Source organism: Bacillus sp. cl95, assembly GCF_900115925.1.
Taxonomy (GTDB): domain Bacteria; phylum Bacillota; class Bacilli; order Bacillales; family Cytobacillaceae; genus Neobacillus_A.
In genome coordinates this window covers 1-56639 of sequence record NZ_FOYF01000007.1, presented here as the reverse complement: position 1 = coordinate 56639, position 56639 = coordinate 1, and the positions used below count along the sequence as shown (strand labels likewise).

The 56639-nt window shown below is 37.5% G+C and carries 53 protein-coding genes, 1 pseudogene and 2 riboswitches; of the genes and pseudogenes, 21 read left to right on the top strand and 33 right to left on the bottom strand.

Translation table 11 applies throughout. The annotated features are described in order from the left end of the window. Nucleotides 1–159 precede the first annotated feature (159 nt). The 6 genes from BMZ31_RS17460 to BMZ31_RS17435 form a co-directional block, all read right to left on the bottom strand. Nucleotides 160–1782, bottom strand: a complete 1623-nt coding sequence (locus tag BMZ31_RS17460; RefSeq protein WP_090833223.1) for a glycoside hydrolase family 13 protein — start codon at nt 1780–1782, stop codon at nt 160–162. A 78-nt stretch (nt 1783–1860) separates the two neighbouring features. Continuing rightward, nucleotides 1861–3546 (bottom strand): glycoside hydrolase family 13 protein, encoded by a 1686-nt coding sequence (locus BMZ31_RS17455; RefSeq protein ID WP_090833222.1) that lies wholly within the window; start codon nt 3544–3546, stop codon nt 1861–1863. A 62-nt stretch (nt 3547–3608) separates the two neighbouring features. Continuing rightward, complete coding sequence (locus tag BMZ31_RS17450; protein WP_090833221.1) at nt 3609–4430, bottom strand: carbohydrate ABC transporter permease; 822 nt, start codon at nt 4428–4430, stop codon at nt 3609–3611. Then, a complete protein-coding gene (locus tag BMZ31_RS17445) occupies nt 4430–5290 on the bottom strand; it encodes a carbohydrate ABC transporter permease (RefSeq protein WP_090833220.1) in 861 nt (286 codons plus the stop codon). Before BMZ31_RS17445 ends, BMZ31_RS17450 begins: the two co-directional genes overlap by 1 nt. A gap of 64 nt (nt 5291–5354) precedes the next feature. Then, nucleotides 5355–6587: an ABC transporter substrate-binding protein gene (locus BMZ31_RS17440; protein ID WP_090833219.1), complete on the bottom strand. Its 1233-nt coding sequence runs from the start codon at nt 6585–6587 to the stop codon at nt 5355–5357. A 145-nt stretch (nt 6588–6732) separates the two neighbouring features. Further along, nucleotides 6733–7737 (bottom strand): LacI family DNA-binding transcriptional regulator, encoded by a 1005-nt coding sequence (locus tag BMZ31_RS17435; protein ID WP_090833218.1) that lies wholly within the window; start codon nt 7735–7737, stop codon nt 6733–6735. 340 nt (nt 7738–8077) lie between these two features. Here BMZ31_RS17435 and BMZ31_RS20995 point away from each other — a divergent pair, with 340 nt between their 5' ends. Then, the gene (locus tag BMZ31_RS20995) at nt 8078–8944 is read left to right on the top strand and encodes a J domain-containing protein (RefSeq protein WP_090833217.1); all 867 of its coding nucleotides are present in this window, start codon (nt 8078–8080) and stop codon (nt 8942–8944) included. An 89-nt stretch (nt 8945–9033) separates the two neighbouring features. Here BMZ31_RS20995 and BMZ31_RS17425 read toward each other — a convergent pair whose 3' ends face one another. The 3 genes from BMZ31_RS17425 to BMZ31_RS17415 all read right to left on the bottom strand — a co-directional run bounded on the left by BMZ31_RS17425 (nt 9034) and on the right by BMZ31_RS17415 (nt 11855). After that, complete coding sequence (locus BMZ31_RS17425) at nt 9034–9927, bottom strand: hypothetical protein (protein ID WP_090833216.1); 894 nt, start codon at nt 9925–9927, stop codon at nt 9034–9036. Between the two features lie 12 nt (nt 9928–9939). Next, the gene (locus tag BMZ31_RS17420) at nt 9940–10995 is read right to left on the bottom strand and encodes a hypothetical protein (protein WP_090833215.1); all 1056 of its coding nucleotides are present in this window, start codon (nt 10993–10995) and stop codon (nt 9940–9942) included. Nucleotides 10996–11453: 458 nt separating this feature from the next. Next, nucleotides 11454–11855, bottom strand: coding sequence for a hypothetical protein (locus BMZ31_RS17415; protein ID WP_090833214.1), 402 nt, complete (start codon nt 11853–11855; stop codon nt 11454–11456). A 246-nt stretch (nt 11856–12101) separates the two neighbouring features. Here BMZ31_RS17415 and BMZ31_RS17410 point away from each other — a divergent pair, with 246 nt between their 5' ends. Both BMZ31_RS17410 and BMZ31_RS17405 read left to right on the top strand, forming a co-directional pair. Then, complete coding sequence (locus BMZ31_RS17410) at nt 12102–13415, top strand: magnetosome protein MamC family protein (protein ID WP_090833213.1); 1314 nt, start codon at nt 12102–12104, stop codon at nt 13413–13415. Between the two features lie 3 nt (nt 13416–13418). Continuing rightward, nucleotides 13419–15617 (top strand): hypothetical protein, encoded by a 2199-nt coding sequence (locus BMZ31_RS17405; RefSeq protein ID WP_090833212.1) that lies wholly within the window; start codon nt 13419–13421, stop codon nt 15615–15617. Nucleotides 15618–15692: 75 nt separating this feature from the next. Here BMZ31_RS17405 and BMZ31_RS17400 read toward each other — a convergent pair whose 3' ends face one another. After that, nucleotides 15693–16586, bottom strand: a complete 894-nt coding sequence (locus BMZ31_RS17400; RefSeq protein ID WP_175478165.1) for an HNH endonuclease — start codon at nt 16584–16586, stop codon at nt 15693–15695. Between the two features lie 64 nt (nt 16587–16650). Then, nucleotides 16651–16741: riboswitch (cyclic di-GMP riboswitch) on the bottom strand. Between the two features lie 197 nt (nt 16742–16938). On the opposite strand from BMZ31_RS17400, the gene BMZ31_RS17395 reads away from it, so the two are divergent. From BMZ31_RS17395 to BMZ31_RS17385, 3 genes are all read left to right on the top strand, one after another. Beyond that, the gene (locus tag BMZ31_RS17395) at nt 16939–17472 is read left to right on the top strand and encodes a hypothetical protein (RefSeq protein ID WP_090833210.1); all 534 of its coding nucleotides are present in this window, start codon (nt 16939–16941) and stop codon (nt 17470–17472) included. Nucleotides 17473–17489: 17 nt separating this feature from the next. Beyond that, the gene (locus tag BMZ31_RS17390) at nt 17490–17738 is read left to right on the top strand and encodes a hypothetical protein (RefSeq protein WP_090833209.1); all 249 of its coding nucleotides are present in this window, start codon (nt 17490–17492) and stop codon (nt 17736–17738) included. A gap of 178 nt (nt 17739–17916) precedes the next feature. Then, nucleotides 17917–18777: an SGNH/GDSL hydrolase family protein gene (locus BMZ31_RS17385; RefSeq protein ID WP_090833208.1), complete on the top strand. Its 861-nt coding sequence runs from the start codon at nt 17917–17919 to the stop codon at nt 18775–18777. A gap of 144 nt (nt 18778–18921) precedes the next feature. Here the strand turns inward: BMZ31_RS17385 and BMZ31_RS17380 are convergent, their stop codons facing one another. The 4 genes from BMZ31_RS17380 to BMZ31_RS17365 all read right to left on the bottom strand — a co-directional run bounded on the left by BMZ31_RS17380 (nt 18922) and on the right by BMZ31_RS17365 (nt 22771). Further along, nucleotides 18922–20220, bottom strand: coding sequence for a DUF5667 domain-containing protein (locus BMZ31_RS17380; protein WP_090833207.1), 1299 nt, complete (start codon nt 20218–20220; stop codon nt 18922–18924). Nucleotides 20221–20292: 72 nt separating this feature from the next. Next, nucleotides 20293–20377: riboswitch (cyclic di-GMP riboswitch) on the bottom strand. 235 nt (nt 20378–20612) lie between these two features. Beyond that, nucleotides 20613–21095, bottom strand: coding sequence for a hypothetical protein (locus BMZ31_RS17375; RefSeq protein ID WP_090833206.1), 483 nt, complete (start codon nt 21093–21095; stop codon nt 20613–20615). A 721-nt stretch (nt 21096–21816) separates the two neighbouring features. Further along, nucleotides 21817–22296: a hypothetical protein gene (locus BMZ31_RS17370; RefSeq protein ID WP_090833205.1), complete on the bottom strand. Its 480-nt coding sequence runs from the start codon at nt 22294–22296 to the stop codon at nt 21817–21819. A 37-nt stretch (nt 22297–22333) separates the two neighbouring features. Further along, nucleotides 22334–22771 carry a hypothetical protein gene (locus BMZ31_RS17365; RefSeq protein WP_090833204.1) on the bottom strand — a complete coding sequence of 146 codons (438 nt, stop codon included), beginning with the start codon at nt 22769–22771 and terminating at the stop codon, nt 22334–22336. A 165-nt stretch (nt 22772–22936) separates the two neighbouring features. Between BMZ31_RS17365 and BMZ31_RS17360 the strand changes: the two genes are divergently transcribed. From BMZ31_RS17360 to BMZ31_RS17355, 3 genes are all read left to right on the top strand, one after another. Beyond that, the gene (locus BMZ31_RS17360) at nt 22937–23341 is read left to right on the top strand and encodes a hypothetical protein (protein WP_139206626.1); all 405 of its coding nucleotides are present in this window, start codon (nt 22937–22939) and stop codon (nt 23339–23341) included. A gap of 112 nt (nt 23342–23453) precedes the next feature. After that, nucleotides 23454–23615: a hypothetical protein gene (locus tag BMZ31_RS20470; RefSeq protein ID WP_175478164.1), complete on the top strand. Its 162-nt coding sequence runs from the start codon at nt 23454–23456 to the stop codon at nt 23613–23615. A 251-nt stretch (nt 23616–23866) separates the two neighbouring features. Next, on the top strand, nt 23867–26257 hold the full coding sequence (locus tag BMZ31_RS17355; RefSeq protein WP_090833202.1) for an immune inhibitor A domain-containing protein: 2391 nt from the start codon (nt 23867–23869) through the stop codon (nt 26255–26257). Nucleotides 26258–26422: 165 nt separating this feature from the next. On the opposite strand, the gene BMZ31_RS17350 is transcribed toward BMZ31_RS17355, so the two are convergent. From BMZ31_RS17350 to BMZ31_RS17340, 3 genes are all read right to left on the bottom strand, one after another. Next, nucleotides 26423–27430, bottom strand: a complete 1008-nt coding sequence (locus tag BMZ31_RS17350; protein ID WP_254780722.1) for a DUF3231 family protein — start codon at nt 27428–27430, stop codon at nt 26423–26425. Between the two features lie 449 nt (nt 27431–27879). Beyond that, nucleotides 27880–28113: a hypothetical protein gene (locus tag BMZ31_RS17345; protein WP_090833201.1), complete on the bottom strand. Its 234-nt coding sequence runs from the start codon at nt 28111–28113 to the stop codon at nt 27880–27882. Nucleotides 28114–28204: 91 nt separating this feature from the next. Continuing rightward, nucleotides 28205–29464 carry a methyl-accepting chemotaxis protein gene (locus tag BMZ31_RS17340; RefSeq protein ID WP_090833200.1) on the bottom strand — a complete coding sequence of 420 codons (1260 nt, stop codon included), beginning with the start codon at nt 29462–29464 and terminating at the stop codon, nt 28205–28207. Between the two features lie 377 nt (nt 29465–29841). On the opposite strand from BMZ31_RS17340, the gene BMZ31_RS17335 reads away from it, so the two are divergent. Genes BMZ31_RS17335 through BMZ31_RS17325 form a run of 3 tightly spaced genes read left to right on the top strand, consistent with a single transcriptional unit; the run spans nt 29842 to nt 31180 of the window. Beyond that, nucleotides 29842–30498, top strand: coding sequence for a hypothetical protein (locus BMZ31_RS17335; protein ID WP_090833199.1), 657 nt, complete (start codon nt 29842–29844; stop codon nt 30496–30498). Nucleotides 30499–30529: 31 nt separating this feature from the next. After that, nucleotides 30530–30871 (top strand): hypothetical protein, encoded by a 342-nt coding sequence (locus BMZ31_RS17330; RefSeq protein ID WP_090833198.1) that lies wholly within the window; start codon nt 30530–30532, stop codon nt 30869–30871. A gap of 24 nt (nt 30872–30895) precedes the next feature. Further along, entirely contained in the window at nt 30896–31180 is a 285-nt protein-coding gene (locus tag BMZ31_RS17325) for a hypothetical protein (RefSeq protein WP_090833197.1), read from the top strand. A 268-nt stretch (nt 31181–31448) separates the two neighbouring features. On the opposite strand, the gene BMZ31_RS20130 is transcribed toward BMZ31_RS17325, so the two are convergent. Then, nucleotides 31449–34886 (bottom strand): Ig-like domain-containing protein, encoded by a 3438-nt coding sequence (locus tag BMZ31_RS20130; RefSeq protein WP_139205973.1) that lies wholly within the window; start codon nt 34884–34886, stop codon nt 31449–31451. A gap of 525 nt (nt 34887–35411) precedes the next feature. On the opposite strand from BMZ31_RS20130, the gene BMZ31_RS20465 reads away from it, so the two are divergent. Together BMZ31_RS20465 and BMZ31_RS17315 are read left to right on the top strand one after the other, a co-directional pair. Next, on the top strand, nt 35412–35552 hold the full coding sequence (locus BMZ31_RS20465; RefSeq protein ID WP_175478163.1) for a hypothetical protein: 141 nt from the start codon (nt 35412–35414) through the stop codon (nt 35550–35552). Continuing rightward, nucleotides 35549–35917 (top strand): hypothetical protein, encoded by a 369-nt coding sequence (locus tag BMZ31_RS17315; protein WP_090833196.1) that lies wholly within the window; start codon nt 35549–35551, stop codon nt 35915–35917. The genes BMZ31_RS20465 and BMZ31_RS17315 overlap by 4 nt, the downstream gene beginning before the upstream one ends. Before the next feature lie 555 nt (nt 35918–36472). Here the strand turns inward: BMZ31_RS17315 and BMZ31_RS17305 are convergent. Continuing rightward, entirely contained in the window at nt 36473–41134 is a 4662-nt protein-coding gene (locus BMZ31_RS17305; protein WP_090833194.1) for an Ig-like domain-containing protein, read from the bottom strand. A 293-nt stretch (nt 41135–41427) separates the two neighbouring features. On the opposite strand from BMZ31_RS17305, the pseudogene BMZ31_RS21075 reads away from it, so the two are divergent. Next, nucleotides 41428–41583 (top strand): annotated as a pseudogene (locus tag BMZ31_RS21075) (competence protein ComK); the annotation flags it as partial. Nucleotides 41584–41857: 274 nt separating this feature from the next. On the opposite strand, the gene BMZ31_RS17295 reads toward BMZ31_RS21075, so the two are convergent. The 5 genes from BMZ31_RS17295 to BMZ31_RS17275 all read right to left on the bottom strand — a co-directional run bounded on the left by BMZ31_RS17295 (nt 41858) and on the right by BMZ31_RS17275 (nt 44203). Next, nucleotides 41858–42343 carry a DinB family protein gene (locus BMZ31_RS17295; RefSeq protein ID WP_090833192.1) on the bottom strand — a complete coding sequence of 162 codons (486 nt, stop codon included), beginning with the start codon at nt 42341–42343 and terminating at the stop codon, nt 41858–41860. A 59-nt stretch (nt 42344–42402) separates the two neighbouring features. Next, the gene (locus BMZ31_RS17290; protein WP_090833191.1) at nt 42403–42873 is read right to left on the bottom strand and encodes a DinB family protein; all 471 of its coding nucleotides are present in this window, start codon (nt 42871–42873) and stop codon (nt 42403–42405) included. A gap of 75 nt (nt 42874–42948) precedes the next feature. Next, the gene (locus BMZ31_RS17285; protein WP_090833190.1) at nt 42949–43317 is read right to left on the bottom strand and encodes an SRPBCC family protein; all 369 of its coding nucleotides are present in this window, start codon (nt 43315–43317) and stop codon (nt 42949–42951) included. 87 nt (nt 43318–43404) lie between these two features. Further along, the gene (locus BMZ31_RS17280; RefSeq protein WP_175480304.1) at nt 43405–43857 is read right to left on the bottom strand and encodes an SRPBCC family protein; all 453 of its coding nucleotides are present in this window, start codon (nt 43855–43857) and stop codon (nt 43405–43407) included. Then, nucleotides 43841–44203, bottom strand: coding sequence for an ArsR/SmtB family transcription factor (locus BMZ31_RS17275; protein ID WP_090833188.1), 363 nt, complete (start codon nt 44201–44203; stop codon nt 43841–43843). Before BMZ31_RS17275 ends, BMZ31_RS17280 begins: the two co-directional genes overlap by 17 nt. A 231-nt stretch (nt 44204–44434) precedes the next feature. Here BMZ31_RS17275 and BMZ31_RS17270 point away from each other — a divergent pair, with 231 nt between their 5' ends. Beyond that, nucleotides 44435–44635, top strand: a complete 201-nt coding sequence (locus tag BMZ31_RS17270) for a hypothetical protein (protein ID WP_090833187.1) — start codon at nt 44435–44437, stop codon at nt 44633–44635. A 423-nt stretch (nt 44636–45058) separates the two neighbouring features. On the opposite strand, the gene BMZ31_RS17265 is transcribed toward BMZ31_RS17270, so the two are convergent. Together BMZ31_RS17265 and BMZ31_RS17260 are read right to left on the bottom strand one after the other, a co-directional pair. Continuing rightward, nucleotides 45059–46645, bottom strand: coding sequence for a ribosomal protein L7/L12 (locus BMZ31_RS17265; RefSeq protein ID WP_090833186.1), 1587 nt, complete (start codon nt 46643–46645; stop codon nt 45059–45061). Between the two features lie 13 nt (nt 46646–46658). Beyond that, nucleotides 46659–47618: a patatin-like phospholipase family protein gene (locus tag BMZ31_RS17260; RefSeq protein WP_090833185.1), complete on the bottom strand. Its 960-nt coding sequence runs from the start codon at nt 47616–47618 to the stop codon at nt 46659–46661. A gap of 423 nt (nt 47619–48041) precedes the next feature. On the opposite strand from BMZ31_RS17260, the gene BMZ31_RS17255 reads away from it, so the two are divergent. After that, nucleotides 48042–48527 (top strand): hypothetical protein, encoded by a 486-nt coding sequence (locus BMZ31_RS17255; RefSeq protein ID WP_090833184.1) that lies wholly within the window; start codon nt 48042–48044, stop codon nt 48525–48527. Between the two features lie 87 nt (nt 48528–48614). Here BMZ31_RS17255 and BMZ31_RS17250 read toward each other — a convergent pair whose 3' ends face one another. After that, nucleotides 48615–49028 (bottom strand): hypothetical protein, encoded by a 414-nt coding sequence (locus BMZ31_RS17250; protein ID WP_139205972.1) that lies wholly within the window; start codon nt 49026–49028, stop codon nt 48615–48617. Nucleotides 49029–49416: 388 nt separating this feature from the next. Between BMZ31_RS17250 and BMZ31_RS17245 the strand changes: the two genes are divergently transcribed. Next, nucleotides 49417–49914 carry a hypothetical protein gene (locus BMZ31_RS17245; protein ID WP_090833182.1) on the top strand — a complete coding sequence of 166 codons (498 nt, stop codon included), beginning with the start codon at nt 49417–49419 and terminating at the stop codon, nt 49912–49914. Next, entirely contained in the window at nt 49907–50443 is a 537-nt protein-coding gene (locus BMZ31_RS17240) for a hypothetical protein (RefSeq protein ID WP_090833181.1), read from the top strand. Before BMZ31_RS17245 ends, BMZ31_RS17240 begins: the two co-directional genes overlap by 8 nt. A 184-nt stretch (nt 50444–50627) precedes the next feature. Here the strand turns inward: BMZ31_RS17240 and BMZ31_RS17235 are convergent, their stop codons facing one another. The 3 genes from BMZ31_RS17235 to BMZ31_RS20460 form a co-directional block, all read right to left on the bottom strand. Then, entirely contained in the window at nt 50628–52151 is a 1524-nt protein-coding gene (locus BMZ31_RS17235) for a YifB family Mg chelatase-like AAA ATPase (protein ID WP_090833180.1), read from the bottom strand. Then, entirely contained in the window at nt 52136–52705 is a 570-nt protein-coding gene (locus tag BMZ31_RS17230) for a transposase (RefSeq protein ID WP_090833179.1), read from the bottom strand. Before BMZ31_RS17230 ends, BMZ31_RS17235 begins: the two co-directional genes overlap by 16 nt. A gap of 198 nt (nt 52706–52903) precedes the next feature. Further along, nucleotides 52904–53161 (bottom strand): DUF7713 domain-containing protein, encoded by a 258-nt coding sequence (locus BMZ31_RS20460; protein ID WP_090833178.1) that lies wholly within the window; start codon nt 53159–53161, stop codon nt 52904–52906. Between the two features lie 347 nt (nt 53162–53508). Between BMZ31_RS20460 and BMZ31_RS17220 the strand changes: the two genes are divergently transcribed. After that, complete coding sequence (locus tag BMZ31_RS17220) at nt 53509–53997, top strand: hypothetical protein (protein WP_090833177.1); 489 nt, start codon at nt 53509–53511, stop codon at nt 53995–53997. Nucleotides 53998–54094: 97 nt separating this feature from the next. On the opposite strand, the gene BMZ31_RS20455 is transcribed toward BMZ31_RS17220, so the two are convergent. Beyond that, on the bottom strand, nt 54095–54760 hold the full coding sequence (locus tag BMZ31_RS20455) for a hypothetical protein (RefSeq protein WP_175478161.1): 666 nt from the start codon (nt 54758–54760) through the stop codon (nt 54095–54097). Nucleotides 54761–55099: 339 nt separating this feature from the next. Between BMZ31_RS20455 and BMZ31_RS17210 the strand changes: the two genes are divergently transcribed. Then, nucleotides 55100–55666 (top strand): DUF4256 domain-containing protein, encoded by a 567-nt coding sequence (locus BMZ31_RS17210; protein ID WP_090833176.1) that lies wholly within the window; start codon nt 55100–55102, stop codon nt 55664–55666. Nucleotides 55667–55937: 271 nt separating this feature from the next. On the opposite strand, the gene BMZ31_RS20990 is transcribed toward BMZ31_RS17210, so the two are convergent. Together BMZ31_RS20990 and BMZ31_RS17205 are read right to left on the bottom strand one after the other, a co-directional pair. Next, nucleotides 55938–56072 carry a hypothetical protein gene (locus BMZ31_RS20990; protein ID WP_302846860.1) on the bottom strand — a complete coding sequence of 45 codons (135 nt, stop codon included), beginning with the start codon at nt 56070–56072 and terminating at the stop codon, nt 55938–55940. Between the two features lie 256 nt (nt 56073–56328). Continuing rightward, nucleotides 56329–56639 (bottom strand): hypothetical protein (locus BMZ31_RS17205; protein ID WP_254778900.1); only part of this gene is annotated, 311 nt, incomplete at its 5' end.

Genomic DNA, 56639 nt, shown 5'->3' with positions numbered 1-56639 from the left:
CTTGCATGGCTTTTGATAGTCATAACGGCTATGAAGTACTTCATGGACGTTCGAAATAATCTCACTATCATTTTCTGCATGTCTAACTGCTTCAAAACAAAAGCCAAACCCCACAAAGGGTTTGGCTTTCAACATATTCTAAGACGTGACAGGCACCGTTTAAACCAAATAAATCCTAACTTCATAAGGCTTCAAGACTATCGCTTGATTCTCTTCGCTAGCCTCTGTCCCGTAGTTGGAGATTAATAAATTCTCTTCCTCAATTTCAGGGAGACTGACCGTTTGGTTGGTTTCTGAAAAATTCCCTACAAACAGGATCGACTCATCCTGATAGGTTCGCATATAAGAGTAGAGGTTTTCATCTTCCTCCATCATCGGAGTGTAATCACCGTATACAAACACAAGATGCTTTTTCCGCAATTTTATCAGTTTTTGATAAAAGTAGAATATAGAATCCTTGTCACTTAATGCAGCTTCAACATTTATTTCAAGATGGTTGGGATTCACGTTAATCCATGGCTTCCCATTCGTGAACCCTGCATGTTCCGAGCCATCCCATTGCATCGGCGTCCTACTGTTATCCCTGCTTAATGGCTGAAGCTGTTCGAGCACTTCTTGAGGATCTTGACCGTTGGCTGTTAATTCTGCATATTTATTCTTCATGGCAATATCATTATAGTCGTTGATATCATCAAACCTTACACCAGTCATACCAATCTCTTCACCTTGGTAGATATAAGGCATGCCGGGAAGGGAATGTAGCATGGCAGCAAACAGTTTGGCCGACTCAACACGGTACTCCGCATCATTGCCATATCGAGTCACCAATCTTGTATGGTCATGATTATTTAGAAATTGAGAATTCCAGCCTTTACCCCATAATCCTTCATACCATCTTTTTTGAATCTCTTTAAATCGCTTCAAATCCCATGTTGGCATTTCGTCACATACCTCAAAATGAAATAGGGTATCCAACTCCTTACGACTCTCGTCAACATAAAGTAATCCTTCTTCTGGAGAAACAAATGCAACTTCTCCTACAGTTAAAGCATCATATTGGCTAAAAACCATTTTGTTCATTTCTTGCAAGTAGTCGTGTACTCCCGGATTATTGGTAAGATATCTGATATCATCAGGTTCTTCCGCATCAGGATAACCCGCAGATTTAGCAAGCAATGCGATGGCATCGAGACGAAAGCCGCTAATTCCCTTTTGAAGCCAGAAATGCATCATCTGATAAATGGCTTCACGAACCTCTTTATTCTCCCAATTCAAATCCGGCTGTTCAACAGCAAAGGAATGGAAGAAATATTGTTCCGTTTCTTCATCATACTCCCACGTCGAGGGACAGAAGTAAGAACGCCAATTATTTGGCGGGTTGCCATCCTTACCGTCCCTCCAAATATACCAGTCCCTTTTAGGGTTATCTTTACTCGACCTGGATTCTTTAAACCAAGGGTGTTCATTGGATGTGTGGTTAACAACCAAATCCATGATAATCTTCATATTCCTTTTTTTCGCTTCAGCAATCAATTCTTCAAAATCCTGTAGGGTTCCCGCTTTTGGCATAATGGAATAATAATCGGAAATGTCATAACCATTATCCTTATCAGGCGAAACATAAAAGGGATTCAGCCAAATTACGTCTACTCCCAATTCGCTAATATAATCCAGCTTTTCGATCACACCGCGCAAATCGCCATAGCCGTCACCATCTGTGTCGTAGAAACTACGCCAGTAGACTTGATAAACAACACTTTCATTCCACCATTTCATTTCCATATTACACCTCGCTAAACTTGATAACAGAAAAGGGCTCTTTTATAAAAAGAAGCCCCATAATATTTTTGTCATGAATGATTAATTTGTAAGACGATACACTCTCGCTTCGTAAGGTTTAAGGACAACCTTTTCTATGGATTCGTCTGCGTCTACGTCATAGTTCGAAATGAGTAATTCTTTACCGCAAACCTTTAAGTGATCGGGTAGGACAAATTCCGGCGTTTCCTTGCTGAAATTACAAATGACTAGCAGTTTTTCTCCTTCAAGCGTGCGTGTGAAGGCATAGATTTGCTCGTCTTCTTCCATTAGAACATCATACTTTCCATAAACGATGACTTCATTTTGTTTCCTAAGCTGAATGAGCTTTTGGTAGTAATAGAAAATTGAATTTTCATCGTTAAGGGCCGCTTCCGCATTAATGGTTTCATAGTTTGGACTAACGTTAATCCACGGAGTTCCAGAAGTAAATCCAGCATTTTCACTAGCATCCCACTGGATAGGAGTTCGCGCGTTGTCGCGTCCTCTTTCATGGATTCCCTTGAATATTTCCTCATGGGAAAGAAATTCTGGTGTCAGATCACGATAAGCATTTAATGTCTCGATATCACGATAATCTTCAATTTGTTCGAATTTAACATTTGTCATACCAATTTCTTCGCCTTGGTAAATATATGGCGATCCTTGAAGCATATGAAGGCAGGTAGCTAGCATTTTTCCAGAAATGACTCTGAATTCTTCTGAATCATTTCCCCAGCGCGAAATCGCTCTAGGTTGATCATGATTGCTCCAATAAAGACTATTCCAACCATCCAGTTCAAGACCCTTTTGCCATTTTGTAAAAATCTTCTTAAGATCTGTTAACTTCCATTCTTTAGGATCCCATTTTCCATACTTGCCATCACCTAAACCAACATGTTCGAAATGGAAGACCATGTTTAATTCATTTCTTTGTTCACCCGTATAAAGCTTTCCTTCTTCAACAGAAACGCCTGGCATTTCACCAACTGTAATCGTATCAAAGTGGCTTAAAGCTTCTTTATTCATTTCATGAAGAAATTCGTGGATTCGAGGACCATTCATAAAATATTTACTGCCGTCCCCGTACTTCATCCCCTCTCTCACTTCCCCTTGAGGGTAAGAAGTGTCTTTTGAAATGAAGTTAACAACGTCCATACGGAAGCCATCTACACCTTTATCAAGCCAGTAACGCATCATTTCATAGACTTCTTCTCTTAGAGCGGGGTTCTCCCAGTTTAGATCTGGTTGTTTTTTACTAAATAAGTGCAAATAGTACTCGTCTGTTTGTTCATCATACTCCCAAACATTCCCGCCAAATGCCGCTCCCCAATTGGTAGGAGGCTCACCATTCACACCTTTTTTCCAAATGTAATAATCTCTGTAAGGATTATCTTTTGATTTGCGGGATTCTTGGAACCATAAGTGCTCATCACTTGAATGGTTCACGACTAAGTCCATCATGATTTTGATTCCATGTTTATGAGCTTCTTCGAGCATGTTATCAAAGTCTTCCATTGTGCCAAACTCATCCATGATATTGCGATAGTCGGAAATATCATATCCATTATCATCATTAGGTGATTTATATACAGGGGAAAGCCAAATCACATCGATCCCCAATTTATTTAGATAGGGCAGTTTTTCTGTAATTCCGTTCAAGTCACCGATTCCATCGCCATTGGAATCATTAAAGCTTCTCGGATAGATTTGATAAATGACACTTTCTTTCCACCATGTTTTATTCATAGAAAGCCTCTCCGTCCTCTTGGTTTATTTTTCACATAACATCTATTAATCAAGCTATTTTTTTACTTGATAGAGCCTTTCATAACTCCACTAATAATCCACTTCTGAGCAAAGATATAGACAATGATCATTGGTGCCAATGCCATTAAATAGGAAGCAAATGCTAGGTTATAATCAGTACTGAACTGTGATTGGAATACATACTGTACAAGAGGTAAAGTGGCCATCTCTCTGTCACTCAAAAGTACAAGTGGCAGCATGAAATCATTCCAAGCACCAAGACATGTAAGTATGGCAACAGTGGCATTCATGGGAGCCAATAACGGGAAGATCACCTTCCAGAAAACACCCCACGTGCTTGCTCCATCAATAATGGCTGCCTCCTCCAGTTCCAAGGGAATGGAACGTATATAGCCAATGTAGATAAAGACATTGAATGATAGATTGAATACAATGTATAAAATAATCAAACCCCAAAGATTGTCCATGCCCCAAGCACTTGTTTGTTTTACAAGAGGAAGCATGATAATAGGGAAAGGAATAAACATGGCACTTAAGAAATAGTAGTATAAAGATTTATACAGCTTCTTATGCATGTTCCTTGCTACGACATAAGCCACCAGCGAATTCGTAAGGACCGTAAAGATGACGACGACTACCGTGACGATCGCACTATTTTTGAGAGCGTTGAAGAAGTTCGTCATTTCTATTGCTTCTGTAAAATTATCAAAGGACCATGTTTGTGGAAGCGATAATAGGTTACCCGCCAATTCATGTGGTGTTTTAAAAGCAATCGTAATCGTTAAATAGAGAGGAAACAATATAAACAATGAACCTAGAATCAAGAGCGTTGTGATTAACCAGCTAGTCCTTTTACGATTCATTAGTTTTCTCCCTCCCTTTTACCTAAAATCTTAAGTTGTACTACTGAAACGATAACAATTACGATGAAGTAAATGACAGCATTCGCAGATTGATAGGCAAAGTCTCCACCTTCAAATCCCCCTCGATAAATGAGCAAGGATATGGATTCTGTAGATTTACCTGGTCCGCCTCCTGTCAATGCAATAATCTGGTCGAAAACTTGCAGGAAGCCTTTCATGGAAAGAACCATGTTGATTGTAAAGAATGGCGCAATTAACGGGAATGTAATATTCCAGAACTTTTTCCAAACTCCGGCACCATCAATACTTGCCGCTTCATACATATCTTCTGAAATCGTGACGAGTCCTGCCAAATATAAAATGGTATTGAAGGAAACCGCTTGCCATACTGCCACTAGTACGATTCCCAGCCAAGCAAGGTCGGGATCCCCAAGAATGTTTTTTGCCAGCCAATCCCACCCCAGCGCTTCACCGAGTTGAGGTAACATATGGGCAAAAATGAAGTTGAAAATGAAACCGACAATGAGGATGCTTAAAATAAACGGCATAAAATAAATCGCTCTTAACGTCTTATGAAACTTGATTTTTGCATTCAGCCCCATGGCAACCAAAAGACTAATAACATTGACGATGATCGTCGTTACAATCGCAAATTTAAACGTAAAGAGATAGGCATCTCCTGCACGGTCATCTTTGAAAACATTCAGATAGTTTTTTAACCCAACAAAATTCCAATCTCCATACCCTTTCCAGTCTGTGAAACTGTAAAAAATACCTTGTAATGCCGGATAAGTATGAAATATGAAGAATAGAACGAATGCAGGCAAAGCGATGGACAGATAAACTTTACTCTTCTTCATCCAGCAAATCCCTCCCATAATAGAAGAACAGGGCATCTAAAGAGAAGACACCCCATTGTTTCTATTAACGATTTTGAATTTTTTCCCACTCTGAATCCATCTTCTTAAGGAACTTTTCTTTGTCCTTCTTGATAATGAATTCTTGAAGCAAGTTTTCAGCGCCTAATCCAGCTGGGTAATAGTGGTCAGGGAAGCTTGTAAGTGCACCTGTTTCAAAATTGCCTTTGATTCCTTCAAATACAGCATCTTCTTGGAAAACATCTTGGATAGCAGAGAACGCTTTTTGTTCATCAATGTATTTCTTAGCTGTTTCCTTTTCCATCATGAATTCTAGGAATTTAGTTGCTTCTTTTTTGTGTTCTGTATCCTTATTCATTGTTAAAACAATATCTACACCTGAAACGAGTTTGTTTTTTGCAGGATCATTAGTAACCGGCATCGGGAATACTCCCACTTCAATTTCTGGATTTGCTTTTTTGATTTCAGGGATTGCCCAGTTACCTTGTAGGTAGAAAACGCCTTTTCCACTAGCAAAAGCATTATTTCCGTCGCCATAGCCAACACCCATATTGTCTTTATGACCAAACTTCGTAAGTGTTAACATTTTGTCTGCAACTTCGTCATAGCTCTTTACGAAGGTAGTTTTACCATCATTTTTCTTTTCTGCAAAGTCTTCACCAGCGATGTTAGCTGCTAATGAGTTCCAAGAGATTAGACCTGTCCAAGCATCTTTTAACGTTAAGTAAATAGGAATCTCGCCCGCTGCTTTAGCCTTTTCTAACGCAGCAACAAATTCATCCCAAGTAGTAGGAGTTTGTAATCCTAACTGTTCAAATTTTTGTTTGTTGTAAATAACGGCATTTGCATTCGTAGCATATGGCAAACCGAACGTGCCTTTTTTATCAGAACCAACCAGGCGGCCAATCATATCCACATAAGAAGGTTGAACCGTTTTAACTAATTCAGAATCAGAGAAATCATTTAAAACCCCAGCTCTAGCTAATTCGCCATAAGTCGCATTTCCTCCGATTGCCATCAAATCAGGCAGATCATTCTTCGTTAAGCGAGTCTTCAATACTGTTTCAGCTTCAGGCGGAGCATCTAATTTGATTTTGATATTTGGATTTTCAGCTTCAAATTCCTTAATAAGACCTTTATATGTTTGAATGTTTTCGGACTTGTTTGAGAATAATTGAAGCGTAACCTTACCATCTTCTTCCTTGTTTGAAGAGCAACCTGCCAATAGTGATGCACTTAAAGTAACACTCATTAAACCTAATGCAACTTTTTTCAACATTTCATTTTCCTCCTAAAATTGAATAGTGGTTTACAAAATTACAAAAGACAATCTAAGATAGCGTAAACGTTTACGTAAATCTTTAAAAAAATATTCGTACACTACGTAAACGTTTACGTAAAACTCTATAGTGAAGAAAAGTTTATCACTTTTCTTTTACACTCTTTCTTTCAATGACGCTATGTGGCACAATTCTACTTTCTGGCAGTCCTTCGCCATCCAGTAAATTTAATAACATATTCCCCGCGATCTCACCCATTTTGGAAAAAGGCTGCGCAATCGTCGTTAACGGTGGAACGGACATTTCAGCCAGGCTGGTATTGTCGTACCCGATAATCGACAACTCTTCAGGAATCTTTATCCCCATTTGATAGGCAGTTGATATCGCTCCAATCGCGATTTCATCACTGGCAGCAAATAGAGCCGTAATATCCGGATTTTGTTTTAATAAGCTCGCCAAACCTTCTTTCCCTTCAGGGAAACCAAAACCAACTGTGTATACGACGTTCTTATCATTATGCTTGATATAATTGTCTTCCAAGGCCTTCATGTATCCCTTAACCCTTGGTTCTCCAGCAATAATATCTTCCTTCGGTCCACTGATCATTCCAATGTTCTTATGACCTTTTTGAATCAGATATTGCGTAGCCGTATAGGCTGCATCAAAATCATCGACTTTGATATATGGAATAGGATAATCATCAGACTTGGTTGATAATAAAACAATCGGAACATTCATCTTCTTGATGAAATCATAATATTCTTCTTGCAATACCTCACTTGTGAAGATAATACCATCCACACGCTTTTCATTTAATAGCTTGAGATATTTCATCGTTTTATCTGCGTCTGATTCTGTGTGGCAAACGATAACACTAGAACTTTGCGCACTGGCCGCTTTCTCAATCCCTCTTAACAAACCAGTCACCAATGATCCCGTCAAATATGGAAACAAAACGCCAATCGTATGGGTTCTTTTGTTTATTAAGCCTCTAGCAACCGCATTCGGATGGTACCCTAGTTCGTTGATAACCTTGAGTACCTTCTCTTTTGTCTTAGGCGAATATCCTGTCTGACCATTTAAAATTCTAGAAACTGTCGCAATCGATACGTTTGCATTTCTTGCAACATCTTTAATGGTATACGTCATATCCCACCCACTTCAATTCTTTAGTTATACAATTAGAGAAAACGTTTACGTAAATAAAATATCACAATATGAAAACCTTTTCAAATAATTTTTATTGGGATTATTTATAAGCGTCAGATAAGAGTATGAGGAGTACCCGAAGGATGGAACCAAAATTAAAAAACTCCTCTTTGTTTAATGTACAAAAAAGGAACAAAACAAATAACTTTCGACAAATTCCGGGTGGTGACAGGCACCACTACAAAGATTCCAAAAATATGTAGAATTAACAGATAAATCATGGTAAATTTAAGGAAAAGTTTAACATAAAACTCTAAAAATAATAGAATGGAGAAGGCTTATGTCGTTTATTGTCATTTGTATTGTTATATATGTCCTGATCAAAATATTCGGTTCTGATTCTTCTAGTAGCTCATCTGAAAACTATCACTCTAACTACTCTGCTTCCCCAAATCATATTTATCGATATGGCGAATTTGAATCAGGATTCTATATGGAAGAAATCAACGTTTTTGCAAAAGGTCCTGTTTATAGTTTCGAACTAGATAATGGTCAATTCTTTTGGGGCTATGTCGAAGGGAATCTTACATTAAAAAATTCAAGTGGGAACATAGAGTTTCAACTTAAAAAGCTTACCGACAACAGAATTATTCCTGTTCATTTTAGTCTAAACAATAAGAGATTTTCAGTAGTAGATAAACACGGCAACTACTTTAATCTTTCCCTTCAAAATTATACTGATATTAGCCTTGCAAGAACCATGAATCTGGTGCTAGACGAACAATCAAACGCAAATATGGATCAAAATTTACTTGATGCTACATACGAATTCTTAATTAGTCTTCTAACCTTCAATATTATGAGTAAAAGAAAGATCATCTTATCAAGTAATCCTGAATCCATTCACGTAAACCCAAAATATTTCCATAGATTTAGAGAAGAAGTCGAGTCAATTAGAGGTATTGCAACGAGTTTATTTAATAAGTATTTTGATAATTATCTAATTGCTAACACGGACAAAAAAATTGAGTCTCTTCTTTCGATACTGGAATTACCTTCTAACACGCGTGATCTTAATTCAATTAAGAAACAATATAAACTGCTAGCAAAAAAATATCATCCCGATGTCTATCTGAAATCAGACACTAAATTCAAAGAAATCAATCAAGCCTACGAAGATCTGTGTTCCTATTTAAAAGCTTCATGAAACAATGCCTCCACCCTTTCGGTTGGAGGCATTGTTAATAAAGTCTAAGAAGCTGTGAAAAAAGTTTTTTCGGGGCGTGACAGGCACCATTACAACTCTACCAATATCCCCGTCTTATCATCATGCTTCTTCAATCTAGGATAGTCATAACACGCCGGATCACTATTTTCCATATCTAGCACCATCTTTTCTAGATACTCTAAGCCATGTGCGAAGGCTATTTCAGCCGTGTGTAACCATTCATTCGACAATGGATTCTTACGTGGTGAGTGAATTTTCATTCCATCGGATAGAAGCAATATCTTTTTCACATTGATCAGCGGAATGGTCCCTTTTTCAAGAAACCATTCTGCTTCCTTGCTGCCATCAATGATTCCATAGCCTTCAACCGTGTTGAGTTTGTTTCGGTTAATTTTAAGTACCTCGCATATCTTTTCACGAAATTCCTTATGTATAAGAAAAACTTCCTCTTCCTTCAAAGCGTTAGGATTTTCTTCACCAAATCGTTCTATCCAATACGATGTTAGCATCTTAATCGCAATCCCATCTAACGGATCGATATGGTCTATATTCACTTGCCTGATACGACCATCTACATATTGAACAAATAATATGCAATCTCCGGCAGTTACATAATCTAGTAACTGAACACGCTCAGAAACTTGATTGATCTTCACTGCGGCAAGTCCACACGAGCTTCTCATATGCTTTGGAATATCTTCAAAGCTCTGCTCTTTGTTAAAAGCAGAAACCGCTTCTTCACGTAATTTATCGTTACCTTTAATAACCCTCTCAACCAATTGCCCAGTTCCACCAGCAATCGCTTCGCGTAGGATTTCCGCTGCAATGGACCCAGATAATCCGCCAAGACCTGTCGCACCATCTATGGCACTAAAAATCCCTTCATCTTCAAGAAGAACATATGCGTCTTCATTGATGTTACCAATTCCTTTTCGATAAACATGTTCCACGTTTAAGACCATATCGTTCTCCCCTTACTTTAATAAATAGTAACCAGAAAACGCCCCTATGATCACCAACACCGCTAATGAACTAACAATAATCGTCGTCAGCTTGTTTCGTACCTGAACACTAAAGAGCATTCCAAAGCCTATATAAGCCAAAACCGTAGAACCCATCAAGATAAGGATTAAAAGCCCGCTTTCTAAAAACTTCTTTCCTTCTAAAATATTTAAAGATCCAATTGTAAAACTGATAATCGCTACAAAAAATCCTAGCATTTGAAGATTTTCTGTCTTTAAGTTCTGCATTGATTTTTCGATGTCTTTCTTTTGATTTTCAAGGCTCTTTTCTGTTGATTCGAGCTTGCCATGGAAGCTCTTGTTAAATTCACTGGTTTGAATCCGTATCAGGTGATATTGGTAGTCATTTATCCTAATTGAATAATCACTCTTAGATGATTCCTCTTCATCAATTGCCTTCAAAATAGCCTTCTTCGCTTCAGTGTATTGACCTAACTGAGCAAGAATCCTTCCACGAGTACAGTGAAACTTCGCATAGAAAGGATCAAGGCGCCCAGTTACCCGATTAATAATCTCAAACGCTTCCTTAATTTGCTCATCTGAAATGGCTAAATTATTTTCTCTCGCATGGACAATCGCTTCTGCATAATTGTGAAGAACACCAACTTGATTATTGAGTTCGATCGTCGCTTCCTTTGCCGACTGAATCGAGCGCTCCAACTCACCCATTTCCTTATACAGCAACGATAAGATATGAGGGTATAAAGGATAACCTACAAAACGGCTACCAGACTCCTCAACCACCTGTTTAAACACCGAAGTATCTTTCTTGCGCCTTGAATAGCTACATAGGACATTAAACACAGCAAACAGTTTTTCATCCTCATTATCAATCTGCAAATACTTGTTATTAAGCCATTCCCTTAGATCCTTAAAATCAAGCACACTCAATTCGAGAGACAGATTCGTGAGTCTTACCTCATACTCTCTCTCTTTATAATCCGGTAAATGATCAAGTTTTTGTAAAAAACCATCAATATTAAACTGAACGGCCTGCAACACTTCCATTCATCTCCCACCTATCTCACCGCAAATAATATTCTCCGATTCTCTTTTGACAAATATTTTTCTTATAAACTCCTAATGAGGAATAACCCGCTCAATATTAAACGTTTTTCATAGAATGTAACAATCTAGTAACCGGCACCATTTCACACCTTATAAATCAAGAAGTTGTTCATTTATTAATGAATATACGAGTTTATGTATCAATGAAAACGATTATTTCTATACTTGATTATACTTTGCACGAATGGCATTGGTAAGTCCTTTATTAATAACTCCATAGCTCTAAAGAAAAGTCTAAAATAAAACAGAACTTAAGAAAGCAAATCCATATCGGTTTGGCTCTCGATAAATTTCGAGTGGTGACAGGCACCTATATCGATTGAACAAGTTCAGATACTTCCCCCCCTACCATATTATGTTTTTATTTTGATCTCCTTCTACCCTCTTCCCCTCTATATTTACACTTTGTAAAAGTTAGCCTTTAAAAGTTCAATTAATCTATCAATCTCATCAACAGAATGTACCTTGAGATCTATTATAGGATCACGAGCATTACCTAGGTTGAATGACTCCAACACTTCTCTTGTTAGTATTCTTGAAAATAATTCAATATGAATATAATTATTGTTTCGTCGAGGTGCGGCAGTTAGTAATTTTCTTTTTGGGCTTGAATTGAAGTAATAAATCATTACACCATACTCTCTGCCCTTATCAGGTACTGGGTGCTCACCTATTAACTTAATTAAGTTGGCTTTTTCTAACGACTGCTCCAGATACTCCATGAGGATCTCGGAATCTTTTGTAGCCCGATAGATTTTCTTCGTTTCTGATGAATTCCAGGTCACATTATATAAAATCAAGAATATTCCTCCTAGAGAGTATTGATTATCATCGAAACTCACACTTCTTCTCTTTTATCTTATCACCCAAGAAAACTTCCAGTAATTATAATTTCCATTTTCAGAAAACATATTTTTATCGAAGATAAAGCAGACCAATCTTTAAACAATTAATTATCTTTTTCGACAAATTCCGGGTGGTGACAGGCACCCAACATGTTATAATTTCCTTATATTACTATTATTCTAGATAGGAAGCGTTGATCTATGCCTACATATTGCAAGCGCTGCAAAGATTTACATACAGACAATGAAATTTGTCCTTTTCATTTAAATGAATTAAAGCAAAATCCCCAACTCCTTTCTGAAGCTGCCAATTTTGCTTCAATTGCGGGACAATACCATTTGGTGACGTCACAGACTTTGGATGGTGTTGCACAAGGAATTAACAAACTAACCGGTTCGAATTTGAGTTTTGAAGGAACGCATCAATATATGAGGGATATTCAAGTATTCAAGCAGTTGAACTTGGATCCTTATAGCAGGTCTGGTATTTTTGCTGATGCTCAAAGTGCCAAGAATTATTTTGACAATGGCACTAAAGGCCAATTAGGCATGTTAAAAAACAAGCTAAATGGAACTGGTCAAGAAATCGATTGGCTCCGATGGAAACAAGGTAAATTAAGTAGCCTTTTTGAGAAATCTAGACTTTTAGGTGGAAACGCAAAAGGTGTTGATGGAGAGACGGTCAATCGCTTTACTGGAGAAGCAATCAGCAGAACAACAGTTAAAGCAGCAGAAGGCAATAGTGGTTTAGGGAGAAATATAAGTGATGTTTTGGAAGCATTGAAGAAAGGAACATTGAAACCTAACGAAACAGTAGCAGGAATCGATGGAACAAACGATGCTTTACATAAAGCCTTAACCAAGAATATTGACAAGGCTTTTCAAAATGGTGACCTTGACTATGCCAACAAGCTAAAACAAGCACAAGAACATTTGAAAATACAAGAGCTAAATAATACCGACGGAGTAAAACAATCAACGAAGCGACTTACAGATAAAATTTCCGGTGGACAAGCCCATACAACTGTTACCCTTCAAGAAGTATCGAAAAAGGCTGCACAAGGAGCCGTCATCGGAGCTGCTGTTGGTTTGACCGTTTCTGCCATAACGAATTATTTGAAATACAAAAACGGTGAGATTACCGAACAAGAGGCTTTCCGAGAAGTTGGCCAAGATACGTTAAAAGGTGCCTTGGTAGGTGGTGCCATGGCAGCTGTGACAATATTCCTCCCTGGCGGTGCCATAGGGTTTGTTGCAGGTATGGCAATAGGAATATACGTCAATAAAACCGTAACCAACATTTTGGACGAAGTGTTTGGAAAAGGCGCTTTTGCTGAAATCTTACATGCCTCTGGATATGTATATGGAATGTCGGTAAGTCTTGAGGATAGCCTTAAGAAGATACAAAAAGACGAACAGGTCATTCAATCCAATAAAAGAAAAGTAGTTGCAAAAGCAAATAAAATTGAACAGAACTTTGATGAATTCGATTTACTAATGAAAGGAAAGATCTAAACCATGGCACAACAAGAATTACTCATTGACTATGATTATTACGAAAATAAAGATTGCAGCTTCGATGATCTAAAAGAAGCTTCTAATAAACTATCTTCCGCTTCCCAAGAACAGTTTGAACAGATAAAAAACGAAAAATGGTTCCATCGTGTGTTTGATATGGTCACACTTTCAAAAAAACAGGATAAACGCATGGCTAACCAGATTGGAACCCTAGCACAGGCACAGCAAATCTTGATGGATATTCTTGTTCGCTTATCTGAACGTGATGTGAAAGTGTCAGACTTAGTGACAGAGGCTTTTGATAAAATCGAAAGACTTTCAAGAAATGATATCTTACTAGCTAAAAAGCTTAATGTATTAGAAAAACGCTGTATTTTAGGGATTACAAAAGAAACAGATATAGCTTCTTTGTCAGAAACAGAAAGGGAGATTTTAGGCGGAGCATTTTACTCCCTCATGCACCAATTCGAAGGGATTTCAGTAGATCAGCAGCAATATGCTAATAACCTTCTAAATTATCTCGAAGTTGACGCTCAAAACATTGAACTGCATGCCTCTCTTGCATCGATAAACGATATTGAAGCCAAGAAAAAGATTCTAACAAGCTGTCTCGAATACAGCTTTTTAAACACCCTTGACTTTGAATTACCAGATGGAGTCGAAGATATTATCGATGAGTTTGATTTTGGTAATAAAACGATTCGTGAAATAAAAACCAAGATCACATCCCTTTATAGACTACGTGGCAAACAAGGCTTCATTGATAAATATAGTGCTGATGAAGAGGCGTATGAGGAAGAGTTTTACGTAGAAATGTCTGAATTTCTCCTAGATGAAGAAATCATTGAACTCGAAGAAGTGAATATATCAAGTATTCTATATATCCCTCGTGGTGAAAAAAGGGTCTTTAAAAACAAAATCGTTCACATCAGTGCCTATATGAATTGTGAAGGTCATCTAGAATTTGATAATTGTATCGTTTACTATAATGAGTCTCACGTTTCTGATGAAATCACACTCTCTGAAGGAGCAAGCATCACCTTTACAAATTGCCAAGTGAATTGCCTCGGATATGATAAAAACTCTTTTGTGCAAGCAGAGGGCAAAAATGAGATTATCATTAAGAATACTGAATTTAACAACTGCAATCATTTTCTCCAATTAAAAGGAGATACGGATCTGCAAGTACAAAACTGTGCGATTTTCTCACCAGATGAAAACTTCATTCGTTTCAACGGCTGGGGCAACACAGTTACCGGAGAAATATCTGATACAAAGATTCATTTCTTAAAAAATGCTGATGACGAGTCAGACTCCACCTGGGCTTCGAAGGACGGGATCATTAATATCGATGGTTCTATCTCTATCACAAACTGTGAAGTGCGTGGCCTTGATCACTACGAAAAAGAGAAAATGAAATCCTTCTTATTCAATATCTCAGAAGCGGTTTACAAGAATTGCAGTTTCCTAAATATTAACAAATGTATCCAACGCGGTGCCCTGATCAGTGAATCTAGCTTCGACTCTTGCACAGAAGTCATAGAGAACCAGACCTTTACAGGCAGCTCAATAGAGGTAATGAATTGTTTGTTTAAAAATTGTGAGAATGTGACAAGCGGAGACAATCTCACAATAAAAAATAGCCAGTTTGTTGATTGCAGAAATAAAATCGCAAACGGCAGTGGAATTACAGTTGAATTCTGCGAGTTCTATAACCTGTTCAGTAGCCTTTCAGGTATATTAACGAATGCCAGCTTTGACTTCACTTGTGGTAAAAACTCTGCAACAAACTACATCTCCAAGTGTTTATTTGACGGAGTTAGAATCGAAGAAGGGTTCCTTGTTCAAGGCAATACCTACGAAAAGATTTCTGGACCGAAAGTCTATGTGAAAGACTGCGATTTTAGACACTGTACCACTACACGATCAACAAACGTAATCGTGAGAGAATATAATCATTACTACGGTCTGTTTGACAGGAGAGTAGAAACAAATCCTGTTTCTATTAGTAATTGCAGAGGCTTGGAAAATGTTAATGAGGGTGACGGATTTGCTGAAGAAGTCATCATTCGTTCGGTCACTCCAACAGGCATGAAAATTGGCGTGGCAGTAGCTGGTGCTGTTGGTGGATTACCAGGGCTAGCGATCGGAATGGGAGTTGCTAAGTTCCTAAAAGATGACGATATCCGAGTAGAATAAAACTCATATGCACAAAGAAAGCCAAACCTTTGAGGGTTTGGCTTTCGACAATTTTCGGGTGGTGACAGGCACCCGTTAGCGGTATTCACTCCCGCCGCCCCAAAGCTCACGGCCGCCTGTGTGACCAACACTTGCGTGAGTTTCACGGTCTACGAGTTGAAGAACGCCTGGCTCCTCGTTGTGGTGCCATGTAAATCCTGCTGGATTATCGCCGTTAGACAAAGCTTCGATGTCAGCCTGATTCAAGCCTAAATCATGGGTCAATCCAGGATCGTCTTGGATAGCTTCATACAATTCATAGTTGGCATAGGTAAAGTGAGTATAATCGCTTTGCAAATACATATCCTCGTCAATTTCCACTTCATAATCGACATCGAATACAGGAAAGGAATCTGTATAAGTCTCACCATCTGGAAGCTCGATAGTTTTCGTTTCAAATGGAACCTCTTCTAAAGGTACATCAGAACCTGTTTCTCCAGCATCTTCAATAGTAGGTGCATCAGGGCCAATTTCCTCAGCGTCTGCGATATCTACTCCATCGATTACATCGACAACACCAACCGCTAATGCTCCTATCGCAACGGTTTTGACAATAGAGATCGCTCCTTTTTTGACGCGGCCATGATCGCCGTCCATCAATCCACCAATGACTTCTCCGCCATTTTGTACTGTGTGTTTAGCAGTTTGGTAGACTCCCTTAGCGGTTCTTCCAACAGCACTTCCCATTTCACTTAATCCCTGATCACGCTGCGCAGGATTATCATTAATAATTCCAGAAACTGTTCCAACAACGCCACCAGCTGCTTGTCCAACTGTTTCGCCTGCACATTCCGAAGCCTTTCGCACACCTTTTCCAATGTCCTCAACGACCTCAAAACCCGTTAGCTCCCCAATTACTTGAATAGGCCCGCCAACCACGAACCCCGCTGTTTTACCCGCATATTTTCCAATCGTTTTAAGCATGCTCATCGTCCCAACCCCTTCCGGATAATAAAAAAAGCTATGACAAAATGCCATAGCTGTGTATCTAGTCTATGGAAACCTGACGATCATAGCATACGTCTGTATGCCTTAGACTCACGGCTTTGCGTCCTTCCCTTTCGAGAAGTTTGCCTTTTTCACAGTATAAAATTTTGGTTGTTTTTACATATATTAGTATATAGGTCTATAGAACTAATGTAAATAATAGAATTTAGAAAATTGCCAGTAACTTATAGTGAATTAGATTCAAATATTATCGATTCCAATTTTTACCTCACCCCTAAAGAATTCAACATTATTGTCGATAATATTCTTAGAATTCTAACAAGGAGAGATCTATATGGGGTTATTTTCGAGCTTTTTGAATCCTAATGCTATGAGTGATGAAAAAATCATACAATTCGCTCATGAAATTGTGAATAACGAGTGCCAAGGCGAAATTAGAAATATTGTAAACGGTATGATACAAATGGAGAACTTTCATAAGTATGTGAGGAATGGCGGAGAACCTAATGACTTTATCGACTTTATGCGCGAATTTACGAATGTCCTAGATAGAGATGACGCATCTCTACAAAACAAAGCACATTTTTTCTCAGGTACATACGCAAACGATCTTCGTGTTACAGCCCGTTCCCACCCTATCATCAAGTTATATTCACTAATTATTGACCTCAATACATGTTGCAAAAATTATAGTATTTGTGAGTATGAAGTTCTTGAGGCGATCTTTAATGCAAAAAGTGAAGCAGAAGCGACCAGACAAGTCTCATATATTCGTGAAAAATCTAATGCTTTCTTTAGGGACAGTGAAATCAAAATGAAAACCGTAATGGAAATTATGGATACTCCCCGAAAAGTATTAAGTTTATAGAAGGATGTAGATTACATATGAGTAAAGGTATTGTGATGCAGGAAGGAAATGCATTTCATTGTGGAGAGTGTTTTCAAGTATATTTTAAGAGGGATAGCAGCACTCTTCCAAACAATTGTAAGAAATGCTCTCATACATTTTCACAGGAAGATCACATTGCATACAAAAATATTAAGATCCTGGGCGGCTTCCTAGCTTTCGATGAAACAGCTTATCGATTAGCTGTTAAAGCCAATGACGTGTCTGAATGGTTTAAAAAGCAATAAAAAATACCAGGATGGATAAATTCATCCTGGTATTTTTTCGACATTTTTCGGGGCGTGACAGGCACCATTCCTAAATATTTTGTCGTACGTTTTAATAGATTCACCTACAAGCCTATACAAATTCCTTCCTTCCATTCCTTTATGATAAAACTATCAAGTGATGGTAACGGAGGGAATTATGAAACGAGCATTAGTAATACTATTATTCATCATAACGGTAGTAACTCTAGTAACAGGAAAAGTTCACTGGGAACAAAAGATAAAGATGGCGAAAGCGGATGACAGAATGAACCATTCACTACCATCTGAAGTAGAAAAAGAGAAAGAAGTTGTAGCAGAGGCTCCTGCCCAAAAAGTCGAGCCGGTTACGCAACCAGTAGCGCAAACGACTATTCCCGGCGAAAGCAAAGAGGAAATCATAAAGTACACAAAAAATCTTCCTAAGAACCTTCAAGAAAAGTTTTTAACAGCAGCAGAACAAGGTCAATCTCTCCAGATGGCGATTTTGGGATCTGCCTCTACTTCTGCAGCTGACGGTGCTTGGCCTACTCTATTAAAGAAGCAGCTAACAGATACATATGGTGAGTCACTGCTCCATGTTTCTATCAAGGAAATCTACCGAAAAACATCGGCAGACGTTGTCAAAGAGCGACTGTATCAAGATATGTTGAACACAAAAGTAGATATTCTCTTAATAGAACCTTTCCTCCTTCATGACAACGGAAGACTATTTATGCCAAAAAGGTTGGAAAACTTAACAACGATCCTGAACGATTTCAAGAAAGCCAATCCAGAAATCGTCATCATGATTCAACCATCTAACCCTATCTACTTAGCACACTATTATGTAAAAGAAGAACAACAATTAGAGGAATACGCCAAAAACAACCAATACATCTACCTCAACCACTGGGAAGTGTGGCCTGACGGCAAATCAAAAGACTTGAAACAATACCTTACTGATAAGAGCCTACCTAATCAAAAAGGCAACGAACTATGGGCGGATTACTTAACGAAGTACTTCGTTCATAAAGAGTAAAAATCAAAAATGGAGAGTGAGACCCCTATTCGGCGTCCACTCTCCATTTCTTTTATTTGCGTCACTGAAAGGTTAGTAATACACATTCAAAGACTTCAACCAGGCGGTGAATCGATAATAGGGCGTTAAGGGAGAATTGTCCCCTTATTTCCCATCCTTCCCTTTGTCACCTTTACCTTTGTGTTCTTTATCATTTTCGTTTTCATCATCATCATTATCTTTTTTCGATTCTTCTTTTGCTTTTTCAGCAGCTTTTTTCGCTTCCTCATTAGCCTTTTCTTGAGCCTTTTTAGCTTGTTCTTGTGCTTTTTTGGCTACTTCTGCTGCTTTTTTAGCTTCTTCATTAGCCTTTTCTTGAGCTTTCTTGGCTTGTTCTTGTGCTTGTTTTGCTACTTCAGTCGCTTTTGTTTTAGCAGCATTTGCAGTAGCTAATCCACTATTTGTCTGTGCTGCCGTTTTTGCATTTGTGCTTGCTGGAACAACTGCTGCATCAGTTAGGCTTTCTTCTTCATCGATTTCGGCTTCACTTTCTGTTTCCGTTCCAGGAGATTCAGATTCAGTAGCTCCTTCTTCAGTAGATTCTGGTTCAGTAGATTCGGATTCTTCGACCTTTGAATCTTCTTCATCTTCCGATTTTGCAGCAAGTTTTTCTTTTTTACTGGATAACGATCCTAGTTTTTTCTCTAGTTTTTTTACAGCCTTTTCATTACCACTTTCACGAGCAGCTACAAGAGATTCCTCTAAGGAAGTAATCTTCTTTGAAACAGCTAATTCTTTCACCTGACTAATAGTGATTTCCAGTTCTTTCATGACTTCTCCGATTTCTTTGTCACTTAAGAGCGCTGTAATTTCTTCAATTGATTTTCCACTTAGTTCTGATAAACTAATAATTTTTGCTATTTCTCCATATCCGAATTCCTGTTCACGAAGCGTTTTTACTACTTCAACATCGAACCCCATTACAACATTTGCAACAAGGTAAGCTTCATCTATCTTTTTTTCTAATTCCTCTGTTTGTTCTTCGTCAAGCTCATCCGCCACTTCATCATCGATTTCGGTAACTTCTTCTAATTGGCTGCTTAATTCCTCTTTTGTAGCCTCATCAATTTGTTCATCTTCAACAACTTCTGAAACAGCTTCCTGTGCATCTTCTAAAAGACTTGCATACATTTCAATCGCTTCGCTGACAAATTCCGATTTTTCTTCTTCACTCATTAATTCAGCTTCAGCTAATCGTTCTTGTGCAAATTGTAATAATAGAGCTGCTTCTTCTTCTGAATCAAAGGTAAACGCCAGTTTTAGATCCTCATAAAAATGATCAAGTGTATAAAGAAATTGATCAGGTGTTGTACCAGCAGTGTCTGAAGCCTCTGTGTTTGCACTAGCAGACGTTCCTAGTGCCAAGCTTACAGCCAATGTGGTTGTGAAAATAATTTTTTTCATTCGTAAATCTCCTCCAAAACGTTAAATGTTAACGATTAAAATCCGTAGGAGACAAAAGGAGTCCGTACAATCTTCGGTAACTGGCTGGCATGGCTTTTTAGCCGAAGCCCCTCTAGTTTTGCGCCACTGGGTTTCCCCAGGTTTGCCCTTTCGGATTTCAAAAGTCAAATCTATTATACTTTTTGCCCTATTAATTGAATAGAGTAAAAAATACCCTTTTAATCTAGCAGACAAAAAGCAGCCCCCTTTATAAAAGAGAACTGCCATGAGTAGGAAAAGTTTTGAAACTTACTTCCGACTGAAAGTATGTGGTCTTTTATCTCCTATATACATAATAAAAGCCAAACCATATTTGTTTGGCTTTCAACAAATGAAGGATGGGATAGACCCTCCTACTTCTTCTCCAGCGTCACATCATTCTCTTCACAAAGCTTTTCCACATCCTGCTGATACTTCCGCATCGCCTTTCTTGCCTCTGCAAGCATCTCGTTGGCTTCAGTAATCTGCGCTAAATCTTGATTTTCGATAGCCTCTAATATCAGCACAAAGGCAGAGTGCTGGAGATTAGCAGCCGCAATATAATCCTCGTGCAATGCTGATAGTTCATCTGAATCAATCTTTACACTCTCAAGGTCATCAATGAAATCCGTATACTGTGGAATGACTTCATCCTTTAATACAGCATAGGTAGTCGGATCATCTGTGTAGTTCGCACCGGTCACACTGTCATAAGCACTCAAGACCGCCTCTTCCTTTTCCCCTAACTTAGGCATCTCATCATTGATATAAGAGACAAGTTCCTCTTGAAGATCTGTCGTACCGCACCCAGTCAAAAGCAGCAACAACGCACTAATGATCATGAAAGATTTCTTCATTCGCTCCCTCCTAACCTTTACCATGTTATTAAGGCAGCGGATTGTACTATTACATTTATCTCAATGGCTGCAAGCCCTTGTTTTATCCTTGTAAATTTTAAAAAATGCTCTATTAAAAATACCTATTGATTTCCGCTCCAGTCGTTTGCTTTTTCGATTAGAGCAAAAAAACCTATAGATTACCACAAATCCTTCCAGTGGGAGTGGCGGACACTTCTTTTCGAACATCCACCTTTTCAGTTGCGAAAGCTGAAATTCCAATTGACTAAAGGAATCGTGAAATCCTTGTTCTTCTTGATCAAACGTACACTTTTTGGCAATATTTTCGATTTTTAGGATGACTGCGAAATTAGATTACCTTTATGATTTAAGACTGTTCGAAAAATCGTCTCACAATGGGTGTAAAAAGTAATATTTAGTATCTATTTTCTTCATTTAATTTAGATGGTAGGTTGTTGAAGAATTTCTTTTTGTGTAACTGTATGGTTTATTTGTGTAACTGTACACTTTATTTGTGTAGGATTGCCTTTTATTTGTGTGAACCCCAGTTTCTTTTGTGAATGCCCCTATCAGACAAAAAATCCCAAAAGCCAATATAATATGTTTTAGAAAAAACACCACAGTATCAAGGACAAATTTTAGACATTCTTATTTTTAAATAAAAATGGACCAAACAAATCCATTGTTTGGCCCACTTAAATATAAATTGTGCTAGTCAGCACTATAACAGTTCTTTCAATTGCTCTCTAATATAATCAGGTCCTTCGATATGTATTTGATCAAAGTCGCCGACCCATAAACGCAAGATTCCCAACTTATCTAGACCTTTACTTATCTTCCTAACTCTCTCTGTTAATCTAGATATTTCCGGATTAGCCATAACAAAGATAGTTTTATGGTTGGTAGAGATTGTTTGTTGAAATCTCATAATCTGAGTAACTTGCTCCGATAATTGAATATCTAGTTGAGCACTATCGAAAACGATATCAGTTCCTCTGTTCTTATATGCTTGGTTCCCTCTTGATTCAACAATCAGTTCAATATCACTTTTTCTTGCTCTGATGTCTACTTCGGAATGAGCAGTGCCACGTACTACTGTAAATCCACATTTCGTTAAAATTGCTTCAATAACTTCATTAACGTCATCTGGATTCATAATGATTTTATCTGGATTTTTCATTAAAGATATTTTAGTAGGCATTTCAAAACCACCTTTACAAGATTCAATCCTTCTTACATTAATCAGTAGCAACGAGATTTCTGCCATTCAAGTAATTTTTTGTAATAGCCTGCCAAAGAGTCAACCCTGAATCATAATCCATCGGAATCATGGTTCGACCAAAGACAACACTATAACCCACTACTTTATTAATCTCAGCTGCTGAAATAGGCTCTTGTAATCTTTCAAAACGGTTTAAGTACATATAGTTTTGTTCGTCTACATGTAAACCATCTCGATTTATATAATTTCCTTGTTCACAAACTCCAGTCGCAATACCTCTTGCAATGATCCCATTCCCATTGCTATAAAGGAACACTAAATCATTTGGTTGTATATGATTAATTTTTTCTTTCCAAGGAGAAAAATAAGCAGCACATTTTTCATTAACCAACATGTCTTGCTCATCTTCTGGCCAATTCGTCTTATTCGTATTAATAATATAAGCTTTTCTCAAAATCCTCACCCCAACATTTTCTATTTAATTCCATTTTAATCCATAAGAGGAATAACTACTATTAAAAACCACGCTAAGTTCTTATCCAAAAGGATTTCTTAAGATCATTAGCGAATATGGAAATATGTAGAAACTAAAAGAATATAAATCTAAAAAGATTAATAATTGAAAAGAGGTAAAGAAATGGACTCAATTAACCTCACTATAAATATATTCAAAATCACTTCTGGAAAATGTGACTTTTTCACTTTTTGGGAAACCAATAGTAAACGGCTGGATCTCCCCTTTGAACCGTTCATATTAAAACCACCGCATTCCCTTTATCCATATCCTCACCATATGAGGAATGAACACCTATTTTTATGGAAGAAGCATTCGGATAAAATCACAAGTTTTTCTCCTGGATTAAAAGCACAGGCTTGGGAAAACTGCATGAAGCATGAAATATACAAAATCATTTCAAACCAACTGTTAGATAGAACTGTTGAACATAATGGCAAATTACTGAATATGAAAGTAGTTTGGACTGGTCCTGCGGTACCCGTAGCAGAGTTAGAATTCCATAGCTAAAATAAACGAAATTAAACTTAATGGCTTGTCATTCAAGATAGTTCTAAACCAACTTCCAATCTCATATTCTTGTAAAAAGAACTACCCTGCTATAAGGGACTGGAGGTATCTCATGTCTGATTTCAAAACACCACTGAACGGCCAATCCATGCAAGATGGCTTCGAAAAAGTGAAATTGACGGAAAAACAGAGATTGGAAGAATTAGACAAGAAACTGAAAGAAATCGTAAATAGGCTAAAAATCATAGAACAAAAGAATCAAGATAGAGATTGATTTCTCCTCAAATATTATCCCAGTATTTCAACTCATCGGTTCCCACAACAGGAACCGATGAGTTTTTGTTTGATTCGACAAACTTCGGGTAGTGACAGGCACCCTCTAGGTATCCTCTTCTACGATAACTTCTCCCCTCCTTCTACCATTCTTCCAAAACTGACAAAAACAGTCATTCCTACCCATTGTTCAACTTAAATTAACAGAATATTATGTATAGACTAACTATTTTATTTCTGGGGGGAACTCAATTGAAGAAACTATTAAAAACTGGGCTTACAAGTGCAGTGATCGCGGGAACGTTATTTTCTGGTTTTCCAGGTAACTTCTCTGTTCAAAACGGTGAACTACATAAGAACACTGCCGCAGCAGCCACTAATCATTATCACGGTTCACTAGATTTATCTATTGTGAACGAGGACAAATTGCTAGAGTCACTTATTGAAAGAGGGGCTATCTCAAAGGGAGCTTCTACTGTCGAGAAACAAAACGCTTTGAATGCTTATTTAGAAGTAAAGGGAACAGAAGATAAATCAGTAGAAAAGGATCCTTTGGCTGCGAAAGTAAAAGCGGCTGAGGCCGAAAAGCAACAAAAGTTCAAGGACTTTAACAACGGCCTTTTAAATGGAAAAGGTAACAAAAACGGCCACTTAAAAGGAAATCCGGATCCTGTTCAAGAAGGCACTTCACCAGGAGTTGTGAAGAAAGGAAAACTATTAACCTTAATGGTAGAGTTCTCTGACTTCGAACACAATAACCTCAAACCTGATGAAACGGATAACTATTATCCTGATTACAATCAAGAGCATTTCGAGGACATGATTTTCGGAGATAAAGGCGAGTATAAAGGCCCTAATGGTGAAGATCAGGTTTCTCAAAAGACCTATTATGAAGAGCAATCAGGTGGTACGTATACGATTGAAGGACAAGCTTATGGCTGGCTAAAAGTTCCTGGAACAGCGAAGTATTACGGAGCTGACAAGGCTTCTGGTGGACACGATAACGTCACACCGGGCGGCTCGAAACAATTAGTCGTCGATGTTTATGCTGCTGCTAAAGCTGCAGGAGTTCCGTTAGACCAATATGATTTAGAAGACTCTCACGATTTGGATGGAGACGGTAACGTTTGGGAGCCAGACGGCTTAGTCGATCACCTTCAAATCATCCATTCTGGTATGGGTCAAGAGGCTGGTGGCGGTTCACTAGGTGATGATGCGATTTGGTCTCACCGCTCTGCTAAATTTGTAGATCCAGACGGTCTTGGTAAAGGAGTACCTGGTTTCTATGATTACACAATGATGCCTGAAGACGGAGCAACTGGTGTATTCGCTCATGAATACGGCCATGACTTAGGTCTTCCGGATGAATACGACACTCAATACACTGGTACTGGCGAAGCAGTAGGTTACTGGTCCATCATGGCAAGCGGATCATGGGCTGGAAAAATTCCAGGAGCAGAGCCAACAGGTTTCTCACCTTGGGCAAAGCAATACTTCCAATCTACACTTGGTGGAAAATGGACAAACCCAACAGTGGTAAACTGGGATGAAGTTTCAACTAAAGGAACATCTTTCTTACTAGACCAAGCAAACTCACCTCTTGGTAAAAATAATCAAGCGGTTCGCGTCAACTTGCCTGGAAAGAAAACGTTTGTGAACAAACCAGCTTCTGGTAGCTATGAGTTCTGGGGCGGACAACAGGATGAAATTGATACAAACATGGTAACGGATGTAGATTTAACAGGTAAAAACTCGGCAACATTAACTTTTGATGCTTGGTATGACACTGAAGAACAGTGGGATTTCGCTTTCGCTCAAGTATCAACTGATGGTGGTGCAACTTGGAAATCACTAGGAAACGATAACACTCGTTCTGACGTCGTGGCAGAAGGTTATCCAACAATCTTAAATTCTATGCCTGGATTTACAGGTAAATCAGATGGTTGGGAACCACAGTCGTTCGATCTATCCCAGTATAAAGGTCAAAAGATTAAACTTCGCCTTCGCTATGCGACAGACTGGGGCACATCTCATGTAGGATTCTTCGCTGACAATCTAAAAGTAGTTGCAGATGGCGCTACATTGGTTGAAGACGGTGGCGAAGCTGCAACTACTCCGTTCAAACTAAACGGATTTACAAAAATGGACGGAAACAAATTAACAAATCATTACTACCTGCTTGAATGGCGTAACCATAAAGGTGTAGACCTTGGTCTTGCTAACATCAAACGTGGTGAATCCTTGATGAAATATGACGGCGGTTTGGTTGTATGGTATGTGGATGACAGCTTTACAGACAACTGGACTGGCGCTCACCCTGGTGATGGTTACCTAGGCGTGGTTGATGCTCATCTTGGACAAGATTTACTATGGAACACTGGTGCAGAAGCAAGCACGCGCTACCATATTGCTGATGCTGCATTTGGCTTAAACCCAACTTCAGGACTGAACCTGGACTATCCTGGCGTACAAACATTGACTTCATCTAGTCTACCAGCTGTATCACTATTCGATGACAGCAAGTCATACCTAAACACATTCATGCCTGACGCTGGCCGTAACATCGGTCACTTCGGATTAAAAGTTCGCGTAAACGGACAATCAACAGACAAATCAGTTGGATCCATCGTTATTTATAAATAACACCACCAGCCGATGATTCTACCCCAAAAACCAAGTGAAGCCCTTTTCACTTGGTTTTTTCTTGCTTCAACTTCAAAGATCGAGGACATGTGATGTCAGCCTTCAATCACCTAAAGCAAGACATTCACTCCTTCTATCGCCACATGTGGATCAGGCACCCACATACTATTTATTTTGATTTCTTAATGATTCCCGATCTAATGACTGGGGTGGTTTTTCAAACCATCCATGTTCAATTAGTATTTTTGCACCTTGTTCTGCATAAGCCCCTACCCTAAGAATGTACATTTCATACGCAACAGTTAAATCTTTCCTAAGTGAGGCAGCAATGGCAAGACCAAAATCTCCTATACCAATTGCACTTTGAGCATTTGTATGAAATAGCATTAATTTATCAGAAAATGGAGCATCTGTGCTCTCTGTTATGGTCGAATCCCAAGTGGATGGATACGCATTATCATCTTCTTTTAGTTTTATCATAAAGTCTTCTACTATCGACTTCCCTAACTCATATCCTTGTTTAAAGTAATCACTTAGTTTTTTTGATTGAGCAACTTGGCTAAATCCCAAAAGCATCGTTTTCCCAACATTTGTAACCTCGATATTTACGCCAACATGGGCAATTTCCATGGCAAGTAGAGCTCTTTTATGACCTAACATCCCTCCAAGGAATGATTTATCAGTAACAAACTCTATTTTTTCAGGATATGCCATATATGGTGCTCGAATGAAAACTCCTTTTTCTTGCATGAGCTCGACATTTTGATCATACAGTGCTTCTGTTTGTTCATAAAATTGTTTAAATAAACTACGAACATCTTTCCTAGCGGATACTGATTTAGCCAAACTATATGTATTTAGCCCTGTTCTCGCCATGTGATGAAGATATCTCATGTAGGTAACATCCGAAAAAAGTTTCTTTGCTTGAAGATTTACGTCTTGTTCACCGAAACCCATTGGCACTGGTACGCCTTCTTTAATAAACAATTCTTTGATTTGCTTAATATGTGAATAGGATGATTTAATTGCAAATTTCAAAACAGGTACGATGTCCTCATCTTCACACGTTTTCAAAAAATGACTCAGAACACAAACTCCCATCGTATCTCCAATGTATGTACTCCATAACATCGAAATCTCAGCAGAGGTTAATTTTGGACAATGCTCAACCAAATAAAATCATCTCCAAATTTATTGTTTTATGAACGATATCATTCCCTAAAATTGGAAAAAATATCCCCCAAAAACCAAAAACCACACACACTTAAACGCTATGTTGGCTTTCTTTTTTTTAAATTCTTATGAAGTACTTTTCCACCACTCCGTGATTGAGATTGGTTCTTCATCTTGTTTATCTGTTCAATGACCATCGTTCCAGGATAACCCTACTAACAAAGAACCCTATCCAATCCGCACACATGAAACTAAGTTTTTACACCCATTCATTACGTTAATCTAACTCCCTTTATTACTTAACAAGAACCCAGCAATAAAGTAATCTAAGCGTAAAATGGATTCCGGAGGCTTATATTCTATATGATTCTACAACTGTTGAAATTAATGAATTACAGTCCTCTGTTTGGACCATTTAGTAAAATTAAAGCACCTTGGAAAGAAGAAGATTAGGCTACTAATGAGAATAGAGATTTAATAAATTTTAACGATCCTAAAATAATGCCTAGTAAAAGAAATACACTCATTAAAAAAATTCTTCTCTTTGACTGCAAAGCAAATTCATTTGGTGTAATCTGTTTATTCATGAGATTTTTCGTATCTTTAAACAGAAAAAGAAATAGTTGATAAAAAGCAAATAAGATAAAAATAACACCTATTAATTTTAAATTAAACCATTCCATGCAAAACACCTCTTTAACAAATCTACCCCAATAATTACAAAAGGGAGGTGTGCGCATTGCACCCTCCCTATAAACGATATTTCACTTCAGCTCAGTCACCAATCTTAAAAGTACTAACAAGCCTTTGCAGACTTTCCGCCATTTCATTTAACGAGATAGTCGATGCTGCAATCTCCTGCATAGAAGCAACCTGTTCTTCTGTGGAAGCTAATACACTTTGTGTGGCATCGGCTGATCCAGATGCAACCTCAGAAATGCCGTCAATAGAGCGAACAACCTCGGTTGTTCCAACTGCAATCTGTTGAATAGCTCCGGAAACAAGCTCCAATTTTTCATTGACACCTTTGACAGCATCTTGTATTTGAATGAATGAGTCACCTGCACCTTCCATCATCGTGATACCATCCGCAACACCATTCTGGACAGTTCCCATGCTGTTGACAACCTCATCCGTTTCTTGCTGAATTTGCATGAGCAACGCACTGATTTGCTTTGTAGCATCCGCAGATTGTTCAGCAAGTTTTCGGACTTCATTGGCGACAACAGCGAATCCCTTACCATGCTCACCTGCTCTCGCTGCTTCGATAGCTGCATTCAAGGCGAGTAGGTTCGTCTGGGCCGCGATACCTGTAATGACATCACTAATTTTCCCAATTTCTTGTGAGCGTTGCCCAAGTCCTATCACCACGGCAGATAGTTCGTCAACATTTCGTTGAATAGAGTTCATTTGCTGTCCCGCCGTTTGAATAGACTGTGCCCCAAGATTGGCTTTTTCGAGTGATTCTACTACACTATCATTCACCAAATCTGTGCTGACAGCCACTTCTGATAGACTGGCTGACATGGCTTCGATAATGCCTGAAGTTTGCTTTACCCCATGAACCTGATTGTGCGTTCCTTCAGCAACCGCTTCCATTATTTCCGAAATATCCTCTGTCGCTTTCGTTGTCTGTTGAGAGCCTTGTGAAAGCTGGGCTGAATGGAAAGTTATCTCCTTCGTCGTTCCTTGTACTTCTTTCAGCACAGTCTTCCAAGTCGCTGCAGCATTCGTCAGACTGATTGCCAGTGGCTTCAACTGTCCCACACGATTTTCATCTAGTGATTTAGTCAAATCCCCTTGCTCAAGCGCGTCGATAAACGTCCTGATCGTAGCGATTGGTGCAACAAAACGCTTATAATTGATGATCGCTGATAATATCCCTACAATAGCACCAAGCACCATAGCCGCAATAGCCGTAATCCAAAAAGCATTTCCCTGCAGTGAATTTCCATACGATACACCAAGCCCAATCAAAAAAGCAGCTGGCACAACCACCAACAACGTTCGAAGCATATAGCTCATTAAACTCATAAAAGTAACCCCACTTAATCTCAAAATTTCTATGTCTATATGGAAAATTGTAACACCAATATACCCAATATTCAAACAATTTTCGACAGAAATATTTACAGAAAAGGGATTAGGTAACTCAATCTTTACTTAGTCCACTTGTGAAACTATTAAAGCCGCTAAGACCCATCTTATTTTGCACACAAAAATAAGGCGGATGGTTCTCTTCCACCAACCTAACCCCTTTCCCCCATCACCCAAGTAGGATCTTGTATCTTAATTCCACGCGAACATTGTCGAACCGTTTTGGGACTCAAAGACTTGAATAGTCTCTCTTCAAGTGTTATATTTTAATTATCAAAACCCATATAGACTCAAAGGACAGGAGAGTGTGTATAATGCCTCAAGTTTTTCAACTAAAAAATAGACCACATGGAATAAACCGGGGAAAGTTATTTCTTGATGAAAGTTTTGTTTGTATTGGCTGGCCAGGAATTGGTGACTTGTCCAACGCTGACCGAGATGAAATCCGTCGGAGACTTGAAGAAACCTATGGTTATTCAGGTCAACAATTAGGAGCTTATACCGGAGCTGTCAACGCTTTTGTTAATACTTTTCAAGAAGATGATGTGGTGTTGGTTCCTGATGGAGTCATAGTACATGTTGGTATTGCCGGACCTTATTATTATGATCCGGCCTACGATAACGAAGAGGGAATGTGTCATAGAAGGTATGTGCGTTGGACTGCTACCCTTGCCAAATCTAGCTTAAATCATAAAGTGCTTGAATTTGTTAGAAATCGCGGGATTATCACCAAATTCCCTGGGTCCTTTGAAGAAACCGAACTGGAGCCATTTCTCAGTGTGGATGAAGAGGATGAATGGAATCCATTTGCTTTGGTTGGACGTCCTAATCTTGGGACTGGAAAAGAAGAGTTATTCGATGATGAGACAATTAAACAGGCTCGATTGGTATTGGAAAATGCCCTGAATTCTACTGATCCAGAAATACAAATTAAAGCAGCCGGTGAAATTCTTAGATTATCCAAAGAGTAAGGTATCTTATATCTTTAGGGGGGAATATAATATGTTATTTTCTGTTAAAGGGCAACAAATAACAGAAGTAGCACACAAACGAGAATATCACCAAAGAATGAGGGGTCTTCCAAATGATGATCATAGAGCTATTGTTGACGAGTTAAATAGAGTTATTGAAAGCGGGAATGTTCATACTTCGAGTTGGATTCCGGGCCATGATTGGAGAGGCACTTTGTATGAACCAATCTGGCTCGCATGCAATAAAAATGATGAAGTTGCAGCTAAATTTTATGGTCAAATACTTTATAAAGTGATAATGGACCATCCACATAAATGGTGCTTTGGTGATTACTCCCATGCAAGAGGAAAAACATATTTTAGAATAAATTAAGATAAGAAGGGATTGGCTACTAAAATGGCTCAAATTAATTTTGTAAAAGAGTTCAGAAATGCAGATATTTACGAAATCCTTTCTCATGAAATCCGGATTCCTCACAAGGTTCAATATAGCTTTAGGACCACAAATAATAAAGATTATTCTCCAGAAGATGGGGATATGCTTTCGCATAAAACAATAACTATTAAAAATAAAATCTCAGGTGCTACCTCAACTAAAAGGTGCTATCAATACGAAGATACCCTTCTAGAAGAACTTCAAAGGGATTATAATGGATCCAAATCTCAATTTATCTGGAAATAAGAAAGTGACTTTAGATACACTTCTCTTTATTGACATCCAAATAAAAGCAATCATCTATACTTAAAAGCTTAAGAAAACACGATTTTCTTACTTTATTACTTGCGTAAAAATAACAATAGAAGCCACAGTTCACTTAGGACTATGGCTTCTATTGTTTATGATAGAGAATTCTCTCCAAAGAATTTAATTTAATTATTCTTCCCCTAATTTCACAGTAACTGTATACACCTATACCCTTTACTCCATCACCACAATTGGGTCTAGCACCTTACTTCACCCAAACACCACTACCATTAAAGTAGTACCTTTTGCCGTTTATGTAAACCCAACCGGTTTTCATTGCTCCGCTGCCATCTAAATAGTACCATTTGCCGCCGGATAATAACCAACCAGTTTTCATTACACCGCTACCATCTAAGTAGTACCATTTGCCGCCGGATGACAACCAACCCGTTTTCATCACTCCGCTACCATCTAAGTAGTACCATTTGCCGCCGGATAATAACCAACCAGTCTTCATTGCTCCACTGCTATCTAAATAGTACCATTTCCCGCCTGACGATAACCAACCGGTTTTCATTGCTCCGCTGCCATCTAAATAGTACCATTTGCCGCCGAACGATAACCAACCAGTCTTCATTGCACCACTATCATCTAGATAGTACCTCTTTCCACCATCCGATAACCAGCCGGTTTTCTTTACTCCGGATTCGTAATAATACCTCTTACCATTCTCGGAAATCCACCCCTGCTTGGATTTCACAAATGATATTTTTACAATTTCACTTTTGTTTCCAGCTTGATCGGATACAACAACACTTAACTCGGTGCCCGCGGATTGTACAGGGATCGTTACCGAAAACTTTCCTTCTAGTCCAACATTCCCTGACCCTACTACTCGTCCATCTTTTCCAATTACTTCAACAAGCGCGCCAACTTCCGCCTTACCAGTAACCGTAACACTTTTGTCGGTTACTTCATTTACAACCGGTTTTAATGGCTCTGTGACATCTTTAACCACCACTACTACCGCTTCACTAACATGGCCAGCTTTGTCAGTTACAATCAAAACTATCTCTGTTCCATCTGTTTGGACCGGGATCTGGACAACAAATTGACCATCCTTTTCAGTTTCAGCCGTTCCTATCACTTTACCTTCTACTTTTACATCTACCTTAGATCCTGCTTCCGCTGATCCCGTCACCACTGAATCCTTATCAGTAACGTCATGTACGGTTGGTTTTTCAGGAGCAGTTACATCCTTAACCACAACAACCGTTGCTTCACTTACGTTTCCTGCCTTATCCGTTGCAGTAATAACCAATTCGGTACCGGCTAATTGAAGCTCAATGCCAATAAGAAATTCCCCATCACCTGAAGTAGTACCTGTTCCAATAACGGAATCATTTACTTTCACTTCAACTGTTGACCAAGCCTCGGCTTGACCTTGAACTGCAACATCCGCATCGGTTACAACGTTAACCTTTGGTTTGATAGGTGCGGTTGCATCTTCTACAACCACCGATTTCTCATTGCTGATGTTCCCAGCTAGATCCGTTGCCGTAATAACGATTTCCGTGCCTGGCACTTGTAGAGGAATATACACTCTGAATTGATCGTCCCATCCTGCATATCCTGCATACCCTGTACCAATCACCATACCATTTACCTTTGCTTCCACCTTTGAGCCTGTTTCTGCAAGGCCTGTTACCTCAAGCATCGCGTCCGTTACCCGGTTTGCTGTGGGTGTAGTAGGAGCTGTTTTATCAATTGTAAACGTTAATGTTGTGAAATTACCTACTGAATCAACTACTCCTAAAGTATGCGTTCCTTCGAGATCCACAACCGTTCCGCTAATAAAAGAATTCCCATTAAGCGTAGCAGTTCCTTCATTAAATGTAATTTCAACATCCTTGTTGTAAAGTCCGTTATCGTTAACTCCATTAACAACGGGCTTCGTTTTATCAATCTTAAACCGGATGATTGTTTCATTTCCAACCGTATCGGCAACCTTTAGAAGATAGTCTCCTTCGGCTTTTACCGTTGTCCCACTAGAGAACTCAGACCCATTTAATGTAGCCAAACCATCATTAAATGTAATAAAGCGATCATGATTATAAACGGCATTGTTTTCTACTCCATATACTGTCGGAGCCGTATTATCTACCACCGTTACAACCGTCCATTCGCTTTGATTCCCTGCTACATCTTCACTATGAACATTGATCATTTTGCCAACTCTTTGAACGGGAATCGAAATACTAAATTCTCCATTCTCATCCGCATAAGTTGAGCCAATTTCGTTATACAAGATTTGCGCAATCACTTTGGTATGTGGTTCCGTTTTTCCTGTGATAACGGATTGGTTATCGCCTACTGGATCGACTCTTTCCAAGATCGGCTTCACCATATCTACATTCGATATCTCAATTGTTTTCGCGGAGACATTACCAGCAAAATCTTCAACTACAAACGTATAGGCCCCATTATCAAAATAGGACTCGTAAGCATGAATACCTCCGATATATTTATTCTCTGGAGTTTTCACACGTTCAATCCCGAAGTTATCCTTAAAATCAGCCCTTAATTTTACAAAATCATTGATTGGCTCTGTCGTACCTAGACTATAAGTAATTTCAGGAGCTGTCTTATCGATTGTAAAATGAACGACCGTTTCGTTTAAGGAAAAGTCTGTAACCGTTAAATCATAAGCACCTTCATTTTCAACAACATAACCACTTTCAATTTCAACGCCATTTAACGTGGCAGTACCTTCATTAAAAGTAATGATTTTAGCAGTATTATAGAAATGACTATTCTCAACCCCTGTTACCACTGGTGCTTCTTTATCCACAGTAGGCGTCTCAGGATCAGGCTGCTGTAAATAAGGTTGATAGTTTATATAACTCGCTGAAGCTAAATCGTCATTTTTATCAAAAATCATTTGTTCAATAAAACTTTCATCCGTTGTTCCCCAAAAATTATTAACAGCTGTCATTTTAGCCATATTACTTCCACGACGTAAGACGAGGGTTTGCTTAATGGGATCATGATCATCAATAAAAGAGTTCTTTGAAACAATCGTTTCGGACGTGTCATTGCTTGCCCAGTTTTCAACCGCATAATTGCTATTATTAAAAAAGAGATTATTAGTGATATAGACTTTTACATTGTTGCTTGTTCCAACACTAATCCCCTTACTATTAATAAAAACATTTCTTTCAATGTAGACATCACTTGTTGGATACCATAAATATGAATAAGACTCTAAATTAACTAACCTTGAATCTCGCAAAATTAAACTTCCATAGACTGCGTTCCCCGTAGGTTGATAAAGGCTCCCACCATTGAGGTTGGCATGTTCTACATGAATCAAATGCCTCCCTAAATTACTTTCACCAGGATCAATGTTTACATGATCAAAATGAATCTCTAAATTTGTGTTTCCGACTGCTTTCAGATTTCCATAGACTCTGATTCGGTAGTTCGTTCCCTCGACCACAACACCCGGCTCAATCGTTAAGGTAACATCATTCGCAATCTGGATATCTCCTGTCAGATTATAAGGCGAACCCTCTTTTGTCCAAGTAGTGTTTTCTTTTATGATTCCACTCACATTTGTTCCAGTCTCTTCAGCACTTACATTAAAATTAAAACCTGAAAATACCAGAACAAGTGTCAATAGTAAACTTATATAACGTTTCACCCATTTCCCCCCTGAATATCTCTAACAAATAACCATACTTTAAATACTTTACAAATATAACATATAAAATGGGAATTTTAAGTAGTTCGAATACAAGTATCTGTTTGTAAAAAATCCCTACCAAATCTATAACCTTTTCACTCCAATCCTTCAAGCAGATTGTACGTAAACTGATGTCTACAGCAACAGTGAAAATCTAATTGCCTATTACAATAAGAAGTTCCTGACGGTCTACTTTGCAGAGCTTTATAAGATGGGTTTTAGCGTAGAAGAAAACTCAGATTCATCCCTATGAAAAAAATAATAGAATTGTTTAGACCAATGAAAATGTCTGGTATTCCGCACGTGAGATTTGGCAACCTTTGATTCTTGGAGTATGTAAAGAATGACCATTCTAGAAACCAGTGTATGATCGTAGTTTGACACAGTAAAACCGTCATCATATAGTGAATTTAAAGGTATTGCTTTTCAAAAGGAATACTAATTTTAGACAAGAGAATGATAAAGTCTAATCTAAATATATTAATGACAGTCAATTTACCGATTAAACTTGAAAATCTACAGGAACAAGCCATTCGCAACTCTATCAATTTATTGATAATGAAGGTAGCAATTAATAAGAGGTGTTTTACATTGGTGAATGTTAAAGGGATGAAAACAACTTGAATAAAAAAATGAAACAGCAAATGAAAGAATCAAAGAATGAAGCTCGAAATAGAAAGAAACTAAAGAAACAGATGTCGCCCAAAGAACGTTTTGAGTTTCAAATGCAGTTAGAAGAACAGCAAAGGTTAGAAAAACAGAAGTCACAAGGTCCATTCGTTGATTTGCAAAACGAGACAGAAAACACTCTAAAAGAGTTAGGAATTCGTACATCAAATGGTCGTTTCTCATGTGACAACTGCGTGTCGATGCGGCCAGGAGATTATTGTGCTATCTATAAGAAACGGGTCCATAAATCTAACTACTGTCAGGAGCATGAAAAAATACCTGTTGTCATTTACTATGGTGGATCTGTGTCACCACGATGATTACTTCACCCTACCTGGGCCAAGCACACTGGCTAAAGAATACTTTTGTTGGGGAGTTAATAGAAATGTACTATATATGGATATTCCTTTCACTTTTAGTTTCAGCATGGCTCACCTGTTTTTCCTTTCCGAGCCCATTTGGTGAATTCCCCCTTTTTGGTGATGTTACAACCTTAGTATTCATTCCCGCTTATTTTGTCTTATATAGCGTCATTCTAAATGTTTTGATGTGGATGCTAAAAAACAGAAGGCTGAAAGTAATAGTTTTGCTCCTCGTATTAATGTTACTTGGTGTCTCTTCCGTATTATTATTAAGACAGAACTATAGTCAATTTACTTCTTTTTTCTTAACCTTTACTGGACTCATTTTTGGTTTCGCTCATTTTTCTTTATCAGAGGTTTTACGAAGAAGGCGACAAAAAATTAATAGAATATCAATCTCCTTTCTTCAAAAAGATTAAATTCAAGGACTTACATTAAGGTCCTTGATTCTATATGATTTATCAACAAAGGGCGACACAAAAGGAGTGGCCTTATTGACCACTCCCCCAAAATTTATTTAATCCAAACACCGTTACGGTCAAATCTATAACCGTTTACTGTCGTGTTAACAGCCATTTGACCGTTAGAGTAGAAGAAGTACCATTTCGTGCCTAGTTTCAGCCAACCTGTTTTCATAACACCACTACTGTCTAAGTAGTACCATGAAGTACCAACATTTAACCAGCCTGTTTTCATGACACCGTTGCCATCAAGGTAATACCACTTGTTGTTAACTTTCTCCCATCCAGTTTGCATTACTCCGTTTGCATCAAGATAATACCATTTGACACCATCTTTAACCCAACCAGTTTTCTTTTCACCAGTTTGCTTATCGAGAAAGAACCACTTTCCTGTTTCTTTGTACCAACCTTTATTTATAATGCCATTGGTATAATGATAGGTTTTACCGCCATCTACAACCCAGCCATTAAGAACAGACGAAACAACTACCTTTGTTACAGCACTTGTATTTCCTGCTTGGTCAGTTGCAGTAACATCTAATATTAATCCGACTGGATAAGCATTAGGTAGACGTATACTAAATCTTCCATCTGGACCTGCACTGCCCGTGGTAATTAATTCCCAATTCGATGACACTTCAATTGTAGAACCTGGTTCTGCTGTTCCCGTAAGCAAATTATCATTGTTATCAATGCGGTCAACTTTTGGTGCAGCTAGTGGTGATTTATCAATCGTAAACTTCACTGTAGTTTTGTTTCCTGCTGCGTCGGTCACAACCAATATATAAACTCCTGCTGTTTTTACCACTGTCCCACTCACCAATGTTTTTTCATTCAATGTGGCCGTTCCTTCATCAAAAATGACTTTCACATCTTTATTATAATAAGCATTATTTACGATTCCGCTTACTTTCGGTGCCGTTTTATCAATTGTAAACTTCACAGTCGTTTTATTCCCTGCTTCATCCGTAACTACCAAAAAATAAACACCTTCAGCTGACAAAACTATTCCACTTTCAAAGGGATCACCATTCAATGTAGCCTTTCCTTCATTAAACGACACGGTAACATCTTTGTTGTAAACGCCATCGTTCTCAATTCCGGTAACTATTGGCGATACCTTATCAATCGTAAATTTCACCGTAACTGAATTCCCTGCTTCATCCGTAACTACCAACGAATAAACACCTTCAGCTGACACTATTGTTTCACTCTCAAAAGGATCACCATTCAATGTAGCTTTTCCTTCATTAAAAGACACGGTAACATCTTTATTGTAAATGCCATTTGTCGCTACTCCAGTCACTATCGGCGATCGCTTATCAAGTACCGTAATGATTTGCGGAACACTTACATTATTAGAAGCATCTGTTACATATACAGTTAATTGAGTATCGGCTCTCTGTTGAGGTATTTCAATACTAAAGGTTCCATCCTCAGCTAATCCGCTATACTTTTCATCACCAACCTCAACTGTTACAGTTGAACCTGCTTCTGCATCCCCAGTTACTATAGTATCTATATCAGATACTTCATTGACTATAGGTTTCAAAGGAGCAGTTTTATCTATCACTACTGTTGTAGTAGCTTCACTTGTATTTCCAGCTTTATCTGTAGAAGTAACAACTATTTGAGTTCCTGCTTTTTGCAATGGAATCGGTACTATAAAATCCCCTTTCTCGTCTGCCACACCTTTGTAGTGATCGGAACCGATTTCAAAAGTAATTTCTGCTCCGCCTTCCGTTGAACCTCGAACTTCTTCAGATGTTTCTGTTATCTCCTCTACTTGAGGAGCTTCTGGTGCCGTTACATCTGCCACAATTAATTCTTTTACTTCACTTCCATTATTATTTGTTGCTGATATAGTTAGCTTCGTTCCTGCTACTTGTAAATCGATTGGTACCATGAAATATCCCTTAGCATCTGCGAGAGCTGAATAAACTTTGTCTCCTGCTTGTATCGTCACTATTGTTTCTGCTTCCGCTTTCCCTGTTACTTCCAAAGACTGATCTGTTATCGGATTGACTGTAAATACAATCTCACTCGGAACAAATTTTGTTTCAAGAGCGTATTTTCCGTAACCATACCATCCATAGAGATCGATGTAGTAAGTTCCGGGTTTAAGTGTTTTCGGGTCCCCTTGAATCCCTATAGTTTCACCAGTACTATTTATAAGGTATCCATATCCAAAGAGAGAGCTGTCCTTATTAAAATTAAGACTAAAATCTCCTTCTTGGGTAACTTGAATCTTAAAATAATCATGTGTATCAATTCGGTCCCCAAAGGAATCATACGAACCTAAATATCCATATGCCGTTGTATTCAGATCCACATTTTCGGCCTGATCAAGACTGTCATTAGGCTCTGCATCTTTCTTATCATCAGTAGTAAACTCAGGATTGAGCGTATAAGATCCACATCCTACCGACCTTTTAACTTGAATGTAATAGGTACCTGGCATAAGCTGTTGTGACTCACCAAATGACTTACCATCGCTGTTGACAATATAGGCATTTGCGTAGAACCAACCAAGGTATTCAAATTTTAAGTTTAATAGTCCTTCTTCACTTATGTTTATTTTAAAATAATCGATGGTATCGTAATCACCCTTGTCATATGAGCCTAGGTGTCCATACTTATTCTCATTCAATGTTAAGGTTTCAGCTTGCTCAATGCTGTCGTTGTTTTCAACATCATTGGAGCTAAACGCCGTAAATTTAGGATAGAGCGTATATGCGCCAATTCCTTGGTAATATCGATACCTTTCTACTTGAATATAATAGGTACCTGGCATGATTTGTTCAGACGAACCAAATGATTCACCTTTTTCATTCACGATATCTACCTTGGTATTCCACAAATCATGAGATGAAAGCTTTAAATCTAAAAATCCTTCTTCATTTACCTTTATTTTAAAATAATCCATATTATCGTAATCATTTTTATCACTAAAATAGGAACCTAAATATCCGTACTTAGCTGTATTTATCCCTATCTCTTCGGCCTGATCCAAACGATCATTTTCCTCAGTGTCATTATGCTCAAATGGTATAAACTGTGGAGTTAATGAGTATTTCCCTATTTTTTCTTGCTTTTTGACCTCAATATAGTAAACACCTGGCATTACGTTTAGAGAAGAACCGAGGGATTCCCCTGCACTATTCACGATGTTTGCCCTTGGCCACCAAATATTATCATCCGCTACAAAATTTAATTTTAATAGACCCTCTTGAGTCACATTAACCTTAAAATAATCAACATCCTCATAACCCAAACTCCCTAGAATGCTTTCGTTTACATTCAGCAGTTTTGCTTCGGATAACGTATTATTAGGCTCACTTGTAAATTCTAGTTTGTTGCTTATAATGTCGACACCATTCTTGAACATCCTCTGCAATAGATCAAGCGAAGCATCATTTAATGGATTATTATTCATACTTAAAAACACTAATCTTTTTAACGATTGCAATGGAGATATATCTATGATAAAGTTATTGTCTAATTTCAACTCTTTTAAATTGACCATATATTTAAGTACTTCGATATCGCTGATATTCAGATTTGATAAATCCAGCTCGACGATTTTTTTCAAATCATTATATGTAATATCCCCAGTAGGCTTACTAATCTTTTCGCGAATCTTTTGTTCTATTACTTTATCTTGTATATTAACTGTCTCTGATTCTTGTCCATCAAGTACAGCTTCATCTGTTCCAAACACATTTTCTTTAGCCTCTTTTTCTACTTCGCCTCTCATTATTTCTACTGTATCTGATAATGCATCCATATCAGCTTGAAAATCAGCGAGTTCCTCATCATAGGCTTCTATTAAACTCTCAGTGTACGAAGTATAATAGGGTGCCTCCTTGCCATCTAATTCTTGATAAATACTATAAACAAGTTTTCTTATCCTTTCTTCCGTTTCTTCCCCTTCTTCTTCACTATTATTTGTACTTATCTCTGGAGTAGAAATATCATCGAATGATCTTAATTCTGCACCGTTTACTACCGTTAAACTATCATCTACTCTAATTACGCTTCCTTTTTGAAACGCGTTAGAATAAAATTTATAGTTTGCTATATACGGCAGAGAAATGAAATTCCAATCTGTTATATCAAGTTCTCTATCGTTAGATAAGAAACCAAAAGTTAAGATCTTCATAGCTGTTAAAGACTTCGGTTCATCCGTTTCCAAATAGGCATTGATCTCTTTTGCTGTAGAAATAGTAGACTCTATCGTATCTAACCTTTCCTCCGCCTTGTTTAAATCTTCAATGGTTTGGACTCCCTTAAAAGCATCTTTAAAAACACCTAGACCTAGTCCTTTCTCAACGCCTTCTGTTGCACCCTCTACCACGGCTTCTTTTATTATCTCCTTGTCACTTTCTCCAAACCAAGCCTTATACGCTACTGAACCAAATGGAAGCTCTTTTAGTCCAGTCCAAGTCAATAGTTCAGCATCAGAGTAAAGTCTCACATTCCATGTGTCCTGTGTGACTTCTAGTCCAAGTAATTCTTGATAATCTTGCCATTTATCCTTAAAATGAACATCTATATTTGCAGCTTCTCTCAATTCTTCGTTATCAATTCCACTTGCAAAGGCCGAATAGGGCACCACATACAGTATCGATATACAAAAAATACATAAAATACTTATAATTCTCTTAGCTAACCTCTTCCTCTTCTTTGTTACAGACAATACTGTCTTATTCATGTTAAAACTCCTTTTCACAATCTTTAAAATTGATTTATCAACAACTGAATACCCTTTCTAATTGCAAAATTACAATTAGAAAATACATATTCTATAAGGATTACTTAGGAAACCGCCAAAATATTAAAGCTTTAAACTACCTACTCAATCCAATAATTAACATATTAATATTATACACTTTTTGAAAATTTTAGGTATAAACCCAAAACAGCAATGTTGAATCTGTATAAAGAACTTTTTTGAAACTGAATGAAGGACCTTGAGAATTACCACATTTATCTTCTAAAACTCTCCTAGGCGATTGCCATATGCGGCCTGTCATGCTCAATTCCGCCCATAAGCTCTGTATCTTCTCAGATAAATCGCCAGCCTGCCCACATACAACTTGGTTCAATCCCTTCCATTTATGTGAGAGAAATAGACTTGAAGATGTCACCGGAGCTTTGTAAAAAGGACTTTGTCATGATCAATGAGGCAAGAAGTTATAACATGTAGATTAATCAGATGAACGGTGCATTTAGCTTTTTTATAACAGAAGAAGCTAAATGCACCCTGTTCAACCAAGACAAGCATAAGAAAAAGCGCGCAGGAAACGATTGGCTTTCTTCGATGCGCTTGGTACTGATTCAGAACAAAAAAGAGAAGTGCGCAAACACTTCTCCTGCAATCTTTACCATCAAACCGTATGTGGGGTCAGGCACCTTATTAGGCACCTTATTATCGTTAGATAAGAGCACGCTTAAGTGTTTTAGTCGTTCGTCCATTAATATATCCCAGATGGAATCCCTCATGATATTGGCAGAAACTTAAAACTTCTCCAAGAGTTTCTTGAGGATTTCCATATAAATTAAAAGTGTTTTTTGTTTTTTCTTCAAAAGAACGACCTTCAAGATGTTTTTTTATGTGATCTATTTGACCTTTAAACATACCAGTTAGTTCCTCTAAACTAGGTGGTTGTGTTGTCCAATCAGCTGGTTTAGAACCTGATTTGAACATTTCAAAATGCTCAGGAGATAAATACATCGGTATTCCAGCGAAGTTAAATAAAAAAGCGTCTGCTACTGCTATAATATGACCAAGATTCCAGCGAATTGTATTTTTGTACCCAGCTGGCATTTCATCAGCTATTTCCTCTGTAATCGATTCGATTGATTTGATTGTAATTGCTCGAATCACTTCAAACTGTATTAATTGCTTTTCAGTATTCATCTAACTACCTCCGAAATTAATTTCATCGAAACTATAATTGTATAGAAAATAGGAGCAAATTATTTTGTAGTCACAACTCGTGTTAACCCATTAATAACACCTTGATGTAATCCTTCATGCCAGATACAGAATATTAATGCATCGCGTACTGTTTCTAGTTTATGCTCTCCAGAAACAACAAATGGTTGCAACAACTTTTCATCCAGCGAATTTTGGAATGTCTCAACAATTAATTTTCCATGTTTATCAAGCTCTCCGGCAATTTCCTCTAATGAAGGAGCATCAGTCGTCCACTCACTTGGTCTGGTACCTTGACTAAATAATTGCATGTATTTCGGGTCTAGCTTACTTTCTTTTCCAGCAAGTTGAAATACTAATCCTTCATAGGCCGTTAAAATATGTCCATAGTTCCAACGAAGTGTGTTGCTAAAACCAGTTGGTTGGATGTCAGCATGTTCTTTTTCTAGTTTTTGTAAGTTACTTAATGTGAACCCACGAAAAAATTGAAGTTGTTCAAAGATTTTATCCATTATCGTTCCTCCGTATCTTGTTCAATAATTATGCCTGATGCCATGCACCTGGGTTTTTACCTTCAACATATTGCTTCAGAATGTACATAAATGAACCCCATGTTGTATTGGTCCTTCCATAGACTCAAATCCAGAATGATTAAAGTTTACAATCGTTGCTCCGTTTTCATTTACACTCAAATCGAATCGAATTTTTGTGCCTTTCCATGCTGGCATATCATGCTGAGCCGCCCATTCCACTAATTTACCAGGTTCAAGTCGATCTATATGCAGTTGGAAAATAGCTTTACGGTTATAGAAAGCAACTTCTGCAATGCTCCCTACTTGTGGTTCAAATTTAGCATCGGTTGACCACCAGCCTTTAATACCTTCTGTAGTGGTAATGGCTTCATATACTTTCTCAGGAGTTGCGTTAATCATGATTTGATGTGGCATGTTTATCATTATAAGTCCTTAGTTTCTTCGAAAAAATCGACTAAATTCATCAAAATAAAATCTAATATTTATATTCGTTAATCTTACTTTTTTACGTTATACTAAATATTCTTTAAAGCTACCTTCTAATGAACTTGTCCAACCATGGTTATGATTTTTAGCTTCTTCTTCACTTGGAAGGTCTGTATGAGTAACGATCACTTCAGTTGAGTCACCATTCTCACGGAAATCGATCGTTACTTTTGTGGTTGGAAATTCTGCCTTTCCATTTTCCCATTTCCAAGTAAATACTAATTTTTCATTAGGAGTGATTTCTAAATAGTGACCTGTAAGAACAAGATTTTGTCCATTTGGATTTTGCATAATGAACTTATATTTCCCATGTACTTTTACGTCCATTTCTTCAATGGTTGTATGATATCCTTTAGGACCCCACCATTTCTTTAACTCTTCTGGCTTTACCCATGCACCGAAAACTCGTTCTCTTTTCACAGGATAAGTGTGATTTAATTGTAAAGTAAAATCATGTACTTCATTCATTGTGATCATTTTTATTTCCTCCATTTTCTTCTTCATTTAATAAATACTTTTCCAAACTTGATAATTGACCTTCCCAAAATGACTGTAAGTCATTTAGCCATTTTGTAGCCCCAAAAATCGTATTTGGGTGAAGATAATAAAACTTATATCTTCCCACCTTTCTGAATGAAACTAACCCTGCAGTTTCTAAAACCTTCATGTGCTTTGAAAATGCAGGTAAAGACATATCAAAAGGTTCTGCTAATTTTTTTACTGTTTTCTCACCCTTAGATAGTTCTTGGATGATGGCTCTTCTTGTTGGATCTGATAAGACTGAAAAGACTTGGTCAAGGTTGTTATTATTATAGTTAACCATGCGGTTAACTATAAAACAAAAAAAGACATAATGCAACTTCTATTTAGAAAATTTTCAATTGAAAATATGTGACCAAATGATGGCTGTCTGTTTAAGAAGGTTTTTAATTAGACGAAGTAAATTGAATGATGAACAGAGAATCCTTTTACGGTAGTCATCTCTTATTTTGATAACGAAGCAAGATAGTGAAAGATAGGTATACTAAAATAAAGCAAAAAGGAGGACGTTGAAATGGTCATTCAATCTAATATGTCGCCAAAATCAATTGTTAATGTTTGGGGAGATACGGCAGATGTTTTCAAAAAGTATAAAGTACCACTTACAAAACAATCCATAGAAACAGTGGTACAAAACGAACTTTTATCTTCACTACTTCAAGAATTAAATTCAGTTGTCGGTAGTTCTACTGCGACTTGCATAGAAGGTGGTTGACAAATGTCATCAAAAAAGGAGTAGGTTACTCCTTAATCGTTTTTATTGAAGTTACAGGTGCTTTAGCGGCTGGATGAATCAGGAGTCACCACACCAAAAAGTCATGGTCCCGGTGGAATGGGAGGTCCAGGCGGAGAGCAAATACCTCGAGGAAAAGGAAACCCTGGGGATATGTTATCCACTCTAGATTAGGAAACACGTGAAAAGCTCAATCGATTATGGAACAAGACCGAAACGATACCATCACCCAGCAAGGAGCCCAGGAACAACTGGCAGAACTGGGAGTGGAGATGCCTCAAAGACCATAGCAATACTAAACCAAAAAAAGGCCATTAATTTGAAGGCCTTTTTTAGTTTTATTCGAATATTACTATGGGCTTCCAAGCCACTTATCATTACGAGACGATTTAGCTACTTCAGCTACTACTCTATTCTTAATACCATAATAAGATCGCCTTTTTGAACTTCTTGTTTATGTTCAGCAATAATCTCAACTACTTTTCCTGATATCCCTCCTAATACATGTGTTTTTTCATAAATAAAACTACTTCCCATTTTATGAATGACTGCCACGGTGGCATCGGCCTTAACGTGATCTCCAATTGCTACAAATTTCTTATTATCTCCAAAGCTAATCATTTGATGAGGGTTACCGTTATCCAAATACAGTTTCCCTTCCCCAGGCGCCCTAACGGCATGATAGGTATCAATGACTGTTTTTACTCTTGCCAAGGCACCAAGAGATTGAACACTAGCCAATACTTCATCTGCTTCTTCCATCGTTCCCTGGGACATGATCGTTGCCGGTAAACTAGTAACTAGTTCTCGTGCCTCTGCTAATGGAATCGATAGTACGTTTTTTAATTCTTTTATTAATTGATATTTGTCATTACCATAAGTAAATAACACAACATCATATTCTTCCACATTCCCCTGCTCAGTTTCCACTTCCTCTGGAACCTCTAAATCATAAAAAACCGATTCGTTCACCATTTTTAGATTGACAAGTAACTCCACAACAAAATCAAATAAGTTTACTTCGATGTCTGTATTGATATAGGCCATGTTCTTTAAGTAATGGTGTACCATTGATAGTTGGATATCTCTTTCATTATAAGGTACTTGTGCAGATTCAAATTGAGCCATCACGGTTTCAATTATGTATTTTTCATCTGCATTTAGTTTTGATACCTTCTCCACACCCTTAATAATCGATGCTTCATAAGGTTCAATCCTTTGAAGGCCATCTAAAGAAACTTCTTCAAACAGTCTATCCATCAACTTTGGATGATCAATTAAATAACCATAGAATTGGTGAGCTGAAATTACTTGTTTGATTGGCAACCCAATTTCACCAAGAGCGGATTTTAACAGCATGAGATCCGCAGTAGACCAACTACCTTTGGTTCTACGTAAGAAATCATTTGCAATGCACACGATTTTCTCTTCATCAGATAACATTGCATATTCTCTACCGTCATACACCTGGTATTCGATCGTGGCATTCCAATGCAATAATTCGAGATTTCGTTCCACCTTATCTAGCCGTGCTTCTAGCATCACAATATCCGAACGGGTTTGCTTGAAAAAAGCACCTAACATTTTGTATATTTGATTAAATTCTTCATCCATTTCTAAAACAATCGTATTTAGCTTATTATTAACCGCTGTTACTAAATCAAATGTAAGAAGGTTTTGTTCTGCAAGCTTTTGAATGGTTTGCTGAGATGCATATTGTGTTTTTGCAATGTCAGCGTCGATTTGGGCTCTAAGCTTTTGGTTTTTACCGGTAAAGTTGTTCCAGTGGCGCTTAATAAACCCTTGTTTGGCTAGCTCCTTTGCTCTTCCCTCACTGGCAGCTAAAGCTGTTACTGAATCAAACGTCAGTTTATTAATCATAGAAGCGTTGTCTTTATGTAATGCAATCGTATTGTCAATCAGTAAATCAATTTCCACTCGATCTGTCTCAGAAACTTCCAATCTCTTAGACAACACCAATAATTTTTCCACAGTTCCATCTCCCTTAACTCATATCTTCTAACAAACGATGTGTTTCATTTTTAAATTCCGCTCTCTCATTTAATAATTCTCTTCGTTTGGCATTAAAACTCAGTTCACTAGCCTTTAATTTATACAATCTATTAGCTACATTCAGTTGTGTACTTGCCATATCAAATATCGGATTAAGGATTCTGATCGTATCTTGATAACCTTGTTCCATTCTTCTTCTAGAACCCGAAGGAGTAAAGTCTAAAGTACCGTTGATAAAACCACCTTGAGAATCCTGAGGAACAATTTCAACAATTTGTGCTTTTGGATACTTTTTAACATCAATCATTTCTGATTGATTTAAATGTATAACGAAAATAAAATCACAGCCATGATCATAAAGGGGCTGTATTGGAATATTATCTCCAAAATATGGGAAACCACCATCCCAATATGGTACACCTTCTATCTTTTCCGCATCGAATAGAAAGGGAATCGCAGAAGAAGCAAGTAAAATAGATTCTATTTTTTCCCTTTCTTGATAGTTTAATGGAAAATACTCTACTTTTAATGTTCTAGCATTAAGACAGGTGGAAAAGGTAGTAATTGGGGAAGTAGAGACCTTAGATAGGTCTACATCACCACGAATGATTTTCAGTAATCCAGCCCTTGAAAACCATCCATGCCCGACTATTTTCCCACTAAATTTTGCAAATATTTGTGTTAGTGGAGAAGGAACATATTTCAATGCTTGCGCTATAATATTTTTCGGATTAGGAGTTAAGATTTTTTCGGGACTGATTTGCAACCACACTTTTTCTGCTACCTCTAAGTTACCTTGCAAAAATAGTGCTGCATTTAATGCCCCAACGGAAGTACCTGCTACCGCATTAACGTTTTGTTCAACGCCAAATTCTCTTAACGCCTTCCAAACTCCAATATGATAGGCACCCTTCCCTCCGCCACCTGATAACACCAATCCTATTCTTTTCATATAAGGTCACCGTTCTTTAAGAATTACAGTCCAATATTCCTACTGTTACATTCATTTTATTACAAGGTCTCTCACTATTAAATAACATTATAGGATAAAATTAGAATTTAGAATGAATGTCTTAGCTGTTCATAATTCTTAAATAAGCCGCTACAAACAACATATGATGAATGAGCATCGGAGTTATGAGGAAAGAGACCTATTAAATATATGGTGAAGAGTACTAATAGACAAATAGGCTTCCAATACTTTGGAAGCCTTCTATTCTATGTATGGGGAACTTTAGTCTTCATTCTCATTTTGATTCATTTCTTGCAATCTTCTTATGCATTTGTTTCCATTTTATATGGATTTTACTGTAATTCTATAATAATATTAGTATTTGTTGATCAACAACTTAGAAGGTACAGAAGGGGGATAAAAATGAAAAATAAAAAGAAACCAATTTTGAAAATTATTTTAGGAATCTTTGCTACATTAGTAATTATTATTACTGGAATACTTATCTATTCGTTTAAAGAAACTGCAAAATCTGAAGAAATGTGGGCTTTCCGTGAAACACTGGATGATACATATTTCCTTGCCGAAGATGCAGTAATGAGCTGTATTTTTGAAGGTGATCTTGAAAATGCTTTTTCATGCAAAAAGGCGGATATTAATAAGAAAATAGAAGATACCAAGTTAAGGGTTTCAAGTTACGTATTAAAAAACGAAGATTCAAATGATTTAAGGAAAATAGTAATGGAAAATGTTACGGTTATTGAAGATATCCTCCGAATTAACGCTGAGTTAGATCCAGAAAACAAAGATACCTTTGTTCCGTTAAGTAATGAGTTATTTGATAAGAAGAAAAAGCTTATGAGTAACAGAAAGAAAATTATAGATATATTAGATAAGTACTATGACTAAGGATAAGGGAGCTAAGAGCTCCTTTTTTGTATGTATAATTTATTTTAGAATAATAAATTTATAAGTTAATTCATTCTAAAAACATTTTTATAGATTGATGGTATATTTCTTTTGATGTTGGGATTGTTCAGCTTCTGCGGCTACCTTTGCTTCAGCGTCCGCTTTAGCCGCTTCCTCTGCTTCTTCTTTTGCTTTTTCTTCCGCTAAACGTTTTTCTTCGGAAGCCTTTGCTTCAACTTCTTTCTGTTTCCGCTCATCTTCTTGTATTTTAAAACACCGAGCTGCTTCATCTACTTTCGCTTGTAATTCTTTATTGTTGGTTTTAAGGCTTGCGACCGTTTCTGTTTTAGTATTCAGTTGATGCTTTAATTCAGTTGCCTTAGCATTCGCAAGATCCATCTGCTCTTGTGAAGGACCACCAATCGCTCCAATACTAAGAGCAATCAATGCAGTTAATATATACTTCCATCTCTTTCTTAATACTTCTAACACAACTTTCACTTTGTAATTCCCCCTGGAATTTTTCATAGATGCTAGTCCTCCAATGGGGTCAATCACCTTGATTAATAATATAAGGATTAAAGGATGCGTTTGTGCGTTGTAAAGACCAAATTCCAGATTCTTTACGATACTCTTCTAATCCTTTACCTCTTCACCGTACGTGGGGTCAGGCACTAGGATTTGCGGCATAAGGATATTTAAATAGGGAATATTAAAATGAGATGTTTTCTTGAGAAATTCTTACTTAATGAAATATTTATGACAAAGTGTATTACGTCTTGTGATAGATACATGATTTTTAAGTTTGGCTATTAATGACTTAAAAATCATATAATTCTTGAATATTCTTTGTTACTTTCTAAATACCTTGGAAATCGGGGAGATTGATATGTTTTTGTGGATATTATTGGGGATTAGCTTACTTATTACAGTTTTTCTCATTTATCGTTCTTTTGGGCTATTAAAAATATTCCATTGGTATGAACTTATTATCATATTTCTCTTTATTGCTTCTGTAAATTCTTGGTGTTTTGGTTTGTATCAGTCTGCTTACGAAACCTTAAATATTGTAAGAAAGCCAAAAGAATACATGATAGCTTATATCCAATTTGTTCTGTTCTTTCCAATATCACTGCTATGGATAGCAAGTTTAATTAGAAGAAAGGTATCTCTCCATTATATAATCGGATTCTTCTTAATTTGGTGTACAGCTTATGTCTTGGTTTTTGAATTTGATGCTTTTTTTAATGTTTTGAAAATAAAGCATTCACATTGGTATCCTATACTCATTTCATTTGGATATAACATAACAACCATTGTATTAACTTATTTTTTTATGAGATTCTTAAAAGGACATTTAATTAAAGAGGGGAAATGGAATGGATAATATTGTAGAAATACTACTTAAGATTTATGAACCTATTTCCCCAAAACACTTTGACAAAAATGAATGGTGGATTATTAGTTTATTTTTTTTCATTGGTTTTATAGTGTTTTATCTCCATAAGAAGTCTCGTTTGGTAACAACATCTGAATTATTATTAATTTTCTTTTTAAATATTTACCTCGCTTCATTAGGAGATTATATTCTTGCAATGGATCCAGTAGATCTTTATGACACAGTGGATTTAAATAGCGGGGAATTATTTGATATACCATTACACATGATCATATATCCAGGAACAATTTATATTGCATTACACTTCTATTTATTAATAAGACCTAAAAAGTCATATTACATTGTCTTCTGGGCTTTACTTCTAACATTTTTAGATTGGATTTCCACACACTTCTTTCACTTATATACTTATAAAGGCTGGAATCTGAGATATAGTTTTTTAGTTTATTTAGTCATTATGACTGTAAACTTGTTATTGTTAACAAGAGTAAGAAAATCATTTAGTAAATTCAGATAAGTAATGGAACAAAGAAATAATGATTTTTCCTTTACCCCAAAAATTACACTGAATAACTTGTAAAAACCAACTTAACTACCATAACTAAATACCATTTCGGGATTCTTCCCTTAATAAAAGTAATATCAAGGAACTCTCACCCGTGAATGCGGTTATGCGCCTGAATTCGTCGACCGTTTCTTGCTTACCGTACGTGTGGTCTAAAGTGCTTTTCTTTGGTGACCGTCGATTTATTTAATTGTATAGCTGACCAAATCGATTCTTCTGTGATCGATGGACTATCAACAAGATCGCAAATCGTTCGAGATAATCGGATGATTTTCAACTGTGTTCTGTTGCTCCAGTTCTTCTTCACCGATAACTGTTGCAGCATGCGTTTCTGACCTTCCCCGAGCCCACATTTCTTGAGAAGCAACTGGCCAGAAACTCTTCCATTACAGATTTCTCTTTCATAACGTTCGTATTGACGCTCTCTCGCGTTCTCTACACGTCGACGTATAATATGGGATGATTCTTCATTCGTAATTCCGCCTTTTAAATCAATCGGGGTGAGAAAAAGTGAAATATCAAAACGATCCCTCAATGGTCCAGAAAGCTTGTTTTGATAGGAATTAATTTGATTCGGGCTACAAGTACAATAGTGATTATTAGAACCAGCATACCCACATGGACATGGATTCATTGCTCCAATAAGAATAAAAGAAGCAGGGTAGGTTACAGAAGCATTGGTTCTCGAAATGGTTACCTCTCCTTTTTCAAGGGGTTGCCTGAGCATATCTAGCGTTTTCTTAGAGAATTCGGCAATTTCATCTAAAAACAAGACTCCCCTATGTGCCAGAGATATTTCACCCGGCTTTGGGTAGGTGCCACCTCCAATAATAGAAACGCCTGAGGCAGAATGGTGAGGGTTGCGATATGGAGGTAATTTCGAATGAAGATGTGAACTGCTACTTAGTTGATATATACTTATCATTTCTAGTTGTGCTTCTTTTGATAGATGAGGAAGAATAGATGGAAAACTCTCAGCAAGCAGACTTTTCCCACATCCTGGTGGACCGCTCATGAATAAGTGATGTTCGCCTGCAGCAGCTATTTCCAACGCTCCCTTGGCATAGCTATGACCAACGATTTGTTGAAAGTCTGTATGCTGTAAAGGTACTTCTTGCTCTTCTCTTTTCTGTATAAAAGAAAGTATTTCCTGTCCTGACAAATGCTGAATAACATCTTTAATCGTAGACACATATACAACTTCCATTTCTTCAAATTCCAAGGCAGGCAAATGATCATCATACGGAAGATACAATCTATCCATCCCCATCTTTTTCGCTGCAATAACGGCAGGAAGCATTCCCTCCACTGGTTTTATGCTGCCATCAAGAGATAATGCTCCAATGAAACCAACCTTGTCAGAAATCCGCGATTTAATTTCTCCCAAACTAAGTAAAATGCTAATAGCAATTGGTAAATCGAACATCGGACCATTTTTCTTTTGCTCGGAAGGTGATAGATTAATGATGATTTTTTGACTTATCGTGTTATAACCAATTGTATGAAGAGCTGCAACTACTCTTTCTCTCGATTCCTTAACAGAAGCATCGGGCAATCCAACAATGACAAACAGATCAGGACCAGGTAAAACTTGTGCCTCAACGACTAAACGATAGCCTTCCATTCCCTTCAATCCTATACTATTTACTTTAGAATACATGGTTGTTCCTCCGTATTCGTATTTTTTCTTTCTATAAATTTTCTATATTCTTGATGAAATGGCTCATTAAAATAAGAGAGAGTTTTATCTTTATAGACGTGAGGATTAATATGAGGGGTCACATAAGAGGAGTAACTGCTCCACTTATAATCTTCCAACTTTCTTACCATCTTGGCTTCAAAAGGGTTTCTATGGATATATCGGCTAACTTCTAAAAAGTAGTCACTTGTCTCAATTAAACGCGCACCATATCGTCCTTGAAAAACATGGCCCTCGATTTTTAGACGAATATTCAAATAAACGGCATATCGAGAATGGAGTTCTTTCATTATATATTGGATGTGATATAAAGTGGTTTCTAACTGGAGATGAATGTGGTTGGTCATTAAGCAGTAGGAATGGAGAAGAAACGGATACATAGAACGGACATCTTCAAGAATTCTTAAATACTCTAGATAATCTTGCTTATCGATAAAAATTGCAGCACGACGATTTCCCCGAGCTACAATATGATAAATCGCACCTGGATACCAGACACGAAGCTGCCTGGGCATATAATCACTCCTCCCATAAAATTAGAACATTCGTTCTAAACTAATCATAATCAATCCTATGAGATAGGTCAATGAAAACGCAAAATATTTGTTTCATACTATTCTTTACAACCGACCTCTAAAAATCTTCCCCACATGATAAATCTGTCGCACTGGGAAATGAATAGTCGTATGTGGGGTTAGGCACCTTGATTCTTTTCACTCCACATCATCCGTCATATCAACCATTTTCACCTTTATCTGAAACCCTTCAAATGCCCCTATCATTTGGCCTAATTGATTCCATGTATATGACTTGCCATCGATTATAACCAACGGGTTACTTTCGTTGCATTCATCATATTCCAATCTTCCAACAAACTCATCCATTTCAATACTCTCTATCCTTTGTCCATTCGGAAACTTACTTATCGTGACATAAGATCTGGATATCCCGCGTTTCACTTTGTCTAGCAATTAAGGAAGTACTGTGTACCATCTTTAAATTTCTTCTCCACCGAAGTGATGTGATTTCCTTCTGTGGAGAAACAGCTAGTCTTCAAACGGATTACAGAAAACGGTGTTCTCTTAAAAAAGTATTCAAAACTATTTATCAAAAAATGATCTATCAACTTGATAGTTAGCACTTTAGTTCTGCACCGCATTCGGGGTCAGGCACCCGGATTCGAGGCACCTTATTTTGAACTCCCCTACTGATAAGCAAATGGGGCAGGCACTTTTATTCTAGAAAGAAACCGAATGAAATCGGAAATAAATTCTTAGAATTTGTGTTCAAGCATATATAGTATCAGGAGGTGTCTTTAATGAATTACTATTTTTTAATTTGCTGTTACTTGGTTAGTTCTCTATGTACATATGTCGGTATAAAATTTCTAACACCCTTTAAAATAAAGCACCTATCTGAAGTTGCAACGATTCTAAGCAACGCTTTTAGTATTATAAAGGCAGGAACTTTTGATAGTTTTTTCTTAATGACAATAATCTTCATAACCTTTTTGGGGTTAGCTTTATCAGTAATGATTGGTTACCAAGTAATTGGCTCTGTATTAGGTCAATCTGTTATGAAAAAATTACTCTTAGCAATATTTAGTATGCTACTATTCCTAAATGCAGCTATTTCTTTGTATTTACTTTTATTTTTGATTCTATTTTTTATTTTTTTCGGAGTTTTAATATTTCTTGTGGTAAATTATTCAGAAAGCAATCACAATGGTACCGTATTTGTGCGTAGGCATTTTCGTAATGGCCGCCCTGTTAAAAGCCACACAAGGAAAAGGCCTAGGCGTTTCTAAAAATAGAAGGACACACCTTCTTTTGTTCTATAAAGGAAAATTAATAGATTCCCAAACCCCAAAAGTAACAAAGATACCACGGATGGCCATATGTAAATCAAGGATCAGCAAAGTGAGGAAAATTCTTTAATCCCCTTCCCATACTAATGTCAGCTTCAAAATGTGGTATCAAGTCCCCTTTCTTGAAACGTGCATGTGAAAAATAGACTGATCCTTGAATCCTTTTCTTAATCTCCCCACACTTTTCCACTACATTACTCGTGTTCTCTCCTTCACAACGAACAGCTTCATCGACTATAATGTTTTTCTCTGTTGTAATCTCTGTAGTAATCTCTGAAGTACTCTCTGGTATTGCTTTGGTCAGGCATCCCTCAACTATTGAGCATTCTGACTCACTAGATTGGTCAATTTGAGCAATGGAAGACTCCATATCGGAATTCTGCAATTCTACGACTCTTTCATAATCAATCGTATACCATTTCGTCTTGTCGATCTTAAGGGAATTCCAATTCCCTGTAAGGAGAAAGCCCTGTTTCTCTAATGAACGAATGGTACGCTTTATGGTACTCTCTGACCAAAATGGCATCTGATTATGCCATTCCTTATATGTATTATAAATCCATTTTCGCCCTTCAATCACATGCTTGCTTGAGCATAACCAATAGTGAATCTGCTGAAGCACGACCGCTTCGTGCAAACCAAGTTTCAATGCCAACTCAGGGATAATCATGACCGGTCTCCCGCTTATCAATAACTTGCTCATCCAACTTTCCTCCCTTTCGACCAACCCATTACGCCGTATCCTTTGGTGTTACCAAGTTGGTAATACCAAAGGATACTGTTGCATCTACCTTTTATATAAGAGGGTCAAAACGAAAAGGACATGGTAAGAGAAGATTATTTTTCAAAAAGAAAGATGTAGAAAAAATGGCTGGATTGGGTACCTTTATCATTTTCTGAATAGAAGGTTGCTATGATAACATTAGGGTAGAGATTGGGCTAACTTGCTTGGATTAAATTTATTGAAGTTCATACATACTTTTGATGCAGTACTTACTAAAGTCTTAAACCAAAATGAGAAAAACGATAAGGAGGAACGAACATGACAAAGAGTAATAAGGAGCTGTCACTAGAAGAACGCGAGGAATTACTTAGTGTATTGAAAGAACGTTTTGAGAAAAACATGATCCGTCATGAAGAGCTTGAATGGGTTAAAGTCGAAGAAAAGCTGGAAAAGAGTCCAGAAAAACTGTGGTCGCTCCATGAAATGGAAAGAACGGGCGGTGAACCAGATGTGGTATACCATGATCAAAACACGGGTGAATACATTTTTTATGACTGTTCAACGGAAAGTCCTAGTGGTCGCAGAAGTCTTTGTTACGACCGTGTAGCGCTAGATTCAAGGAAAAAACATAAGCCAGAAAATAGCGCAATGGATATGGCTGCTGAACTGGGCATTGAGCTTTTAACGGAAACACAATACCGGGAGTTGCAGACACTCGGAAATTTCGATTTGAAAACATCGAGCTGGGTGCAAACACCTCCTGAAATTAGAAAACACGGCGGGGCCATCTTTTGCGATCGTCGCTATGACACTGTCTTTATGTACCACAATGGAGCAGATTCTTACTATGCTGCCAGAGGTTTCCGTGGCTGGTTAAGGGTCTAAATTTCTGAGAACGTGAACCTAAGGTAAAAAAAGAATAATATTTACGAGCTCAAATAGCTACTTATCCCCTATTTGGGCTCTTTCTTTTCCACTGCAGTACATGTGGTTTCTACCAATTTAAGAACAGCTTGCCCGACTATAATTCTTTCTCTGTTGTAATCTCTGAAGTACTCTCTGGTATTGCTTGGGTCAGCCTTCCCTCTACTAGAGAGCATACTGACGTGCTAGGTTATTCAATTTGAGCCATGGAAGACTTCAATTCGAAACTCTCTCATTTTGCGGCTTTTTCATAATCGATTCGTATACCATTTCGTCTTGTCCATCTTAGTGGAATTCCCATTCCCTTAAATGCGATAGCCCTGCCCCCTTCGTGATTACGGCCATAGAAATATACCATCTCTGACATAGTTTTTACCACCGAATAACAAAGAACGTACCAAAGAATGACAGACTGTTTACCACTGCAACCCATCTGGTGATAAAAGATATAAAACCATACTTTTGAGAATGAAAATGTTATAAAAAATTTATTGATTTTCAATAAGATCAGTCTTCTGCAATCGGTCCAGATTAACTCTTTTATTACGTATTAGACTTAAACTGCGACATTAAATAAAAAAGAGAGGGATTCTAAAGTATGTTAGAATCCCCCTCCATATCATTTAATCAGATTCGAATCCAATAGCTTGGACAAACTGACAATCAACAACGATAAGTTGTCCTCCTTCTCTCTCAGAATTGAAGAAAGCACAGCAATTTTTTTCATCAAAATTTACAAAAACGAGATCTTCAAGGATAGTCCCACCTGATAAAAATAAATCTACTTCTGTATTTGTTGATAATTTTCTAAATTGATCACATGCGCATCCTTTGCAACGATGTTTACTTTCACTTTTCTTTCTACAATCTTCACATTCTTCGTGTCTCATTCCTTTTACCTCTCCTTTTTTTAAAAATAAGATACAATGACAGT

Bases quoted from the DNA above. Each gene is read 5' to 3' on its own strand.
- BMZ31_RS17460 (WP_090833223.1), bottom strand. From the start codon at position 1,782: ATGGAAATGAAATGGTGGAATGAAAGTGTTGTTTATCAAGTCTACTGG.
- BMZ31_RS17455 (WP_090833222.1), bottom strand. From the start codon at position 3,546: ATGAATAAAACATGGTGGAAAGAAAGTGTCATTTATCAAATCTATCCG.
- BMZ31_RS17450 (WP_090833221.1), bottom strand. From the start codon at position 4,430: ATGAATCGTAAAAGGACTAGCTGGTTAATCACAACGCTCTTGATTCTA.
- BMZ31_RS17445 (WP_090833220.1), bottom strand. From the start codon at position 5,290: ATGAAGAAGAGTAAAGTTTATCTGTCCATCGCTTTGCCTGCATTCGTT.
- BMZ31_RS17440 (WP_090833219.1), bottom strand. From the start codon at position 6,587: ATGTTGAAAAAAGTTGCATTAGGTTTAATGAGTGTTACTTTAAGTGCA.
- BMZ31_RS17435 (WP_090833218.1), bottom strand. From the start codon at position 7,737: ATGACGTATACCATTAAAGATGTTGCAAGAAATGCAAACGTATCGATT.
- BMZ31_RS20995 (WP_090833217.1), top strand. From the start codon at position 8,078: ATGTCGTTTATTGTCATTTGTATTGTTATATATGTCCTGATCAAAATA.
- BMZ31_RS17425 (WP_090833216.1), bottom strand. From the start codon at position 9,927: ATGGTCTTAAACGTGGAACATGTTTATCGAAAAGGAATTGGTAACATC.
- BMZ31_RS17420 (WP_090833215.1), bottom strand. From the start codon at position 10,995: ATGGAAGTGTTGCAGGCCGTTCAGTTTAATATTGATGGTTTTTTACAA.
- BMZ31_RS17410 (WP_090833213.1), top strand. From the start codon at position 12,102: ATGCCTACATATTGCAAGCGCTGCAAAGATTTACATACAGACAATGAA.
- BMZ31_RS17405 (WP_090833212.1), top strand. From the start codon at position 13,419: ATGGCACAACAAGAATTACTCATTGACTATGATTATTACGAAAATAAA.
- BMZ31_RS17400 (WP_175478165.1), bottom strand. From the start codon at position 16,586: ATGAGCATGCTTAAAACGATTGGAAAATATGCGGGTAAAACAGCGGGG.
- BMZ31_RS17395 (WP_090833210.1), top strand. From the start codon at position 16,939: ATGGGGTTATTTTCGAGCTTTTTGAATCCTAATGCTATGAGTGATGAA.
- BMZ31_RS17390 (WP_090833209.1), top strand. From the start codon at position 17,490: ATGAGTAAAGGTATTGTGATGCAGGAAGGAAATGCATTTCATTGTGGA.
- BMZ31_RS17385 (WP_090833208.1), top strand. From the start codon at position 17,917: ATGAAACGAGCATTAGTAATACTATTATTCATCATAACGGTAGTAACT.
- BMZ31_RS17380 (WP_090833207.1), bottom strand. From the start codon at position 20,220: ATGAAAAAAATTATTTTCACAACCACATTGGCTGTAAGCTTGGCACTA.
- BMZ31_RS17375 (WP_090833206.1), bottom strand. From the start codon at position 21,095: ATGAAGAAATCTTTCATGATCATTAGTGCGTTGTTGCTGCTTTTGACT.
- BMZ31_RS17370 (WP_090833205.1), bottom strand. From the start codon at position 22,296: ATGCCTACTAAAATATCTTTAATGAAAAATCCAGATAAAATCATTATG.
- BMZ31_RS20470 (WP_175478164.1), top strand. From the start codon at position 23,454: ATGTCTGATTTCAAAACACCACTGAACGGCCAATCCATGCAAGATGGC.
- BMZ31_RS17345 (WP_090833201.1), bottom strand. From the start codon at position 28,113: ATGGAATGGTTTAATTTAAAATTAATAGGTGTTATTTTTATCTTATTT.
- BMZ31_RS17340 (WP_090833200.1), bottom strand. From the start codon at position 29,464: ATGAGTTTAATGAGCTATATGCTTCGAACGTTGTTGGTGGTTGTGCCA.
- BMZ31_RS17335 (WP_090833199.1), top strand. From the start codon at position 29,842: ATGCCTCAAGTTTTTCAACTAAAAAATAGACCACATGGAATAAACCGG.
- BMZ31_RS17330 (WP_090833198.1), top strand. From the start codon at position 30,530: ATGTTATTTTCTGTTAAAGGGCAACAAATAACAGAAGTAGCACACAAA.
- BMZ31_RS17325 (WP_090833197.1), top strand. From the start codon at position 30,896: ATGGCTCAAATTAATTTTGTAAAAGAGTTCAGAAATGCAGATATTTAC.
- BMZ31_RS20465 (WP_175478163.1), top strand. From the start codon at position 35,412: ATGACAGTCAATTTACCGATTAAACTTGAAAATCTACAGGAACAAGCC.
- BMZ31_RS17305 (WP_090833194.1), bottom strand. From the start codon at position 41,134: ATGAATAAGACAGTATTGTCTGTAACAAAGAAGAGGAAGAGGTTAGCT.
- BMZ31_RS17295 (WP_090833192.1), bottom strand. From the start codon at position 42,343: ATGAATACTGAAAAGCAATTAATACAGTTTGAAGTGATTCGAGCAATT.
- BMZ31_RS17290 (WP_090833191.1), bottom strand. From the start codon at position 42,873: ATGGATAAAATCTTTGAACAACTTCAATTTTTTCGTGGGTTCACATTA.
- BMZ31_RS17285 (WP_090833190.1), bottom strand. From the start codon at position 43,317: ATGATAAACATGCCACATCAAATCATGATTAACGCAACTCCTGAGAAA.
- BMZ31_RS17280 (WP_175480304.1), bottom strand. From the start codon at position 43,857: ATGATCACAATGAATGAAGTACATGATTTTACTTTACAATTAAATCAC.
- BMZ31_RS17275 (WP_090833188.1), bottom strand. From the start codon at position 44,203: ATGGTTAACTATAATAATAACAACCTTGACCAAGTCTTTTCAGTCTTA.
- BMZ31_RS17270 (WP_090833187.1), top strand. From the start codon at position 44,435: ATGGTCATTCAATCTAATATGTCGCCAAAATCAATTGTTAATGTTTGG.
- BMZ31_RS17260 (WP_090833185.1), bottom strand. From the start codon at position 47,618: ATGAAAAGAATAGGATTGGTGTTATCAGGTGGCGGAGGGAAGGGTGCC.
- BMZ31_RS17255 (WP_090833184.1), top strand. From the start codon at position 48,042: ATGAAAAATAAAAAGAAACCAATTTTGAAAATTATTTTAGGAATCTTT.
- BMZ31_RS17245 (WP_090833182.1), top strand. From the start codon at position 49,417: ATGTTTTTGTGGATATTATTGGGGATTAGCTTACTTATTACAGTTTTT.
- BMZ31_RS17240 (WP_090833181.1), top strand. From the start codon at position 49,907: ATGGATAATATTGTAGAAATACTACTTAAGATTTATGAACCTATTTCC.
- BMZ31_RS17235 (WP_090833180.1), bottom strand. From the start codon at position 52,151: ATGTATTCTAAAGTAAATAGTATAGGATTGAAGGGAATGGAAGGCTAT.
- BMZ31_RS17230 (WP_090833179.1), bottom strand. From the start codon at position 52,705: ATGCCCAGGCAGCTTCGTGTCTGGTATCCAGGTGCGATTTATCATATT.
- BMZ31_RS17220 (WP_090833177.1), top strand. From the start codon at position 53,509: ATGAATTACTATTTTTTAATTTGCTGTTACTTGGTTAGTTCTCTATGT.
- BMZ31_RS20455 (WP_175478161.1), bottom strand. From the start codon at position 54,760: ATGAGCAAGTTATTGATAAGCGGGAGACCGGTCATGATTATCCCTGAG.
- BMZ31_RS17210 (WP_090833176.1), top strand. From the start codon at position 55,100: ATGACAAAGAGTAATAAGGAGCTGTCACTAGAAGAACGCGAGGAATTA.
- BMZ31_RS20990 (WP_302846860.1), bottom strand. From the start codon at position 56,072: ATGTCAGAGATGGTATATTTCTATGGCCGTAATCACGAAGGGGGCAGG.